Below are 57,671 nucleotides of genomic sequence, written 5' to 3'. Positions count from 1 at the left end.
CGGATGTGCCCCTGATGATTACGTCCACCGAAAGTGATATTCGGAGTGGAGCAACATCGTCACGGATTGCCCAGTTGAACGTGATCGATATATTGTATCTGGCGATTGCCAGCCGCGACTACAACCAGTCGGTGGAGTATTTGGAGAAGAGCCGGCAGGCTATTCTGGAGCATAAGTGAAGTAGAATCATATGAATCCCCTTTCTGTTTATCATACAGGAGGGGATTTTTTGACGCGAATGATATCCGCTTTTTGTATAAAAAAAGCCCAAAAAGAGCCCAGACTGATGTCAGGCTCTTTCAACTTCAAGGACGATGCACCCTGCTTGGTTCAGGAAGGACCGGCAATGGCGCTGCGGACAAATCCGTCAGCTAGATCCAGTCTTCGCTGAGCTTCCACGGCATCCACACCAGCCATCAGCATGACGATTGCCGTTTTTACATGACCGTCTGCACCGGCAAAGGCCTGTTCAATGTCCGCTTCGCTCGCTCCGGTTGCCAGATGGATCATGCGTTTGGCCCGATGGACAAGCTTTTCGTTCGAAGGATTCAGATCGACCATGAAATTACGGTAAACCTTGCCCAGACGAATCATAGCGGTAGTGGTGAGCATGTTCAGAATCATTTTCTGGGCGCTGCCAGCCTTCATACGTGTTGAACCCATGACAACCTCTGGACCGACAACAGCCTCGATGCTCACATCTGCCAAAAGGGTCATCGGCGTACCTGCGTTGTTACTCAGGCTGATCACCGTAGCTCCAATCTCCCTGGCGTGTCTCATCGCACCCAGCACATACGGCGTTCGCCCACTGGCTGCAATGCCAACCACGACATCGTTTTCGTCTAAGCCATATTCAACGAGGTCCGCCGCTCCCAATTCCTCACTATCTTCAGCACCTTCAACGGGGTCCTTCACTGCCCGGAATCCCCCTGCAATAATACCCTGCACCATGGAGGGAGGGGTTCCATAGGTAGGCGGACATTCTGAAGCATCAAGTATCCCCAATCGTCCACTGGTGCCTGCACCTACATAGAATAGTCTGCCGCCAGACTGAAAGGCCTCCAAGATCAGGTCCGCCGCTTGGGCAATGACCGGGATCAGGGGCTGAATAAGCTCTGCAATCCGTTGATCTTCCTTATTGATCAGTTCCATAATTTCTGCCGATGGCAATTCATCTATATGATCCGTTAGTGGATTGGGTTGTTCCGTTACTAATGAGTTCAGCATGTGATTCATCTGTACGGCCTCCTTCTCTCTTTAGAATGATTCATTCAGGGAACGGCGTTTTCTTGCCAGTAGTGCTGCACCTACCGATGGAGCAGGGGCGTCTTCACGATATACAAATTCCAACTCTCCATAATATCCCGATAACTTCTGGATAAATTCATTTCGGAAAAGTGCAGCGTATCGAAACAGTGATCCGGACAGGACAACCGGAGTGGATGCAAATTCGGGATGACGTGCAATCAGCGCTTTGGCGGTATCCGCCAAATGTGTGGCCTCATCGATGATCAGTGCCCGGGCAGCCTCGTCCCCGGATTCAGCTGCGTCTATAGCAAGGCGGGCGATGGATGCTGTCTCGCTTTTGCCCCAATTCGTCTGATAGACCAGCGACTTTAACTCCGATATATCCCGAAGGTTCAGTTTCTTTAGAAGAAGCGGGGTTAAACGGGTCGGAGGAAGAACACCATCATAGCTCTGCATGACCGCTTGGAGTGCACGTTGTCCAATACGATAGCCGCTCCCTTCATCTCCGAGCAGATGACCCCAGCCTCCTGCACGGTATCGTTCTCCTTCCAGCGTAAATCCGTACACGATGGACCCTGTTCCAGAGATGCACAATACACCGTGAGTATGTCCTAGAGATGCCATCAGGGCAATCTCTCCTTCGGATACAACCCAGACAGGACAGCTTTCTGATCCCTGTCGATTACGACTCTTCATATAGTTATTTACTGCGTCGGCTATAAGTTGCCGTTCTTGAATTGTGTCTATACCTGACATTCCGAGACATATACCTTCACAATTTGTCGACAAATCACTTTTTAGATTGAGTAGCTGTTCCAGCACTCGTTGCAGTTCGGAAAGGGCCTGTTCCAGGGGGACGCTGTGAGGATTCGTGGGACCGCCGCTGAGCCGGGCGAGAATTTCGCCAGATTCAGAAATGATTGCTGCATCAGTATTGGTACCGCCTCCATCTACGCCAACATATACTCGCAAAGTGGCTCACCTCGATTGCTTGAGTTTTCTTTTTACATAGTATAGAGGCATGAAATGAAAAAGTAAAATTAAATTTTATAATAAAAAATAATGTTGAATTTTTATTTCATAGCTCATATAATGAACTCAATCTACAATTTTGGAAGGAATTAATACTGTTAATGTCAACTAAGTTGACGTTATATTGCATTTAAGAGATTAATCCTGCGTACGTTCAGGTCTAATCCATAAGGGAGGTGCATTTTCCTTACTGCCACGCTCAATAGTCTGTTAAGCCGTTTAAGGATGGATGATTCCAAAAGGGGTAGCATGGTTAGGCAATGCAATTATCGGGAGACGACACGCGAAGGAGATGAAGGGATGAAAAAGAAGGGTCTAGTGTGGGCAATGTTGTTGATGATGGTCATGGTTACTGCCTGCGGGAATAGCGGGGGCGCTGCTTCAGATGATCCCAATGCAGAAGATACGGTGACTGTATGGACGTATCCAGTACATGGAACATATGAGGATGAACTGAAGGATCTAATCGTTGATTTCAATAAGGAACACCCGAATATTACCGTGAAGACGGAAATGCTCTCCTGGGCGGAAGGGCCCAAAAAATTCGATGTCGCTCTGAACGCGGGCAACCCGCCGGATCTTTACTTTCATAGTGTAGACGGCACGTATGTGAATACAGGATTGGCACTTGAGCTGGACAGCTACCTGACTCCTGAGATCAAGGATGACTATCTGCCTGGTACGCTTGAATTAGGTCAAATCCAAGGGAAACAGTACGGACTGCCATTGTATCAATTCCAATGGGCTTGGGGTGGTAACAAACGGATCCTGGAGGAAGCGGGCATTGACTGGAAATCGATTCAACAAAATGGCTGGACCTGGTCCGAATTCAACGATGCCGCGGCCAAGTTGACCAAAACGCTGGATGGCGGGGCTAAACAATATGCACTGGTTACCGACGGAACCTCGCTTGATTTCATTGAAATGCTGTCCCGGAACAACGGAATGATTGACGTTCTCGATAAAGCTGGCACGTTCCAATGGAATGATGGGCGCATTCTGGACACTCTCTCTTTTATCAAAAACCTGATGGATCAAGGCTATATGCCGAAGGAAACGGCGGCTCTTGCTCCAGCCAAACGGACGGATATGTTCTATGCGGGTGAAACAGCGATCATCTCCAAAGCGATTCCTTATTATGATGTGATGATTCAGAACCGCAACAAGGATATTGATGATGGCAAGGTACAGGGGGAGAAGATTGATTTTGTCCTGCTGCCTGTACCGCATAATGATGATCAACCTGCGGCCACAACGATGGGCGGCGAAGGGTATGTAGCCTTCAAACAGAAGAAGGACAAGGGCGAACAGCATTCCGAAAATACGTTCCTGGTGATGGAAGCGCTCAGTGGTGCCAAAGCAGGGAACTCGGCCAATGAATTGGCTCTCCCATTCGTAAGACAATCCCAAGTGGAACTGTTTAAAGGAAAAGAGCTTGGTCAAGCGGATAATCTGGCCGCTGCGAAAGTCATGGCAGAGAATATCGCTATGCCGGTAGTGCTTGAACTGGATATCGACAAAGCATCTCAGCAAAAACAATTCAAGGAACAGGTTGTGAAGCCTAATATTCAGGCGCTGTTCTCGGGTGAAAAATCACCGGAGCAGATCGCAGAAGACTTCAAGAGCAAGGGCGAGCAGATGTTTGGACAATAACTCGGACAATCAAACATAACGTATAACCACACTGATTAGGAGAGGAGGATTCGCCATGCAGACCGCCCTTGCGCCAAAACCGTCTGCGCCCCGGACTTCCCGGGCTGCCCGGTTTTGGCGAGATTACGGGTGGGCGTATTTGTTCATTTTGGCGCCTGTCCTGCTGTTTCTCATTTTCACACTGTATCCCGTACTAACAGCTCTCGTGATGAGCTTCCAGAAATACAACATTATGAATTCGACGTGGGTTGGATTGGATAACTACGAGCGACTGGTGAAGGATGAAACGTTCTGGAAGTCGATCAAAAATACGGTGATCTTCACTGTAGGCACAGTCCCGGTCAATATTCTCATTACATTTGTACTGTCCTATTTTATCTATCAGATGAAAAGTAAATGGCAGACTTTTTTCAAAGCTACGATGTATCTGCCTGCGGTAGCCTCCGGGGTAACGATCTCCATTGTATGGCTGGCGATCTTTGATCCAACCGACTCGGGACTGCTGAACCGCTTCCTCGGCCTGTTCGGCCTTGACCCGGTGATCTGGCTGGGCCAGTCGGGAACGGCACTCTTTTCCCTCATTCTCATGAACTGGCTCGGATCGCACGGGGCAGGCATTATTCTGTATCTGGCAGCCATGGGCGGTATTCCGAAATCGCTGTACGAAGCGGCGGATATTGATCATGCCAGCGGCTGGACCCAGTTCAGCAAGATTACATGGCCGCTACTCAAACCAACGACGCTGTATCTGCTCGTGACAGGTGTGATCACGTCTTTCCAAGTGTTTATCTCGGTATATCTGATGACACAGGGTGGACCTAACTTTGCGACAACTACAATCGCCTATCTGATCTACGAGACGGCATTTAAGTTCTATGAATTCGGATTGGCTTCGGCACAGTCGTTCGTATTGGCGATTATCATCATTGTCATCTCCGTCATACAGTTCAAATATTTCTCCAGCGATATTGAGTATTAGATGTAGTTCAAAAAGTCCGCTTTTGATTACGAAGGATGCCTAGCGGCATCATCAGCATCGAATATGGAATTTAGCCGAAATGTCCGTTGCTCACGTAGTTTTCCCTACGCTCCGCTACTCCATTTCTAGCTTCATCCCATCTTCTCGGTACTGAAAACCGACCTTTTTGAACACGTACGATTAGAGCATGTTGCATTAAGCATCCGGGGGTGAATCAAATTCATGAAATCAACACAGAAAAGGATCCTGCTCGTTGTTGCAGCCATTCTGCTGGTCGTCTGGGCGCTGGTGACGGTCATTCCGATGTACTGGATGCTCGTCGGTTCGGTGCAGGATAGCGCGATGTCGGCGTCGTTTAAACCACAGATGATTCCGGAGCAGTTGTCGTTATCACCATATGAGCGCTTTTTTGCCAAAACCGATGCCTGGCGCTGGTTATACAATTCGCTGTTCATCTCGATCATTCTGACCGTAACAAATGTATTCTTCGCCTCCCTGGCGGGATATGCGTTCGCCAAACTGAAGTTTCCGGGGAGTCAGGCGGTGTTCTGGACGTTGCTGGGGACCATGATGATTCCGGCACAGGTGACGCTGATTCCTTTGTACATTCTGATGGTCAACGTGTTTAACCTGGGAGATACGTATACGGCCATTATCCTGCCTGCTGCCGTTAGTGTGGGCAACATTTTCTTGATGAAACAGTTCATGTCTACGCTGCCCACATCGCTGATTCATGCGGCACGTATCGATGCATGCAGCGAGTTCGGCATCTTCTGGAAAGTCATTCTGCCGATGGCAAAGCCGGGAATCGCGGTGCTGGCGATATTCACGTTTGTCGCTTCGTGGAACGAATTCTTCTGGCCGTTCCTCATTACCAATTCCAACGAGATGCGTACCCTTCAGGTGGGGCTGGCCTCGTTTGTATTTGCCGAATCAACGGACTTCGGCGCAATGATGGCGGGAGCAACAATCGGTGCGCTGCCCATGATCATTCTATTTTTCTCACTGCAACGTTACTTCTTGCAGGGCATTACGATCGGTGCGGTTAAAGGTTAATTCCTATATATGTTCAACTAGACATTTACACAATAACGGAGAGGACAGAAATAACCTGAAGAAGCGAAGGCGTTCGCCTTTATCACCGGATTTCCCCTTTCTATAAAGGAATTAAAGAAATCTGGGGGTAACAGCGATCGGAAGGTTGTTCTGTCATCGGAGTGCCAGTGTAAATAATCGTTAGTTGAACTTATATAGTTCAGGACAAGCGACAACGTAAAGGGGGATCTACCTATGGCACGCGTGGAGTTTCGCCAAGTGCGCAAAGAATTCAAAGACGATCATAAAGGAACGTTCACGGCTGTGGCCGGCTCGGACTTTGTTATAGAAGATAAGGAATTCGTAGTGTTTGTGGGTCCTTCGGGCTGTGGCAAGACAACGTCACTGCGGATGATTGCCGGACTTGAAAAGCAAACAAGCGGTGATATTGTGATTGGTGACCGGCTTGTTAACGATCTGCATCCGAAGGATCGGGATATCGCGATGGTGTTTCAGGACTATGCACTCTATCCACATATGACCATCCGTGAAAATCTATCCTTTGGCCTGAAAAATCTGAAAAAGCCAAAATCCTATATTGATGAACAGGTGCAGAATGCGGCCTCCATTCTGGGACTGGAAGCGATGCTGGAACGCAAACCACGCGAGCTGTCTGGTGGTCAGCGCCAGCGTGTTGCGGTGGGGCGGGCGATTGTCCGTGATCCACAGGTGTTTTTATTCGACGAACCCCTGTCCAATCTGGATGCCAAGTTGCGGGTGCAGATGCGGGTGGAGTTGGGAGAGCTGCATAAACGTCTTGGTGCCACGATTGTGTACGTGACACATGACCAGGTGGAGGCTATGACACTTGGGGAACGTATCGTGGTCATGAATCATGGAGATATTCAGCAGGTGGCTTCACCGAAAGAGCTGTATGCGAGTCCGCGGAATATGTTCGTTGCCGGATTTATCGGTTCCCCGGCAATGAACTTTATTGATGCACGGATTGACGGTACACAGGTTGTCATCGAGGGGGCCTCATTCACTTTGCCAGCGGATGTACTTGCTCGTCTTGAGAGTTATCAAGGCAAGCCGGTAATTATGGGGCTGCGCCCAGAGCATATTTTTGGTGATGATGTCGCTCCGAATATCCCGACAGACCATATGCTGCAGGCGCGGGTTCAGGTTGTAGAGCATCTGGGCTCCGAGAATTTGGTGTATTTCCATTCCGGTACCCGTACGGTTACGGCCAAGGTACACCCGGAAACACATGCTTATGTAGGAATGGACAAAAATTTTGTGCTGGACTTGCGTAAGGCACACTTTTTCGATCCAGAGACAGAGCTTGCGATTGGACGGGAGTAATAGACCGGGCCGGGTGAAGAGGAACGGTAAGAAAGGGGAGAACAAAGAATGCGTAAGCTGAGTGAAGTGTTGGTCAAGTCGGGCGCAGAAATCTATCGGGACATTATTTCAGTGGCTCTGTACAGTGTCGTTAGCTCCATCGTATTGGTTCCCATTCTGATGTTTGCTCCGCTGCCGATTGCGGTGATGCTTCTGGCCTTGATATATATGCCCCTCCTGTTCGGGGTCTGTTATGCCATGCATCACAGGCTGGAACGCAAGGAACGCCGCAATGGGCTTAAGGATATCTGGCTCGGAACGGTGAAGGGAATAATCCCGGGAGGATCAGTGGGTGTGCTTTTCGCAGTACTTGGTTTCATTCTATGGTCAACCTGGTGGTATTACGGTGGACAGGGTGGGGTTACAGGTACAGCGGTAGGCGTATTCCAGACGTTCTTTGTTCTCATGGCTGTGATGTCACAGTTCTATACTTGGCAGCTTGTTTTACAAAAAAACATGGGCATCCTTCAGGCGATGGGGGAAAGTGTAAAGCTGTTCTTCCGTCACCCGGGGTACACGATGAGTGCCTGTTTTCAGGCCATGTGCCTGACTGCTTTGCTGATGCTGACTGTTGTTGGTTTCGGAGCACTGTTTGGAGGTATGTTTGCTATCTATCAGCATAAGGTGGCTCTCAATGTGCTGGAGCCTGAAGAGGAACCTGTCGTAACAGTTGGTAATGATCACCAGCATACAGGGTGGATCAGCCAGGGGAATGTGTAATGAGCCAGATGAATGGAAGCGAGCAGTTACCGGCTGTGCAAACGGGAGTTGACCTTCTGTCGAGAGGGTTGTCGCATCCATGGTTAACAGGTGCTCGAATCGGTCTAATTACGAATCCGACGGGAATTACAGCGGATTTTGTATCGACCATAGATGTGTGCGCGGGACTGGCTAATGCCGAGCTTACAGTGCTCTATGCCTGTGAGCACGGACTGGAAGGAGAACTTCAGGCGGGCGTCAGATTCGGAGACATGCTTCATCCACGCCTGGACATTCCGGTGTTCAGCCTGTATGGAGATTACAAGAAACCTACAACCGCAATGCTGGCTGGAGTCGATACGGTCCTGTTCGACATTCAGGATGTGGGCATCCGTTATTACACGTATGCTTCAACCTTATTCCATATGATGGAGGCCTGTGCTGGAGCAGGCAAACGCATGCTGATTCTGGACCGTCCCAATCCGCTGGGTGGAAATGTTGTGGAAGGCGGTGTGCTGAACGCGGGATATGAATCACTCGTTGGCGCTTGGCGTGTACCTGTACGTACGGGATTGACGGTAGGTGAACTGGCCCTGATGGTCAACAGCGAGATGGATGTACCTTGCGAATTGGACGTAGTTGCGATGGAAGGTTGGCAGCGTTCCATGGAGTTTGCGGATTGTGGTCTTCCCTGGATGTTACCCTCTCCGAATATGCCCACGCTGGACAGTGTGCGGGTATATGCGGGTACGTGCCTGTTCGAAGGCACGAATGTATCGGAGGGAAGAGGTACGACCCGCCCGTTCGAGTGGATTGGAGCCCCCTGGATTGAGGGTGAGCGATTGGCGGAACGATTTCGGGAATACAAGCTGGAAGGTGTGCATGTGCATCCAGTGTACATGTCCCCAACATTCTCCAAACATGCAGGTGAGCTGTGTGGTGGCGTAAGGATTTTTGTAACGGACACTAGGAAATTCCGGGCGGTAGAGACGGGGCTAGTGCTTTTGCATGAACTGGTTTCACTCTATCCGGAGCAATTCTGCTGGCTGGAGCCACCAGAGCCGGGTTCGAGGTACTTTATAGACCTGTTGGCAGGGGGGAAGGCAGTCAGGGAGACCATTCATGACCGTACGGAATTCGTTTGTTTAATGGAAGCGTGGAATGTACAGGCAGCAGAATGGAAGGAGCGGCGAAAGCCGTTTTTGTTATATCCATAAACGGATGTTGGTTATCGGAGGGAGGCATGAAATGAGTGGGCAAAAAGAGTTATACCAGTCTCGTCTGAAACAGATGACCTTGCGCGAGAAAGTCGGACAAATGCTGCTTTGTGGCTTTCATGGCACCGAAGTTGCTGGCGATGTGGAACCCTTTCTCCGAAAGTATCCAATCGGTGGCGTGATCTATTTTGCACGCAACGTTGAGTCGCCAGAGCAAGTAGAGCGGTTATCGTCAGGGCTACAGCAGATTGCCAAAAGCAGCGGTAATGTGCCGCTCTGGATATCCATTGATCAGGAAGGTGGCATGGTAGCTCGAATTACTGAAGGAATCGCTCTGATGCCTGGACAAATGGCCATCGCCGCTGCTGGTTCCATCGACGATGCGTATCAGGCGGCATATATCAGTGGGTTGGAGCTGAAATCCATGGGCATTAATATGAACTTTGCTCCGGTATTGGATGTGAACAATAACGCGGCGAATCCGGTCATCGGTGTACGATCATTCGGCGAATCCCCACAATCCGTTGCAGAATATGGGGCCAGAACCATTGCGGGGATACAGGACGCCGGGATTGCAGCGACAGCCAAGCACTTCCCGGGGCATGGGGATACGGACACCGATTCTCATCTGGACCTGCCGATCATCACTCATAATCGTGATCGGGTAGAGCGCCTGGAGTTGATTCCCTTCCGCGCCGCTATCGCCGAAGGTATCGATGCCATGATGTCGGCGCATATTTATTTCCCTGCACTGGAGCCAGAAGGTCTGCCCGTAACGCTATCGCATACTGTATTAAGCGGTCTGCTTCGCCAGGAACTGGGTTATGAGGGCATGATCGTGACAGATTGCATGGAGATGGATGCCATTGCGGTGAACTATGGCACGGTCGATGCAGCAGTGATGGCGGTAGAGGCTGGAGCGGATCTGGTGTTAATTAGCCATACGGCCAAACTTCAGGCAGAGGCATTTGAAGCGTTGCTAGCAGCTGTGGCGAGCGGACGAATTAGCGAGAGTCGTATAGATGAATCAGTGACCCGCTTGCTGATGTACAAGGCGAAACATGGGTTGCTGGAGAATGAATTGCACGGTGCAGGCGATGATGAAGTGATTAGTACATTCTCAAATATGTCCTCCCCGGATTCATCAAAGGATCTTTCACATTCCAGCGGGTCTGAGCGCAACAGTTCATTACACCAAGAGGTTGCCCGAAGAATTAGCGAGAACAGTATTACGCTGGTACGCGATCAGCTGAATATGCTGCCTTTAAAGCCGGAACGCACGCTGGTCATAACGGTTGCCACGTCACTGACGACGATTGCAGATGAACAGCTGAGTCAGACGTTCACCTTGGGCTCAGCCTTATCCAATTATGGTCTGGATGTTGTCGATCGGGTGGTTACGCCCGAGGAAGTTGCCATTCGTTCCGCACGTCTGCTTCAAGCTGCGGAAGAGGATGGGGTTCGACAGATTGTGGTAGGCACCTACAATGCGGGAAGTCCTTCCGGTGATCCACAGTGTCGACTGATCGGCTGGTTGCAGCAACTGGGCAAGCCATTGGCAGTTGTGGCATTGCGAAGTCCCTATGATCTGCTCGCGATTCCAGATGCCCAAGTCTATGTAGCGGCTTACGAGAGCCGGCCACTTGCCATGGATAGCGTTGCTCAGGCGCTGATGGGACACATTCCTTTTGCGGGGAAGCTTCCTGTGACGATAAAGTAGACGGATGTTGAACGAACGGATGGCTGGTTGCCAGGCAATGATGAGAATACGAGTTGCCCTGCCTTTTGCAGGATGGAGAAGAGATGTATGTTGGTTGAGTGAAATGGAAGTATAAGCCGTTGAAATGAAAATATTATACAGAGCAAAGAGACGATCCTTTATAGGACCGTCTCTTTGTTATGTGTATACGAATAATCATAAATTATTGCATTTTCAATGCTTTGGCTGTCTTGGCTTCAACTTCATCCAAAAGTGAAGTCATGTCCATACCTGCGTGGTTGCCAAGCAGGATAATGGTGATATCATCGGACAGATTACGTGAAAAGGCTGTAGCGAACCCGCCGCCACTACCGTTGTGGAAGACGGTACGGTGGGTGCCATTCTCTTTGAGAATCCACGCGTAGCCATAGTTTTTATCGGAGTAAGGCTCATACATCTGTTCAATCGTATCCTGGCTTAGAATCTTGTCCGTATACAGTGCACGATCCCATTTCAGCATATCGTCTACTGTGGAATAGATGGTGCCCGATCCGGATTGAGACACATAATAAGGTGCAGTTACCCAAGCGTCATCTTGTTGAACAAAACCACTAATCGTATGCACTTTACGGGAAGCCTCTCCCGAATTTTTCATACCAAGTGGCTTCAGTATCGTCTGCTGTACGTAATCGGCATAACTCATGCCGGATACCTGTTCAACGACGTATGCAAGCAAAACATACCCGCTGTTGCTGTATAGATATGCACTCCCTGGTTCAAACTTCAGCGTTTTGTGGCGAATCTCTTCTACAGTCTCTTCCATGGAAGTTCCTTCACCCCGACCAAATGCGGAAGGCAGACCTGAAGTCTGGGATAACAGCATATGCAGTGTGATCTGATCTCCCTTCGGAATGCCGGAGATATACTTGGAGATTGGATCTTGCACATTAATCTTACCTTCCTCCATGAGACTCAGAATGGACGCGGCCGTGAAGGATTTGCTCAGCGATGCGATTCGGGTCTTCTGATCCGGACGATTCAGCGTCTGTTCATCGGCAAGTCCGTAGCCTTGTCTCAGCAGAACTCCACCATCGCGGGCAATCAGCGCCATACCTGGATAGTTGATCTCGCGCAGATACGTATCTACGCTGGCAACTTCACTGTTCAGCAGGCTGATTTGATCCGTGACCATATTCACACTCATCTGACCTGTAGCTGTACGTTGGACCTTGATATCTGCCTTAATTGCATTGGCCATGGCCCGGACAGGCACCATCAACGTACCGTTAACAGTACGTGAATTCACACCTGTAGCCAGATCGACCTTGTTTACCTTAATGGAATTGCTACCAGCCTGATGGACCAGCGTGTCTCTGCCCACGGTAATGGTAGCTATCTTGGTGTGATTGTCCCATTTCAACGTGCCTTTAACGGATGTGACGACATCCCGCAGTGGAACAAACGTTGAGCCTTTAATTATAAGTGGTGTGTTCTTCCAGGATTGCTGCTCACCATTCACTTCAATGTGAACTGCTTGCGTTGTCTGGGCTGCGGATGCCGTGATACCGGCTTGTCCCAGAATCGGGCCTGCGCACAGGATGAACGCTAACAGGATACGGAACATGGATGAATATACCGTGGAAACAGGTTGTTGCATGTGTGACTTACGTAAGATTTGAATCCTCCCCTTCCAATCGTTTCATGAATAGCCAGCTTATGAGCATTGTAAACGATCTCGCGTAGAGGGTCAAAACGATTAAGCGGATATAATCCATATCATCTGATCAAATCATTTAAATTAAATTTGTACCAATTTAGTATCTATACATAATATTTTTACAGCGATTGTCCGATAAAAGGATGGGTGAAGATTATGATGGGGGATATTTATATGAAGAAAAGGATTCGAAATTGGTTTACTTTAACCGTAAAAAAACGCCTGATCGCTGCATTGCTCTTGTTCTTGATTGTTCCGAGCATTACCGTTGGTTGGTTGTCTTATCAAAAAGCTGCTGACCAAGTTAAGCAGGAAATTATTCGTTCCGCACAGGCCAAAACGGAAATGCTTAGTCTGCAGATAAATCAAATGCTGGATATGGAGAAGGATAACGCAGCGCAGATGGCTGCGGGTATGACTTCAAACGATATTATTAATAAATCCCCTGCGCTGCAAAGGCAGATGGATCGGATGTCTCAGAATCATAAGGAACTGGGTGTACTCACCGCAGGTGCGGAAGATGGCAGCTGGATGAAATCCCCACAATCCGAAGAACAGAATTATGATCCTCGTGAACGTTCATGGTATAAGATGGGCATGTCTCAGAATGAACCTGTAATCTCGGATACGTTCCAGTCGGCTTCGACGGGTGAATGGGTTGTGACCGCAGCGGTCAAGCTGGCTGACGGCAAAGGGGTATTCGGGGCCAATGTCAGTCTCAATCATCTGAAAGAATCCGTAGATCAGATTCGCATCGGTAAAGAGGGAAAGCTGTATATGTTGGATAACGGGGGTAAATTCCTGTTCCATTACAATATTGAATCCGGTACACAGTCGGATGAACCTTACATCAATGAGATGTATACGAAAGAAAGCGGAACCGTGAAGTATACATATGATGGTCACGAAGTGGAAGCTGTCTATTTCACCAATCCGGTGACAGGCTGGAAAATTGTTGGCGAGATGGTTCCTTCCGAAGCAACGGAAGCCGTAATGCCTATTTTGATTCGTTCCATTACAATTGTGGCATCTGCAATGGTTATCGGGTTGATACTGCTTGTTTTCATTATCCGCAGCATTCATCGACCATTACTGCAATTAACACAGGCAGCATCGAAAGTAAGTGCCGGTGATCTAACCGTTCGGGTAGGTCTGCAGCGCAAGGATGAGTTCGGACTACTTGGAGAAAGCTTCGACAAGATGACAACTTCACTACGTAATGTGCTTGGAGAAGTACATGATACTTCCAGCCAGCTGGCAGCATCTTCGGAAGAGCTGATGGCAAGTTCCGAGCAGACATCCAAAGCTACAGAACAGGTGGCTGAACTGATGCAGGATGCAGCTGCAGGAACGACTTTACAAAACAACAGTCTTGCTGCTACAGGCCAACTCGTAGGCGAAATGTCTATTGGAGTCAAAGAAATCTCATCAAGTGCTGAAGACACCGCTCGTATCGCTCTCGATGCTTCCACCAAGTCGGAAGCGGGCATGGTGACAGTGGAACAAGCGGTTACTCATATTCAGCAGGTGAATGACGAGAGCAAGACCATGTCTGTGGTCATTGAGGATTTGCGTGCGAAAAATGAAGAGATTCTGGTGATTGTGGCCGAGATTACGGCCATCGCCAAACAGACAAACATCCTCGCATTGAATGCGTCCATTGAAGCTTCAAGAGCTGGCGAACAAGGGCGAGGATTCGCTGTTGTAGCCAACGAAGTGAAAACACTGGCTCACAGTTCAGGCGCTTCAGCCGAGCGGATTAATGAACTTATGCACGAGATGCAGGAGAAAACCAATGCGGTGCAATCCACTTTTGCCCGTACAGGAGAAGGTATGGTGAAGAGTTCGCAGATGGTTACCGAAGCGGGCGAAGCATTCCATAACATTCGTACTGCGGTACAGTTGGTGGCTGCGCAAGCTGGAGAAGTGTCCGCAGCTTCCCGTCAGATTGATGGCGGCATGAGTCATATCAACAAGGCAGTAAGTGATACAATGGTTCTGTCGGACAGAATTGCCTCTGGAACGGAAGATGGATCGGCGGCGGCTCAAGAACAATTGGCCACAATGGAAGAGGTCGCAGCGTCTTCGGCAGCATTGTCACGTATGGCTGAAGATCTGCAAAGCATGATTGAACGGTTTAAGTTGTAACCGTGATTGTATTGGGACAATGAGTGAAGATAACTGTTTATGGGAGGAGCTGAAATGCTCTTTCTGCGATGAGACTGCAGGGTTGCGACCCTGCGGTCTTTTTTCTGTTGAATATGGGACAACTATATGTCCTCAGCACTCAGGATTCTCTCCAGTCACGTTGACATATTTCAAACATAATTATATTATGTCTATAAATAAACAAACATATATTTATAAACGATAATAGGTTGTCAGTTGAAATGACCAAAACAATAAAAGGAGCTTTACCATGAAATCATCGGAAACCTGGTTGCAAACCGCTTCATTGGAAGAGATCAAGCGTGGTTATCTGGAGGAAGGTCCCACGTATGTATGCGTCTGCTGTGGATACAGGACGGAAGCGGGGATTATCTACCCTGAAGAAGGGGTGCTCTATGAGGCAGCCCGTTATATGCGTGTGCATATTGAAAAGGTACATGGGTCGGTGTTTGAGTATTTGCTGGAGCTGGATAAAAGCGTAACCGGATTGTCTGATGTCCAGCGTGGCTTGCTGGCTCAGTTTCATGAAGGGAAGAAGGATGCTGAAGTACAGAAAGCCCTTGGTATCGGGAGTGCCTCCACAATCCGGAATCATCGGTTTGTATTGAAAGAGAAGGAACGGCAGGCCAAGATATTCCTGGCATTAATGGAACTTCTCAAAAGCAAGGATACCCAGGCTCCAGCCGAATGGGTGTCGCCGGTGACAAGACATGGACATACGATCCATCCTGGCTCATTTGATATTACAGAACAGGACCGGGAGAAGGTACTGAATAAATATTTTTCTGAGGGTACTGGCGGGCCACTGACGACGTTTCATATGCAGCAAAAGCATAAATATATCGTGCTCACTGAGATAGCCAAACGATTCGATCCAGAGCGCCAATATTCCGAAAAACAGGTCAATGAGCTGCTGAAGGAGGTTCATGACGATTACGTAGAAATACGGAGATATCTGGTCGATTATGGTTTGCTCGAACGTGAGCCAGACGGTAGTCGGTATTGGCTGGGAAGCCACACAGATGAACAGAGTGCCGGAGATGGAAAACAGGAACGCAAAGAAAAGGGGGAGCAGGAGAAGATGAATCGTCGCAAAGAATTGCAGGAACAGGCGAAGGAAGTCAAGACGGAAGCGGGTGTCTACCAAATTCGGAATGAACGTAATAACAAAGTCTATATAGACAGCACGCTTAACTTGAAAACCATTAACGGACAACGGTTTATGTTACAGATGGGTAGCCATCTGAATCGAAGGTTACAGGCTGAGTGGAATGAATATGGGGAGAATGCCTTCGTGATTGAAGTGTTGGAGACATTGAAGCCTGATGATAACCCGTATTACGATCCCAAAGATGCACTCGCCAAATGTCTGAACCGCTGGTTTGAACAGTTAGAGCCCTATGGAGATCAGGGGTACCACGGAGATAAAAAGGCATCTGCTGAATAAGCGGGACAGGTTTCTCTCTAAAATGCCTGACCTTATATAACCCAAGAGCCCCTTTGCCAATAGGATAATGGCAAAGGGGCTCTGGTTATTACAGACTACTTGTTATATAAGTTGAACTAATCTTTTACACGATAACAGCGATTGGAAGGTTATTCTGTCATCGTAGTGTTAGTGTAAACAATCTTTAGTTCAACGATTACAGCTTGAATTGTTCCACAAGCTTCTGCAGCTTATGAGCCAGGTGGGCAAGGGAATCGGCAGAGGAAGATATCTCTTGCATGGAAGCCACCTGCTCCTCCGTAGCAGCGGAGATGTTCTCTGTACCATCGGCATTGGTTTCCGATATCGCGTGAATCTGATCAATGGATTGCACCACTTCTGCTGTACTTGCAGACATCTGCTGTGAGGCAGCTGCGATGTTCTCTAGCTGATGATTGACGACCCCGACAGCTTGACTAATCTGAGCAAAAGCTTCATCTGCAAACTGAACGGCACGAATACCGTTGCTTACATCCTGTTGCCCGATCTGTACATTGTGATTGGCCAATGAAATCTCCTGTTGAATCGCTCCGACCATCTCTACAATCTTCTGGCCTGAAAGGCTGGATTGTTCCGCCAGCTTGCGGACTTCGCTGGCAACAACGGAGAAGCCACGTCCATGCTCACCTGCACGTGCTGCTTCAATAGAAGCATTGAGAGCAAGCAAATTGGTTTGTGCAGCGATATCTGTAATGACAGATACCATCTCACCAATGGATGTGGAATGCTGTCCAAGTCGTCCAGCAGTATCTGCCATACCTTGCACAAAGCGACTCACGGAACTCATCTCGGATACGGCCGTCTGCATGGTTGCATTCCCTTTATCCGCGAGCTCACTTGCTTGCATGGCAGCTTCGGATACTTGCTGTGTGCTGTTCGTTACCTGTCCCACACCTCCAGCAAGCTCATTCATCTGTAGTGCCGTATGTTTCAGGCTGCTGGTTTGTTTCTCAAGTCCAGCTGCGGATTCTTCCGTGATCAGGGCGACTTGCTCTGTTGCTTTGGTTGTCTCCGATGAGTTGACTGCCAATTGTGTGGATGAGGCGGTTAACTCGTCAGCCGTGTGTCGCACGTCCTGAATAACGGTTCGCAGGGATTCGCTCATCTTATTGAAGCTGGTGCTCAGCTTGCCGAATTCATCCTGTCCTAATACAGCAACCTCGATGGTCAGATTACCATTACTAATTTCGTCAGATGCCTTCACCAAGCGGCTCAGTGGTTTGGTGATGGATTGCACAATCCAGAAAATAATGACGGAACTTACCGCAATTGCAATTGCTACAACAATAAGTGTGGTGTATAGAATCGGACGGACAGAAGCCGTCACTTCCCCACTGTCGATGACACCAACCACGGTCCAGCCCGTCGTTTCATTGGTGGAGAAAAAGGCATGTTCCTGATTTCCATTTAGTGTATAGGTCAGACTTCCGTTTTTCTGTGCAAAAATGTCTTTATAGGGTGCCATGGTTCCTTCGGTCCCCGGTGTTTCGGTAGGATGTACAATGATTTTATTGGCATTATCAATGATATAGATATAACCCTTCTCGCCAATCTTCGTGGAGTTAACCGTCTTCGAGAGGGCTTCAAGCGATAGGCTGACAGAGACGACACCATGGCCATCCGCTGAGGTCTGAGCTACCGAAGCAACAACATTGCCGGTATTGCTTGATATGTAGGGGGTGATTACGGTAGGAACATCTTTGTTCTGTGTAGCAGCCTGATACCACGGGCGTTCACGCGGGTCATATCCTTCTTTGTTCACCGCAGTTACAGGGGAGTTGATATACACACCCTGATCGGTGCCGATGGAGGCAAGTTCCACGTCATCATGGGTTTCCTTATACGCGTCGAGCAAGGTACGGATGGTCTCTGTTTCGTCACCCTGATTGGGTCCGACATTACCTGCATCCATCTGACTAGCCAGGAAATCCACATTTTTGCGTGTTGCACCAATAATCTGGTCAATGGTCTGGTTGAGCACAGTAACACTGCTGATCGCGTTCTCATACATTTTCTCTTCAACCTTGGCCTCGGCTGTTTGGAACGAGATAATGCCCAGACTGATTGTGGGAATGAGTAGAACAATGGCAAATGATAAAATCAGTTTCTCTCTCATTTGCAGCGTTCTCTTGGCCCTTTGTTTACTAATCTTCTTCTTCATACACATTCCCCCTCTGTGTAACCCATCCCTGTGTCTGGTGGACAAGTCAATCTGGTAAAAGATAGTTCATTCCATCATTTCCAGATGTTTCTGGTGATATCGTATGACAAAATTCGAGTTTATTCAACATTATTTATGAGTTTTACGAAAATATTTTTCGATTTTGTAGGTATTTAGAATTATATCTGTTCTATAAAAACCAATCTGTCTCTCTCTTAGTGCACATCTTGTGGTATATTTCTGAATTAATGTGAAATGAATGTTGCAAATTGCGAAATCCACAGGGCATGTACCTGATTATGTTGAATACACAAAGAAGTTGTTTTCATGAAGATTGGACCTGGATGGATCTACATCCATATATATCGGTTGATGGAGACAGAAATTGGAGAGGGGTTGTACCGCAGTTGGACCAAAGTACACTACAGATATCTGGACAGGAGAACATGGAAGAGGTCCAGGATCAGGCTACATTCATGCAGGGGGTCAAAGATTGTATCCCAACCTTGCTTGGTTATTTAAGTATTGGCTTTGCAGCGGGTGTCATTGAAATGACCGCAGGTTTGAGTCTGGCAGAAACGGCTCTGCTCAGCCTGATTTTATATGCAGGATCAGCTCAGTTCATTGCAGCAGGCATGCTCGCATCGAATGGATCAGCACTAGCCATCATGTTCACCATATTTTTTGTGAATCTTCGTCATTTGCTGCTCAGTGCAGCTGTATCACCGTATTTTCGGCATCTGACCCCGCTTAAAAATATGTGGATTGGTTCATTGCTTACGGACGAGTCTTTCGGCGTGGCGATGACACGTGCGATTGGCAGGGAAAGGCTCAGTGAACGGTGGATGCACGGTCTTAATATTACCGCATATCTGAACTGGTTCGTGGCTAATATGGCGGGAGCGTACTTTGGACGCTGGATCACCAATCCGGAACGATTGGGTCTGGATTATGCCCTGCCAGCGATGTTTATTGGACTGGTCGTACTCCAGTTGGTGCATCGTAAAAATAAAAAAATACACATTAATGTGGCGATCATCGCTGTGGTCTGTGTAATCTTCGCCAGCATGGCTTCACTGGGCAGCATGAGTGTCATTGTGGCTGCGGTCATTGCGGCAACGATGGGAGTGTTCATGGAACGATGGAAGTAAGATGGGATGTATTCTGGATTATTATGGGGTCGGCGCTGTTAACATTTATCCCGCGTGTACTGCCACTGATGCTGTTCAGCAAGATACAGATTCCAATGTGGTTGTTACGCTGGCTGGAGTATGTACCCGTTGCAGTCATGGCAGCATTGATTGGTCAGGAACTGTTTATGTCGGACAACCAGTTGGTGCCGATTACGCACAATGCAGCTCTGTGGGCATCCCTGCCTACGATTGCAGTGGCCATCTGGACACGCAGTCTGCTTGGAACCGTATTGGTCGGTATTGTGGCTATGATGATCTTGCGATACTGGATCGGATAATAGCTTGGTTGTATTATAACATCCGGTAATTCCTTCGCCTGATCGGTTAATACTATTCTATAAAGGACAGATAGCCTATCTGAGCGAAGGGAGCTGGATTCATGAGTGAACTGAAGCGCAAGCTGTTAATTACGGGAGCTGCCGGAGTCATCGGTCGCAGCCTGCTGGAAGGGCTGAGAGCCAAGGGTTCTTATGACATCGTTGCAGCTGATCTGCTTGAGGACAAGGAAGCTGGCATTGTAGCCATGGATGTGACAGATGGGGAACGTCTGAAAGAACTGATGAAAGGGGTTCACACCGTTCTGCATATTGCATGGGCTAAGGATGAGGAAGATTTTCTGGGCAAAGTTCTGCCGATCAACGTAACCGGGGCCTACCATGTGTATGAAGCAGCACGGTTGAACGGTGTTCAGCGAGTGATCTTTGCAAGTTCCAACCATGCGACAGGATTCTATCCTACAGGTGAGGATATTGAAGTGGACGATCCATACCGACCAGACAGCTTCTACGGACTTAGCAAATGTTATATTGAACTGCTGGGACGTTATTATGTCGACAAATATAATCTCTCCTCCTTCAATATCCGGATTGGAAACTTCTCCGGTGATACATACCCGCACTCGGAGCGCTCGGCTCATATCTGGATCTCACCAAGAGAGATGGTCCAGCTCGCCGTGTGCTGTATTGAGGCGGATTCGGATATGAAGTACTTGAATCTGTATGGGACCTCGGCGAATACGGATAATTACTATGACATTGGCTACCTGGCGGAGAAGATTGGATACATTCCACAGGATAATGCAGCGGAGTTGTGGGAAGAGGCAAAACTTAGAGGCGTACCCGATAAACAGGATGAGACAGCCTTTCAGGGCGGAGGCCATGTGGAGAAAGAACCGAAGGATTCATAAAAAGGCGACACTTTGTGATGAAAACGCTATTTTCTATTGTAACCGAAAGGGATAAAATGGAGACTGAGGTGTTCAGTGTTTCCATTTTGCACAAGAGGAAGGAACGATTTCAATCATGAGTACAAGTCCATCCGTTATATTGTTTCAGGGAGACTCGATTACAGATGGGGGAAGATCACGCAATGATGATCCGAATCATTTTCTCGGACACGGATATGCGTATCTGATCTCCAGCAAATTGGGTATGGAACTGGCGGGCAAGCATAAGACGTTCTATAACAGAGGCATCAGTGGGGATCGGGCATCCGATCTGTACGCACGCTGGAATGAGGATACAATTAGTCTGAAACCCGATCTGATCAGCATTCTAATCGGAGTTAATGATGCCTGGCGCACAATGAATGGTGAACCTAGTGGGGTAACGGATCGTTTTGGACGAGCGTATCGCCATTTGCTTGAAGAAACACGGGAAGTGATGCCAGATACGGGGCTGATTTTGATGGAGCCGTTTATCCTGAATACCGGGGCGACTGCTGAGAAATGGGAAGCCTGGGAAGCGTATATCGGTCAATATCAGAAACTGGCTCAAGGTCTTGCTGAAGAATTCGGAGCGGTGTGGGTGCCATTGCAGCAGACGTTTAATGACGCTCTGGAGCAGGCGGATGCAGCGTACTGGTTATGGGATGGTGTGCATCCAACCGCGGCAGGTCATGAGCTGATTGCACGTCAATGGTTGTCTGTTGTACAGAATTCTCCGCTTGCGATTGTGTAACAACAACGGACAGTTGCGATATGGGGCAACATTAAAGGTATTCAGGATTAGTTAAAGATATAAGATAGTCAAAAATATGAGATAGTTATCAAAAGCCTGTGTTGACAGGCAGAATGCAACGGAGGACCTGACGAAGGTTCTTCGTTTTTTTTCGTTGGGGAGGAGAAGCACGTAACGTGGTGGAAAGGGTTCTAATGGATAATTCTTCAAAAGTGCTACCATATCCGGTAAAATGAAATCGATTACATTATAATATAGGTATGACAATCCATTAACGAAGAGTGGTGAATCCAGTGGAAGATTCCATTCACGAAGTCGGACATGAAAATATAAACCAACGTGGAAATGAGAGCAAAGCAGAAAGCTCCATGAGTGCTGACAGACTTTTAGAGCAGTTAATCCGGCCTGAATTGGCTACGTTATACGCGGACTTGAAGGCTTATGGTGAACGCGCCTTGAAGGAACCCTTGCCCTCCTTATCATTCCGTCTATATCGCCAGTTCAGTGATACAGGTGAGCGGAAAGCCTATGAGCAGGCTTATTTCGATCGAAGGGGCAGGCTGGCTGCTGTGGCGATGCTCGCATTGGACAGTGCTAGGCCGGATGCACTTCAAGCGCTGGAAGAAATGTTGTGGGACGTGTGTGGTGAGTATACGTGGTGTTTGCCCGCACATCTGGGTACAGGCGGTGTCTACCAGGTGAATGGAAACATTGATCTGTTCGCCGCAGAGACAGTACATATGCTGGCAGAGATGGTGAACATTCACGCCGATCGGCTGGATCGTCTTGTCATAGAACGGATCAGGTATGAAGCAGAGCGGCGAATCTTCGGCCCGCTTTACCGAGATCAGCAGAAGTTCCACTGGCAGACAGCGGATCACAATTGGTCGGCGGTCTGTGGTGGCTGTTGCGGCATGGCCGCATTGTTGCTGCTCGAGGATGAGTCCGCAATACGGGAATCAATCTCCCATACGGTCAGCTGTATGAACGCATTTCTAAGCGGATATGGTGAGGATGGCGGCTGTGCTGAAGGCATCGGATATTGGGTATATGGATTCGGTTATTTCACCTATTATGCCGAGATGCTTCGTGAGCACAGTGAGGGCGAACTGGATCTGCTGACAGGTTTCAAAATAGCAGCCATCGCAGCCTTCCCGCTGCGAGTTCATCTGTCGGGCGGCATATTCGTGAATTATTCGGACAGTGCCGAGCAGGAAAAGATTCCTTCCGGATTACTCTCTCTGCTCGCGTCCCGGGTGGGATTGCAGGTAGATCTGCCGCTTCATATTCCACTGCTTACCGATGATCCCTGTCATCGCTGGGCACATCTAGTGCGGAACGTGATGTGGAGCGATCCGGCAGTATATGGGGATGACGGTGCCTTTGCACAGGCTGAACGAGGATTTATTTTTCAAAATCTGGGCTGGATGGTTGCAAAGGGAGCGCTCGATTCTCCCAATTCAAAACGTACGAACAACGCACCCCTTCATGTGGCGGTTTCTGTTAAAGGCGGACATAACGATGAACCTCACAATCATAATGATCTGGGACAGTTCATTATCCATTGCGGTGGTGAGAATATCCTGTGTGATCCAGGAGCAGGGTTGTATACCCAAGCATACTTTGCGCCAGGCAGAGAGCAGTTGTTCCACATCTCGTCATCCGGGCATAACGTTCCGCTCATTGAAGGCCAGGAGCAAAGCTCGGGCCGGCAAGCGCAAGCCCATGTCTTAGAGGCAAAACTGGCAGCGGATGGCGGTGAACTGGATACAACATTGGATCTGACATCCGCATATCCTGGTGCAGCTTCACTGACTCGTTATACACGTCAATTCCATTGGGCAATGGCCGCTGACGGTAGTAGAGATAGAGCAGAATTACGACTGATTGACCGTTTTCAATGGAAGAGCAGGCGGGTGTCTTCGGCAGAACCATTCTCATCGGCGGATGAATCAGATGCAGGATATTCAAGCATTGTGGAGCGATGGATGAGCAGAGTACAGCCTGAGGTGGTGAAGAGCGGTAATCTTCGCTGGCAAGGCGTACATGGAACGGTCCATATGACGTATGATGCGAACCACTGGCAAGTCTCTACGGAGGCAATGGTCACAGTTGATCATGACAATGTTCCAGTCACATTCTATCGGACGTCACTATCATGGACAGGTGTGATCAATGAGATGGATGTTCGGATAGAAGGCCCTGAACCACTTGAAACGGTATGTGAGGTAAGCTTTATCATTGAACCAAAATTGGGAGAAATCGAGGTGAGCCAGTGTGAGTAAATATACATCTGCGTCCATGTATCCATGGAAAGATGAACTCGAACGTTACCGTACGTCGGCAGAACAAGCGGGCCCCGCTCCGGCAGACGGTTGGAATAAGGATCGCAAACTGGCACTTGTTGAGAGTATTGTGCGCGCTTACACACCATATCAGGACAGCGATGGTGCAATTATCGATCCATTCTCGGGTGTGGAGAGGTATTATTCTACACCAGCCTATGCAATGGCTGCGGCGGTTCTGGTTGACGCGGGGCGTACGGATCTGCTGGATTCTGCCGCAGCGGCCCTATCACAGAGCATTGATGCCGTGGTCAAACGTAGCACGCCTGACAATCACCCTGATTTTTTCCCGGTACTCATGATGAGAGCTTACATGTTGTTGAAGTCACATCTGCCTGAACAAGCACAGATCTGGGCTGAAGCACTCAAAACGATCGATCCTGAACAAGATTATGTATTTACGATGAGCAACATGAACAATCCCAATCGCATGATTAACTGGAACGCCATTATGATCTCTGGCGAATATGTACGGTGGCGTGAACAGCTGGCGAGTGAGGATACAACGTGGATGGATCGTTATCTGGAGGCCTATCATCTGCCCCGATTTACGGCACTCGGATTGTATCAGGATGGACCGCTGGACCGTCCCAATTGTCCATTTTCCTATGATATTGCCACCCGTTATCACCTTGGTGTGATGCTTGAAGCTGGTTACGAGGGAGCCACTGCCGACAGGTTGCGTGAGCAGCTGCGCCATGGTGCCTACAGCTCGCTACTGACGCTATCACCGCTAGGTGAGATTCCACCGCGGGGTCGCAGCTCCCAGCACCAGTGGAATGAAGCGGCCGCCGCTTATGTATGTTCTACACATGCAACGCAGGCTCTGGGGGCGGGAAATCCGGTGATGGCGGGTGCTTTTGCACGTGCGGCTAATCAATGTTTTGCTGCTGTAGAGCGCTGGAAAATGGATGATGGGCGCCTGAAAATCGTGCGTAACGAATACGCGCCAGAAGATCGGCACGGGTACGAGATCTATACCAACCATACCTGCTACAACCTGTGGACGGCGGCAGCCCTGGCCCACGCCTGTCTCAGTGATCCGGGAGACGATGTGAGTCAAGTGTACCTTCCTTCCGAGGTGGGTAGTCGAGTTTTACAGACCGATGGCTGGTTCGAAACGGTGGTTGCTTCCGTACCAGGTCAACAAATGGTATTGCACACGGCGATGAATGATCCATATACGATCCCTGGTTTGGTGCGGATTCAGCAGACAGGGTTACCTGGTCTGATTGGCCCTTCCGCTGCCAGCCATGTGCAGGCCGGATTCACGGAATTTGCTGAAGGGGTGGTCGGCCCGCTCAGCTATTGCCCTGCCTGGAAGACACCAGATGGGGTGTGGCATAGCCTTGCAGAGGGTATTCCATCGGGTGGTGCGTATGATCGGGATGTTGGATTAGACCCTGCTCACGGAGGAGGGTCCATAGTGTATGAGAAAGTGGGCAAGGATACGCCGAATCAAGTAGAGAGACATTTGGCGGAAAGAGCGAGAGAAGAGGCAGTAAATGCCTCGGAGAATTCTTTTACTGTGACGTGGGTTGGTCCCTTGCCTGGTGTTGAAACATTGCGCACTCATTATGTGCAGCAGGCAGACTTGCTGACCATAACGTATGAATTCCAAGGTGAGATTGTGGCGGCAGGTGCACTCATACCATTGATGTTCCATGATGGTCGTGAACAGGCGGTGATTACCCTCACGGATCAAAGTGTGCGCACTACGTATCGGGGGGCATATGTCGAATCTACAGCGCTGGATCAGGAAGCCATTATTCATCTGGAGGATCAGGCCGTGGCTTCCCGTAATGGATTGCTGAAAGAAGCGCGGATTGAAGTGAACGGAGCACGTAGTCTGACCTTTACGGTCCGATTGGGTGAGGTTAGTGATATTTAACAGATAGATATTGCAGTTACGGCATACGACGCTATAGATAAGTTGAGGTTGAGCTGGAGCATCAGGAAAGATGTCCGGCATTGAATCGAGGAGGGATATGTTCATGAACACATCAACGTCGGTAAAATGGCTCGAGGAAGCGTGGCAACAGGGAGCTACCAAAACGATTCGGAATGCGAAGCGGATCAAGGATACATTTCCGCACATTGCCCCGCAAGGGACGTATGACCGGAATGATCCGGAATGGTGGACAGCAGGTTTCTGGCCTGGTCTGTTATGGTTGGTCTATGGGGATGCACCGGAAAGTGAAGCGGTCGCTCCGCTACATCGCATTGCCGAAAGCTGTGAGCGGCAACTGGAGGGTTGCCTGCGTGATCCCGAATCAGTGGATCACGATCTGGGGTTCATCTGGCTGCTTAGTGGCGTAGCCAACTACCGCCAGACGGGCAGCACGGATGGACGGCGGCGCGGCATGCTCGCCGCCAACCTGCTCGCTGCCCGGTTCCATGTGCGCGGTGAGTTCATCCGCGCCTGGAACTTCAGCTCGTCAGCAATGGATACGCGCGGCGTAGCCATCATTGACAGCATGATGAACTTGCCGCTGCTCTACTGGGCATCCGAGCAGAGCGGCGATCCTCGCTTCCGCTGGCTGGCGGAAGCACATGCGGACACCGTGGCGCGCGAATTCATCCGCGCTGACGGGTCCATCTGCCACGTGGTGGAGTTCGATCCACACACGGGGCAGAAGTTGCGAGAGCATGGCGGACAGGGCCATGCTCCAGGTTCTGCCTGGGCGCGGGGCACCGCCTGGGCGTTGCACGGGTTTGCGCTGTCTTTCCGGTATACGGGCGAAGCCCGATATCTGGAGACAGCGGAGCGTGCGGCCGATTTTTTCCTCGCCATGCTTGGCGAAGAGATCGTGCCGGTGTGGGATTTCCGCGCACCTGCGGAGCATCAGGTGGCGTGGGACTCGTCCGCTGCGGCGATTGCCGCGAGCGGGTTGTTAGAGCTGGCGAAGCTGTCGCCACGCGGGGAAACCTATGCCGCCGCGGGAGAGCGAATCGTCCGCGGCTTGCATGAGCACTATAGCTCCGGTGACTCGGCAGCGGAAGAAGGTCTGATCATGCAGGGAACGGTGCATTACCCGGAAGGGCGAGGGCTGAATGTGCCGATTATATACGGCGATTATTTCTATATGGAAGCACTGGCGAAGCTGCATGGGCGTGAGGGGTTATTTTAAAAAGAGGAATGGAGAACTGAGAATGTTGTAATACATCATCACCTGTCCGCATAAGGCTGTCTCCGGTACCAGAAACGATATCCCTTCTATTGGAGACGGAGTATACCCAAGCTTGAGCTTTGAATAGACAATCGAGGTGAGCGGACAGGCGGATGGTGTACATAATCGAAGGAAGACAAATGAATATCTGGCGTATGAATATCTCATTCATACGGGTCCGGTTGGGGTGCAGAATTAGCTATGCTCTACTGAAAGAATCACTTTTCACTTCGAAGGCGTGCGTCTCAGGATAACAAAGTCGGCAGAAGACTGATCCGGGTATCGCTGCGGAATAATCTCATGCACTTTGAAATCAGGGTAGTCGAAAAGATATTCGAACAGATTTCGGTCCTGAATTGTATCGATCCCCGTATTTCCGTTTTCTTTCAAACGCGTGTAAAGCACCACCCATGCTGTTGAAGAGTGCAGAACATCATAGAGGGTATTGCGAAAATCGGTTTCATCCGTGATGTGATATAACACATCCAGACAGACCGTCAGATCGGCTTGCAGGAAACCTCGGTTAATCCATAGGCCTGGTGTATACAGCATGAAGCTCTTGGACGAATCTTTGGCAAACTGGGAAGCACAACGTTTTATCGAAGAAGCGGCGACGTCAACACCCAGGTAGTCCTCATAATTCATGTATTGCAACTGGTTGCCATCCCCACATCCAAACTCAATGACTCGATGGATACCTTCACGTTGAATCAGTCCATTCACGACTTCGGCCTTGAATTCAGCCAATACCCCGTATGAACCTCTCCCGGAAGTTTCACCTGAACGATATGTTTTCTCCCAATACCCGATGTAATCAAAAGGCTGACGCATATGTTTCCTCCAATTCTGTTAAAAGAAGTTCGAGACAGTCCATATACATAGGTTATGCGCGTTAATTGCAGGTATGAACGGTTGAAACGGGAATAGAAGATAAATTAATTTCCATAGAATCCCTGAAAGTTTCCTGAAAGTCTAAACATCTGGAAAGGACTTGCCGACATTAAACATAGGGAAAAAAATGATGATAATCGGGGGGAAATGATGTTAAAGCCAAGATTGACCAAGTACATGGTGATGATGCTGGTGTTGATACTGAGTATATCCAACGTAGGCTTGGCCGCTGCGGCAGACAAAGAACTGTCCAAAATTGTGGTTTCCAAGAATGAAATGTCGCTCGAAGTTGGTGATTCCAGTTCTGTTACGGTAACTGGGGTATACTCTGATAATACGTCAACAAACGTAACGATCAGCTCATCCTGGAGTACCAGTGATACTTCGATAGCAACTGTATATAATGGTGCAATTACAGCCAAAAAAGAAGGTACAGCTACGATTACCGCAGCGTACCAGGGACAGAGCCAGACGGTTCAAGTGAAAGTAACGAAGAAGGTCAAAGCCCTCTCTAAGAACGTACAGAGTCTGGACTTGCGTACGGGAGACACGAAAGAAATTATTTTGACAGCAACGTATAGTGATAATGAAACAAATAGCGCGGCAGCAAGTACCGCAGAATGGTCTACCAGTGATGAGAAGGTTGCTACCGTTGTGAATGGTAAAGTAACTGGACAAAGCGCGGGTACAGCTGTGATCACAGCCAAAGTCGGTAGCCAAAGCGTGACAGTGGATGTTAACGTTGAAGTGGTTAAGCGTGTAGATGTAGATAAACAGCAAGTTAACTTGTTGTTGAACAAAAGTGAAAATGTAAAAGTAACAGCTACGTATCCAGATGGTACAACCAAAGACGTAACTGATCTGGCGGAGTGGACATCCAGCAATGAGAAAGTTGCAGATGTTCTCAAAGGCGAAATTACAGGATACTCGGCAGGTTCTGCCAAGATCACAGCCAAATATGGTACGAAATCCGTATCCGTTGACGTGGATGTCGATCTGACTAGCAAACTGAGTGTGGTAAATCAAAGCATTTTCTTCCGTTTGAGCGAGACAACCAAAACGGCTAATATCGTTCTTACGGCTTCGTATCCAAATAGCAGCGACGTGAATGTAACGGATCAAGCGACTTGGACATCGAGCAACGAAAAGGTTGCTACGGTATTCAAGGGACAAGTTACAGCCATTAGCGCAGGTTCAACAACGATTAAGGCAACCTATAGTGGTAAAACTGTAGAAGTTGCTGTAGATGTAGATACGGCAAGATATCTGGATATCAAAGATGTGAATGACAAGCTCGCCATGAGTGTTACGGGTGATAACAAGTCTAAAACATTGGTAGCCAATGCAGAATACATTGATGGAAGCACAGAAGTGGTAACTTCCAAAGCAACGTGGACTTCAAGCAATGCAGATGTTGTCTATGTATCAAACGGCGATCTCATCGCATACAAATCCGGTACAGCTACGATCACTGTAGCTTATGGCGGTAAAACGGTTAAATTTACAGTCAATGTAGACGTTGCGGACAAGTATGAGATGGACAAGAAAAAAGCATCTGTAGCCGTTGGAGGAACGACCAATGCCAAAGTACTGGCGTTGTATGGTGAAACATCCAAAGATGTATCCGAAGATGCAACCTGGAGCAGCAGCAGCGACAAAATCGCTGAGGTAGATAGCAAAGGGGTCATCACAGGTGTTGCGACAGGTAAAGTAACGATTACTGCGAAAATTGAGGGCAAAACGCTGACTCTGCCTGTTGAAGTAGGTATGGCTAGTGGTCTGGAAGCCGATGTGAACTTCGTCGTATTGTCTGCCAAAGAAACACAGACCATCCTTCTAACAGGTACGGATGAGGACGGCAACACACTGGATGTTACATCCGAAGCAACCTGGAAATCCAGCAATGCTCGTGTAGCAGATGTGAAAAAAGGCGTGATCACAGGTAACAGCAGTGGTAAAGCCAACATCACAGCAGAATACGGCTCCAAAAAAGTGACGATCCAGGTTGAAGTGGATGTCATCTCACGTATTGAAGCATCAGAGCCAGTTCTTTCCCTGAAATCAGGCGATACAGCTGATCTGACAGTAACTGCTTTCTTAAGTGACGGTAGCGAGCGCGATGTTACCGATAAAGCAGAATGGAAAACGAATAAGTACACTGTTGCTCAGGTGACTAAAGGTAAAGTGAAGGCAGCAGGTAGCGGAAAAGCCAAAATCACAGCAAAATATGGCAGCAAGTCTGTCACAATTGCGGTCGATGTGGATACACTGAAGTATTTGCAGACGGATAAAGTAACATTAACCATGAAACCTGGTGAAAAGGTAACCGTGGCGGCAACTGCAACGTATGCTGATGGCAGTGAAGCCAATGTATCCAAACCGGCTCTCTGGAAATCTTCCCGTATTGCAACAGCATCGGTGAAAGATGGCGTTATCCAGGCGAATGGTAAAGGTAAAGCAACGATTACGGTGACATTTGCAGGTGTGAAAACCAAAGTAACCGTAGTGGTTGAAGCGAAGTAATTGGTTTTTCCTAATGGGAGTATGAAACGCACAATATAAAAAAACGGTGACCCCGGCTTGATCGCTGAGGTTACCGTTTTTTTTGTTCTATAAACTAGAGCATGCCTTATCGATTTCAGCATGATCCAGTATGTCGTCATATCGCGTACGCTTGAAACAGAGCATGGAGCGTTATTTTAAGAGAAAATAGGACGTTCTCAGTTCTTTGGAAAATGAAAATGAAAATCCATCCTAGTATAGCTTGTCTTCGTTCGTTGGAAGACAGATCCTAATATAAAAAAAGAAACGTCCAGAACCCCTGTATACACCCACTGCAGATGTATAACCAAGAGATTCTATGACGTTCCCTATATGTTCCTATAACTACATCGTATGAGACAGTACCAGTGCACCATAGGCAAAAGCGATCACGATTAGAATGGCTGGATGCAGCTTGGTCTTGGTCATGACCCAGAGCGAGATGCCTGCAATGATCAAAGTCTGCCAGATGCCGATGGAATCGGTGGATAGCTGACCGAATTCCCATGTGAGCAGAATCATGAGTACAGCGATAACAGGCTGCACGAGTAAAGTCATGCCTTTGACTTTCGGTGAAGTGCGGTGTTTGTTCAAGAGACGAAGTAATAAAATTAATGCAGTTGCGGAAGGCACGATTGTAGCAAAACTTGCGATAAATGCCCCAAACCAGCCTGCCACATGATACCCGACGAATGCAGCAATTTTGGTTGCAATCGGGCCGGGAAGGGCGTTACCGATCGCCAGGACATCCCCGAATTGCTCTGTGGTCATCCATTGGTAATGGTTCACAATCTCTTCCTGCATTAACGGAATGGATGCGGGGCCGCCCCCATATCCCAAGATGTTAGCTACGAAAAATCCCCAAAATAATTCCCACCAGGTCTGGAACATCCTTAGGACACCCCCTTATCGGAATTGCCTTTGGACTTGAAGCGCTGAACCAGTTCCAGATGGAAGACACCATATCCCAGGAAAACCGCAATCACAATCCCTGGATGAATATTGAGCAGCTGTAACGATACAAAGGCAATGACGCCGAATAGTGCGGCAAAGCCTTTACCGAGTCCCTTCCAGGCCTTCATGGCAAATTCATAAGCCATCATGCCCAGCATGACAAAAATGACCGGTCGCACTGCGGCTACCATGCCTGCCACTACCTTCGACTCACGCAGGGCGTACATGGAACCGAGCAGCGCAATGATGGCAATGCTTGTCGGCAAAATGTGAGCGAGTACGGACACAATCGCGCCCAGTACACCTTTGGTTTTGTAACCGAGATATGCGGCCATCTTGGTCGCGATGGGACCAGGCAAGGCATTGGCGATAGCCAAAATCTCGCCGAACTCCTCATCACTGACCCATTTGTAACGCGTAACGGCTTCGTAACGGATCAGCGGGATCACTGAAGGTCCACCGCCATATCCGAGAATTCCGGTTCGTACCATTCCAATGACGAGACCGCTGTAATCTTTCCAACCCATGCTGATTTCCTCCTAGAGTCTCATGCCCATCCGGCTTTTATAGCGTTTCAACAATAGCTGTGATTCCACTTTGACGATGCCTGGCATCTTGTAAAGCTTCTCAAGCAAGAATTGCTCCATCTCTTCCATATCTGCAAAAATACCATGCATGTGCAGGGTACTCGGGCCTGTCATATGATAGAGACTCGTAACTGCAGGTTCTTCGTCCAGTTTCTCCGCAACTTCATCCAGGAAGGGCGGTTCGACATCGACATTGAAAAAGGCAGAGACCTGAAGCCCAACCTTGCCAGGGTTGATCACCACGGTGAAGCGTTCGATGATGCCTTTTTCGGATAACGCATTAATGCGCGCCTGAACTGCTACGCGGGACAATCCGATCTGTGTACCCAGATCTGTATACGATATCCGGCTGTTCTTGTGAAGCGCGGCGATGATCTTGCGATCCATCTCGTCGAGATTGTACATTTGTGGAATTTCTCCTCCCTTGGAGGAGCGTTTCTCTGACATGTTGACCATCCTTTTCTCTCGCTATATGAAATGAACAATGAAATTTTACTAAACATACAATGTGTATGTGGCATTCATAGTTTAATGACGAATCGTAACTGGAGTCAATCTATTTATCGTATTTATTGAATTTGACCGATTTTTATCCTTCATTTTGTCATTTCGACCAATCGGAAAGAAAAAGGCCACTCGCATAGTCCAATAGCGAGCAGCCGGTTAATACATAGAGCTGGAGTAGTGCGCAAAATCACGATATGAAGAGATTCGGTTATGCTTGAACTGTCTTGGGCAGTAAAAGGGTAACAGTCGTCCCTTCGCCAGGCTCGGAAGATACTCTTAACATTCCTCCTGCACCACGGGCACGCTCTTCCATGCTGAACAATCCAACACCATTGCCAGCGGTTGCTTCGCTGAACCCGGCACCATGGTCTTCAATGATAACCATCGTCATGTCCTCAGCATCTTCTACAGTAACACGTGCCTCGGCGACATCGGCATACTTCGCGACATTGGTTAAGGCTTCCTGAATAATCCGGTAGATGGCGATCTCCCGGTTCATCTCCAGTCGTTTGCGCAAATTACATTCCAGATCAACTTCAATTCCGTAGTGACGGGTGTAATTCTCGATATACGTACGAATCGCCGGAACAACACCCAGGTCATCCAGAACGGATGGTCTCAGTTCCCATGCCATACCGCGTACATCTTCCATAATACCCGTGACCTGCTTACGTAGTGCTTCAACTCCGGCGTGAGGCTGGTCTGCCAGCAGTCGGTCCATCTGAATCACCAGAGAGAAGAGACTCTGTCCAATCCCGTCATGCAGTTCACGCGAGATCCGGCGTCTTTCCTCTTCCTGAATGTTCATGACCTGGGACATCATCTTCTGCAATTCACCTTCGACGGATTTCAACTTGGTGACCTCACTGCGTACAGCCAGATATTGATATGGCTCGCCGTCATTATCGAGGAAAGGCACGATGGTGGTGTTGACCCAATAATAACTGCCATCTCTGGCGCGGTTGCGAATCTCCCCGTTCCATACCTTGCCTGAGGATATCGTGTCCCACAGGTTTTTCATAAAGGCTTTGCCATGGTATCCGGAATTAATAATTCGATGATCCTTACCAATCAGTTCCTCGCGCTCATACTGCGAGATTTCACAGAATTTATCATTCACATACTGGATTTTACCCTTGCGGTCTGTCAGGGCTACAATGGAGGATTCATCCAAGGCAAATTTCAGGTCACTCAGTTGATGCAGGGAGCCCTTCAACCTGCTGCGAAATTCATTATCCGTAATGTGATTATCGATTTCGTTCAGCAGAAGGCGTACGGGCTGGTCTGCGAGTCCACTTAATCTGTTCTTGCGGGCACTACTCAAAGTTCAGCAACCCCTTTTTCATGGCGAATTTCACCAGTTCCGGTCGTGTACGCAGGCCAAGCTTCTCCATCAGATTACTTTTGTGGGATTCGACCGTTTTGACACTGATAATCAGATGTTCGGCAATTTCCTTGTTGGCGTAGCCTTTGGCAATCCAGGACAAAATCTCTTTCTCTCGCTCGGATAACGTGTCATAGGGTCCGGCGTTTTCCTGTTTGGCTTTGTCGAGGTACTCGCTCATCAGCCGCTTGGTTGCACTGGGGTACAGATAGGCGCTACCCTCTGCTACGGAACGGATTGCGGCAAGCAATTCTTCATGCGGTGCACTTTTGAGAATATACCCGGATGCTCCCGCGTGAATGGCGCGGAACAGATATTCTTCATCATCATGCATGGTCAGTATCAAAATGGAGACATCTGGCATCAATTTCTTCAATTCAGCGGTAGCGGTCAAACCGTCTTTGCCTGGTGGCATGCTGAAATCCATCAAGACCACATCCGGTTTTAACTCTTGAGCTTTGGCAATGGCTTCATCGCCATCTGCGGCATCTCCAACGATATGTATATCATTCTTTCCTTCAAGTAAGGCGATCAGCCCGGACCGCACGACAACATGGTCGTCTACAACTAATAGTTGAATCACATGATTTCCCCCTGTCCGCTTCCTCTGTTCTATCTATATCATAACAAAAAAAGAAGCGGTCAGAGGTGAATTCTCTGAATCGCTTCTCTCATTCTTGCGTTCAAACCTTGGTTCCAAACACCTTCGGTTGAAGATGTAGAGCAACTTGCTCCGTCTGTAGGACCATGTTCGGTGAAAAGGTGCAGGGCAGTCTGCTGCCCACGAGCAGCACGGCACCAGGCACGCTTCCTTCCTGGAACACAGGTACCGCTATGGCACTTACCAGCCGCTCAGCAAGCATTAACGGGCAACGACCGGGTGTATGATCTCCGGTGGATTGTGCATCAGATCGGGCTGTGCGTCCAGTCCGAAGGGCTGTGCCTACCAGATCTTGTCCGGGGCGCATTTCCATACGCTTCACCCGTTCATTACTGGCCCCAGAGGTATACTTCCAGCGCAGCATTGTCCCGTTCAGACAGGCAACTCCACAGAAATCACTGGATGTGTTCAGGCGCAGGCCGTCGATCATCTCCTGAATGCCAGATGGCAGTTCATCATGCATGAGAGGACACTTCCTTTTTTTCGGAATATAACGTACATAACGTTGTAATTATTATCATTAACCTTTGGACAGGATCATCTTAAAGTAAGGGTATTACGATGGTAGTTCTATTGTAGACCCTTTCTCGTACATTGTAATTCAGGGAAAACCCCTATTTCCGTTCTATAATTTACTGAACCTGGGCATTGAAGGTTTTCTGAATCAGGTACATCAAGGGATTGAAATAATGCGATGGATAAGGCATATCGGTGAAATGTGACTTTTCTCACAGCAAATTCAGGGAGTTTCTCGTCAAGGATCAGGTAATCCCCCGATAACCCTGAAGCCACTTTCGCGATATGATGGATACATAAGGAATCACCGAGGGGGACGAAGGTTATGGGTACAGTATTTGTAGAAAGAACAACCCAGAGAACAGAGCAGAAACAAACGGAGGCGGGCAAAATGACACGAGAAACAGGCGGAATCCTTTCGTTCGTTACACCTGAGCAATGGGACCTGATTGAAGCAAGAATGCAACCCAAACGGGTGAAGTCGGGGTATGGTCTCTTTCTCGAAGGCGATGAAGCCGGATATCTGTACTACATTCGTTCGGGACGAGTGAAAATGACCAAGTCGACGGAGGATGGTAAGGAAATTATTTTATCCATTCAACAAAGCGGCGATCTCATCGGTGAATTCGGCGGCATTGGTGGATTGAATCATAGCTACAGTGCAGAGATGGCGGAAAAAGGGGAACTGGCCATTATCTCGCTTGGCGATCTGGAAAGTATACTCAGCAAACATGGCGATCTGGCCTTGAAATTCTTGCAATGGATGGCATTATCGCAACGGATTACCCAGTCGAGATTCCGTGATTTGCTGCTTTATGGCAAGGCGGGTGCGCTCGCTTCGACACTGATCCGTGCCAGTAACTCGTATGGCAAGGTTACACCGGATGGCATCGTGCTGGATATGAAGCTGAACCATACTGAACTTGCCGAGATGATCGGAGCAACACGGGAGAGTGTAACGCGGATGCTGGGGGCATGGAAGGAACAAGGTACACTGGATATGATGGACGGCAAATTGATGATTCGGGATCTGGCAGCCTTGCGCTACATGTGTGGATGTCCGACATTCCCAAGCTGTCCCGTAGAGCTATGCCGATTGTAACTGAGATTGATTCGAGGTTTTACCTCCATTGGCGATTGGGGTCGTTACGGAGAATAATAAAAAGAGCTGACATCCGTATCAATGGTGTCAGCCTTTTTGGTGTAAACGGATATGGTGTAAACGGAAAAAATATATGTATCATTTGCTCTCCCTGGGCCGCGGCACATATTCACTGGCGAGAACCGAATAGAGCAACGAGTCATGAAAGCATCCTTTGTAAAACCAGTGCTCTCGCAACAGCCCCTCACGTTGCATACCAATTTTCTTCATAACATTCTCCGAAGCCGTGTTGTGCGGGCGACACTTGGCGAAAATCCGGTGAATGCCGAGTTCGTTGAAACCGAAGCCTAACAGAGCACTGGCTGCCTCGGCGGCATAACCTTTTCCTTGGTGGGCTGGATTAAGGACGTAACCAATCTCTGCATTGGTTTTCTCCATCACGTGAATACCCACGCCGCCAAGAAGAGTCCCGTCACTTTTCAAACATATCGCCAATTCATAGCCTTCTCGTGGTTGTGTCTGCTGCATGTCCAACACAAACTGCACGTACTCTCGCGTATCTTCTTCCGTATTCGGTCCCCATGCCGTATGCTGAGTAACTTCTGTCATGGATGTGTAGCTATGTATACTTTCCCAGTCTGTCTCCAGAATATCCCTGATGGTGAGTCGTTCGGTCTCCAATTGCATAGCTATCCCTCCTAGTAAAATAAAAATAGCCCAATAACCGATTCATGTAAAGAATGGGTTATTGAGCTATGTAAGTATAAGGAATGCTATTGTGGTTGTTTACATTGAACTGCGGGATAAGTATAAGCCAGCTTACGGATAATTTCCTTTTGCCATCTCGTATCACCCAGATTGGTTGCCAGGTTCAGAAGATCCAAATAATCGTCAAGCTGCAGATCAGCCTTTTGCAGAGTTGTATTCATTCGATGTTCGTTCCCCTTTATCTATAAAATCGTAAAATCATATGCAGTAGAAAGTTACATGGAGACAAGTTCAAGAATGATAATCATTATCACATCTATATATTCATTATGCAATGAACGCTGGCAAAATGCAATCCCAAGACCGTAATGAATTCAACTTTTTTCTAAAAATAGGCTCCTCCACATCACATAGGGTATGTATACACCGAGATATGCAGACGGATACAGGAACCAGCCATTCATCAGGAATTGATGAATTTCGGTGGTGAACGTGGTCATATGAGCATTCGTCGCATACACATCACCAGCGATGACGGTTGCCGCACTATAGAAGCAGAGCAGCGCAAGAATATGGAATAGTCGCGTAACCATTCGGGAACGAAGGGCAACATAAGCCATAATTAGCGGAACAATCAACAAGAGTATCAAAAATATCAACTTCATCATTGTTTTACTCCTTCGGAAAGTGGAATTCTAATGCTAATCAGTATGGGCAAATAGACTCAACTTCTAAACTTTTTCAATAATTTTACAAAAAGATAGAGGAATTCAGCATATGAACAATTAAATTAAAGGAGGATAACCCATTATCAGGTAATTTGGAGGAGGAGAAAGGGAATATGAAGAAGGCGTTATGGCAGCACTGGATCGGGGCATTCCTGGTCTTTATCATGATGGCAACCGCACTGCTGGGGCCGGGTTCGCAAAGTCCGGTACAAGCTGCAGCACCCCTTACGGTATCTCAGGCCATCGCTGCCCAGAGCGGTGGAGGAACAGCGACGGTTGAAGGAATCATTGTTGGACATGCTACCGGGTCACTTACCGCGAAGTTTACATCTCCGTATGCCAATGATTTTAATGTTCTGATTGCCGATTCAGCGTCAGAGCGAACCAACGCCAGATTATTGGATGTGCAGATTCCCGCTTCTTTCCGTTCGCAATATGGACTGGCTTCCAATCCCAATCTTGTAGGCCAAAAGATCATCGTAACCGGAACACTCGGTGCCTACAACAGCTATGCAGGAGTCAAAAACCCAACGTCCATTGCATTTTCCTCCGGAACAACGAACCCTGATCCAGAACCGAACCCAGGTACAACATTACCGGATGGTACCGGCAAAAAAGTATTGTTTGATAATACCCACGCCCAGACAGCAGGTGCTGCCGACTGGATTATTGACGGAGCATTTTCGGATTTTGCCAATGGTTTGCGAAACGCAGGCTTTGTCGTGAATCAGCTGGAACGCAGCATCCCGTATACATTCGGTGAGCAAGCCATCACCTATAATATATTGAAAGATTACGACGTCTTTGTCATTGGCGAAGCCAACGTGCCGTTCAAAGCGACAGAGCAGGCTGCGCTGGTGCAGTATGTGCAGAACGGAGGAAGTGTTTTCTTCATCTCCGACCACTATAATGCAGACCGCAACAAAAACCGCTGGGATTCTTCCGAAGTATTCAACGGCTATCGCCGCGGTGCCTTCCTGAATCCGGCCAAAGGCATGTCTTCGGCTGAAGCCGAATCACCAGCTATGCAGAGTGTGACGAGTTCAGACTGGCTGGCGACGAACTTTGGTGTTCGTTTCCGCTACAATGCCCTTGGAGATGTCAATGCATCGGATATCGTTGCACCTGCACAATCCTTCGGCATTACGTCTGGTGTTAATGCTGTAGCCATGCATGCAGGATCGACCGTTGCGATTATAGACCCTAACAAGGCCAAAGGCTTGGTATATGTACCAAGTGGTGTGTCCAAGTGGGGCAATGCTGTCGATCAGGGCGTATATAACGGTGGTGGACGAGCTGAAGGGGCATATGCCGCCATTGCCAAGGTTGGCGCGGGCAAAGCTGCATTTATCGGGGACTCTTCACCTGTAGAAGACGCTACTCCGAAATATTTGCGCGAAGAGACCGGTGCGACCAAGAAGACCTATGATGGATTCAAGGAAGTGGATGATGCAACGTTCCTTGTGAATACTGTGAAATGGCTCGCGGTCAAAGAGAGTTACACCAGTCTGGCGCAAGTGCCAGGACTGACATTGGATACAGCCACAAGCCTGCTTCCTATCGAAGCTCCGGCTGCATCAACCGAGCCGCAACTTGAGCCATGGGCTGCACCTGCGGCAGGGTACAAATGGTATGATCCGACTACATTTAAGGCAGGTTCATACGGAAAAGCACAATAAATGAAATAGATATCAAATCATCATGCCGAATAGGGCCTGACCCGTGGGAAGTTCGTTCGCGGACAGGCCCTTTTTCGGTTGTTATGCCAGATGCATTCACGACCATGATCAGTTCATACCGCCCTGTCATTGTATATATACATGCTCCTGAGGGGAAGGTATGGGTATTCAGGATGTGTGCGAGGCATTAAACGAATTAAAGGAGGAGGCGACGTATGTTGAAACGGCAAGCAGACTGTGACAGTTCCTCGATGAGACAGAAGCTCAAAGCGGATCTCCATCGTGTAGCGGAACGGATGAATCTGACGTTATCCCGGTTTGACAATGACAGTGCCTGTCTACTGGGGCAATTTGCAGAGATTCGAGCCGAGATCAAGCAGATTGAGGTGCTCGCCTCGTCGTTTTATCTGGATTGTTATCTGTCACCCTTTACCGAGAAGTTTGCCGAATTAACATCGAGCGTACAGCATCTGTCTGACCGGAGATATGGTGCATTGATTGTGATTGAACGGGAGATTCCGTTGGAGTCGATCATTCATTCAGGAGTGGCGGTAGATGCCAGAGTGACACATGCGCTGCTGGAATCCCTGTTCATTCCCGGTGCACCATTGCATGACGGGGCCGTGTTGATTCGTGGCAATCAGATTGTATCTGCTGGTAATGTGCTGCCGTTGTCGCAAGCGGAAGTGCATGAACGAAAAATAGGCACTCGTCATCGGGCTGCGCTGGGACTCAGTGAATTGACGGATGCGGTTGTACTTGTTGTCTCTGAGGAGACGGGACAGGCTTCATTCGCGGTGGATGGAGATCTGCATCCGATAAATGTGGTTGAGACGTTATCTTAGATGTGAGTGATGCTTATGGGTTTTCTCGTGACGATGATGTTATTGCGGCTAAGGGCAGTGAAACTTTCTTCAGTTATGGAAGAGAGGTTTTTGTATTACCAGACCCTGCCATACCAGAAGTATCATTAGTGGCTTCTCTAACATTGCGATGTGATTTTGCACAAACTGGGTATTCATGGGTACAATAGAGGATGGCAGTGAATAGAGAACAATGCGATTGAATCGCAAAAATGGTTGGAGGAGACGGTTAGCACATGAGTTGGTTTGAAGCAATGGAGCATCACGATTATGAGGAACTGGTTCTGTGCCAGGATCGAAATTCAGGGTTAAAAGCAATTATTGCCATACATGACACAACACTCGGCCCTGCGTTAGGAGGCACACGGATGTGGACTTACGCTTCGGAAGAAGCAGCCATTGAAGATGCCCTACGTCTAGCCCGGGGTATGACATATAAGAATGCGGTATCGGGCCTGAATCTGGGCGGCGGCAAAACCGTAATTATCGGAGATCCGCGGCGCGACAAAAACGAAGCGATGTTCCGTGCGTTTGGACGATATATTCAAGGGTTGAACGGACGTTATATCACGGCCGAAGATGTGGGAACAACGGAAGAGGACATGAACCTGATCTATCAGGAAACCGATTATGTGACAGGCATCTCGGCAAGCTATGGTTCATCCGGTAACCCATCACCTGCAACGGCTTGGGGTGTATATCGGGGGATCAAGGCAGCAGCCAAAGAAGCATTCGGTACCGATCTGCTGGAGGGCAAAACGATAGCGGTCCAAGGTGTCGGCAATGTGGCGATGCATCTGTGCAAATATCTGTATGAAGAAGGCGCACATCTGATCGTTACGGATATCCATAAGGACGCGGTGAAACAGGCTGTGGATCGCTTCGGCGCAACAGCTGTTGATCCCGCAGATATCACAAGTGTGGATTGCGATATCTATGCACCATGTGCACTGGGCGGCACGATTAATGACGATACGCTCAAGACGCTCAAGGCAAAAGTTGTAGCGGGATGCGCCAATAATCAGCTGCTGGAGACCCGTCATGGGGATCAGCTGTATGATATGGGCATCGTATATGCGCCTGACTATGTTATCAATGCAGGTGGCGTAATTAACATTGCGGATGAGCTGAATGGTTATAATGCGGATCGGGCGTGGAGCAAGATCGGAGAGATCTATTCCAATCTGGAGAAAATATTCGAAAGCTCACGTACCGAGGGTATCGCTACCTATGTTGCCGCAGATCGTATGGCTGAGCGACGTATTGAACAGATGAAGAATACGCGTAGTACATTCTTACAGAATGGCCATCACGCGTTAAGTTCCCGGAGATTACGCAAGTAAACATCACTGAATCATTTCATATTATCAAATCAATAAACGGTCTGTTAGGTAACGTCAACATCCATTTCAAAGATGGATCGTGTCGATCTAACAGGCCATTTTTTGATGTTGTGATAGCTTAAAAAGAAAAACAGTGGCAATATCTCCCTAATAGATCAATTACACTACGCATTTTTCCGATAATGAATATACATCGTACAGATGGAGATGGTCCAGGAAGTGGGGAGAATTGAAAATGGGGAAAAGACAAGGGGTAGGGCATAGGATCAAAAATATGTCCCTTAAAATCAAGCTGCCGATCATGATCAGTGTATTGGTTGTTCTGGTTCTGCTTGGTGCAACGACCACAAGTTATATGATTTCATCTGACGTTGTGGTCAGGAAAAGCAAGGATGAAATAAATGTAATGGCTGACCGCCTTGGGGAAGGGCTTTGGACAGCGATGCAGCTTCAACAACAATTAAGTCATGCGATGTCTGTACATAGTACGTTTAAAGAACTCTTGAAGTTGCGTGATACAAATGAAATGACAGATGAGACCTTTTTCACAGATGAGAATCCATATTTCAACAGAGCAAATACCGTTCTCGCCGATAGTATATCCGATACGGAAGGCTCCAAGCCGGACCTGTTCGTGTTTGATAAGGAAGGGAACATTGTGGCGGGAACCATGCCGGATGTTATTGGACAGCCACGGGGAGACCGTGAATATTTCAAGGAGTCCATACAGGGGAAATCCTTCATCAGTGATGCCGTTGTCTCTAAGACTAGCAAGAAGCTCATTATTGTATTCTCGGAGCCCATTTTGGATGAAGAGGGCAATATTTTGGGTGTGTTCGCCATGTCGGTGGACAGCAGCTTTTTCCTGGGCCAACTCGGGGGCATCCAGATTAATGGTCAAGGCAGAGTTGAAGTGTTGAGCCGGAGCGGCATTATTATGTATGATTCATTGGACCCTTCCATTGTGGGACAAACACTGGAAGACGACAAGGAAGCCATGGAACTTTTGGAGGCCAGAGCCACCGACAAAGTGAAAATCGCTTCGATGGATCGAGATGATACCTACTATCGGATCAATCAAATTCCAGGTGCAGATCTCTCCGTGGTCATTATTGATGATTATGATGATATCAAACGTCCATTAGAGGATATGCAGCGCCAGATGATTATCGTGACCTTGATCGGAGTTGCTCTGGCGATTGGCGTGGGATTGTTGATTTCTCGTAGTATTACGAGACCTATCATTCGTCTGATAGGACTGTTCAAACAGCTTGCTCAAGGGAATCTCACCGTTAAGGCTAATGGCAGATATCACAGTGAATTCAAGGATCTGGCAGAGAGCTTCAATGGCATGGTGGAGCAGAACAGGAACCTGATTACTGATATGAATAATTCGATTCATGTCCTCCAGGCCAGTACCCAGGAATTGGAGGAGACTTCCAAACAGACGGCCAGATCCATTGATGAGACATCAGCGACGTCCATGGGGATTGCGAAGGCGATGGAGGCTCAATCGGAAGATACCGAGCAGATTGTAGGCAAATTCAACAGCTTTGGTGATAAAGTGGCTGCCATGAACAGTAGTGCACAGGATGTGAAGGCAAAAGCGGATGAGATCGAATCTGTATTTCACAATGGGAGTGAAGTTGTTAATGAACTGATGCGTATCAATGAGGTGAACGAACGGGAAGTGGAAAAAATCTCGGAGATTACCGTCAAACTTCACACAAGTTCGGGCAGTATTAGTCAGATCACGGAAGCCATCAGCCAGATCGCCAAGCAGACGAACCTGCTGGCATTGAATGCTTCAATCGAAGCATCACGGGCTGGAGAGCATGGTAGAGGATTTGCGGTTGTGGCCGAAGAGATTCGCAATCTGGCAGAACAGAGTTCCCGCCAGTCCAAGGAAATCTCCAGCATTATCGAGCAGAATCTGGCCGATGTCGCCGAGAACAACCAAAGTGTTGCCGAAATTCATACCATCTCGTCCAGGCAGGATGAGCTTGTCATTCAGACTCGTCAGGCATTTGATATGATATTGGAGAAAGTAAGGGTCATTAATCAACAGATCGCCACGATGGCAGGACAGATGCAAGAGATGTTGCAGAACAAGGATGACGTACTGGAGTCAGCCCATAGCTTGTCTGCTTCAGGGGAGCAGGTATCTGCTTCGGTTGAGGAAGTAACAGCAACTATGATGGAGCAGTCTTCCACGGTGCAGCAGTTGGCGAACATGGTCGATACAATCGATCAATTGACGCAAAAGTTGGCCGAATCGGCTGCAAGATTCAAGGTGGAGTAAGCGTAGCGTAAGGTGGAATTGATACAACAGCAGGAGAAAGACGATAAAAGAGCACTCCGAAGGAGTGCTCTTTTATTTTGGATCAAAAAAAAAAGAACACTACTGACATACTGTTGGCAAGAGCGGTCTTGTATGATCCAGATATAAACAATCCCATATATAAAGGAGAACAACATTATGTCAGTAATCGGACCCGATTTCATTTCACTTCAAGTGAGCAATCTTGAGAGCTCTGCCGAATTCTATCAAAACTATCTCGGACTGGTACGTTCACAGGCGGGACCACCTCATGCGGTGGTCTTTAATACCAAGCCTATTACATTTGCTCTTCGTGACCTATTGCCAGGAACCGAACTCGGTTCAGGTACTCAGCCAGGACTTGGTATCGCCCTGTGGCTTCATGCCCCGGATACACAAGACATTCACGACAAGCTTGCTGCGGCAGGCGTTAAGATTACATCTGTACCCATAGATGGACCATTCGGGCGAACTTTTACATTTGCCGACCCAGACGGGTACCAAGTTACCCTTCACAGTAAAGCCTAATACGCAGATGTATCCATCTTAATCATAGTGATATCTTGCTCTGTCATAGGGAGCCAAGTGATGATTACAACATGAAGGGCAGAACTGATCCTGAAGATCAGTCTGCCCTTTTTTCGTCGTGCGGATTGAACGATCTATTCATTCTATTTATTGCTGACGACTAGCGCTTTCTTTTCCGTAAAGTAATACAACAAAGCAAGCAGCGGCATGATCAGGCCAATCAGCGTTGTGAGACTCCAGCCTCCGTTAGCATACGACCAGCCTCCAAGAGATGAACCCATCGCACCGCCAACAAAAAAGATCGACATGAATATGCCATTCACACGCCCTCTCGCTTCACTTCCTAAGGAGTAGATAATGCGTTGACCCAATACCAGATTACCCGAGACAGCCATATCCAGTGTGATCGCCACGATCACAAGCAGGATCAATGCAAACGTGGAGTGGCTCTGGAACACATAAGCCAAACCGAATGAAGCCGCAGCGATGATCATGGCAGCACCCGTGAGAATACGCGTTAGTCCGCGATCTGCCAATCTCCCGGCGATGGGAGCGGCAATGGCACCTCCAACACCAGCCAGTGCGAACCAGGCAATGCCTTGCTGTGACATGCCAAAATCGTTAGCCAGCCTGAGCGGAACCGTAGTCCAGAACAAGCTGAATGTACCAAACAGACTGGCCTGATAGATCGCCCGACGGCGTAGCAGCGGCATCGTTCTGAACAGTGTGCCCAAGGATATGATTAATTGTCCGTACTTCAAGGTGGGTTCAGGTTGGCGAGCAGGCAGAGCACGCGATAGAAGCAGCATTAGAAGTGTTATGACAATGGCGGAGAATACAAAGACCGTCTGCCATCCGAAGAAGCTGGTGATAAAGCTTGCGACAGGACGAGCCAGCATGATGCCCAGTAGCAGACCACTCATTACATTGCCGACAACCCGTCCGCGTTGTTCCTCGGAAGTAAGATATGTCGCATAGGGCACCAGAATCTGAGCGACAACAGAACCTATACCTATGAATAGAGAGGCAGTCAAAAATACAACAGCAGTGTGCGAGAAAGCCGCAGCAATCAGGGCAACAACCAGTACGATGAGGAAAAGAACGACCAGGCGTCGATTCTCGATAATGTCACTGAGCGGCACGATGAATAACAAACCAATAACATAACCAATCTGAGTCAATGTTACAATCAATCCGGCAGCAGCAGAAGAAAGGCCCGTGGTCATGCTAATCGGTCCGATAACGGTCTGAGCATAATACAGGTTTGCCACGATCAATCCACAAGCGGATGCCAGCAAAAAAATAATCCAGGCAGGTATAGGTGCCTTCTTCACTTGTTGTCTCATATCCATCTTAATCATCCTCCACAGATTTCATATTCGTATTAAAAATTCGATATTCCAGATAAACGGGTGCTGTTTAAAAAGTTAATTACTAAACGTTGTGTTCACTAATTAAAACATATAATAAACTAAACGTTTAGTATTGTAAATAGGCTCTATATATTTTAATGAGACTTTAATGAGGATGAAAAGGTGAACGGAGAGTGAATTGTGTGTACGCAATGCATTTTAGTATAATGAACGTATCGTTTTTATGAATATTACTGATGATAAAATATATTTTTTACATCCAGGAGGGCTCAAGATGACTGCCAAAAGAGGACGTCCGCGTAACATGGAAACCCAGAATGCCATTCTTAACGCATCCTATGAGTTGTTGTTGGAACACGGATTCGGGGCTGTTACGATCGAGAAGATTGCTGAGCGCGCACAGGTGAGCAAAGCCACGATCTACAAATGGTGGCCCAACAAAGGCGCTGTCATCATGGACGGATATATGTCTGCCGCAACGGCAAGATTACCCGTACCGGATACAGGCTCGGTATTGGAAGATATACGCATACATGCGAGTAATCTGGTTCGTTTTTTGACCAGTCGGGAAGGAAAAGTGATTACGCAGATTATCGGAGAAGGGCAATCGGATGAAGGGCTTGCCGAAGAATACCGCACAAGATACATCCAGCCACGTCGGCGTGAAGCATGGGGAATTCTGGAGAAGGGCGTGGAGCGTGGTGAATTGAAGAGTGGGATGGATATTGGACTATACATTGATCTGATCTATGGACCGGTGTTCTATCGCATGTTAGTGACCGGTGAAGCGATGGATGATGCATTTGTAGATGTGTTGCTCCGTTCACTGTTTGAAGGCATTCAGTTCAACCAGGTATAGGGAGAGCGGCGATATAGCAGGGAGGAAGAGGAGGGAAGAGGGCGATTCATAGGAATCACCCTGGAAGGGAACGCGTGTGGCATATGGTACGTGGAAGAAACTTTAAACCTGGAATATAGGTGAGATGGCTGTGGGCCGTGAGTCTGTAACATTAGAGGACAGGAAGGATGAGTGCTGGGTTAACACCGGGGGTTCATTCCATACTGAACTTGGCAGTTCACGGCGTAATACAGGGGCCACTTCCTTGGCAAAACGCTCCACTTGCTCCAACTGCTCGCTATGCGTCAATCCATCTACGCTGATACTCAGCACCTGATGTCCGTATGCGGCATGATAGTCCAGAATTTTCTCAATAACCTGTTCCGGACTGCCGATTAACGCAGGACCACGTGCAATGTTATCCTCCAGATCGGTGAAGGGCGACTGGTTATGCTGTGCGGCGGCGGTGGCATGGAACGCTTCATAGTATGGCTTATAGCGGCGGATGGCTTCTTCACCCGTATTGGCAAGATACAGACTGCCGGCACCAGAGCCAATCACTGCCTGCTGCGGATCATGACCATAATAATCAAGGCGCTCCCGATAATGATCAATTAACGCTTTGTATTTGGCCTGAGGGTGAAAAGAATTCGACGTGAAGAGCGGTTCGCCATATTTGGCAGCGAGTTCGGTTGAGACCGTGCTGGACGCGCTACCATGCCAGATTGGGATGGACTGCTGAAGCGGCCTGGGCCACGTGGTCACGCCCTCAAGCGGAGGGCGATACGTTCCCTGCCAGGTGACATTCTCTTCAGACCATAGCCGTCTTAGCAAATGATACCGTTCATCGAGTGAGTCCCATTGTTCCTCTTCGCTTATGCCAAACAGCGGATAGTGTCGAGGGTCATTGCCTTTCCCGATGATCATCTCCAGCCGTCCGCCTGATAATTGATCGAGCGTGGCATAATCCTCGGCAACCCGGACTGGATCAAGTATACTAAGAACAGTGACGGTGGTTAGTAACCGAATGCGTGTGGTTGCTGCGGCTATTGCGGTTAATACGACAGGTGGCGAGGAAGATAGAAAAGGCGCACCATGTCGTTCACCGATCCCATAGGCATCAAATCCCAGTCGTTCAGCCAGCTTCGCCTGCTCCAATATATTGTGGAATTTCTGCTGAGTCGTCAGAGCTTCCCCGGTTACGGCATTAGGCAGATTCATCATGAGACTAAATAAGGCAAATTTCATCTGACCTTCTCCTTGAACTGAATTGATCGCATCTGTGTTGTATAATCCTATTGAAATAGTAGGATATGTAAGTTGCATTAAATGTATCACGTTCTCACGGATTCTTCTAATGGATTTTTTCTATAAGGAAAAATTCAGTTCAGGCTTCCTTGCACACATGCGAAGGAAATTGCCACGATTTTTATTGACCGCTGTAAAATTTAGGATTAAAATTGTGCTTATCATATAAATTCAAAATTATGGATTTTAATTGTGGAGGTGGGATACATGGAACCTACAACTACGATACGCTCATATATTGAGGACTACATCAGGAAACAAGGGTACACCCTTCAGTATTTTGCCGATATATCGGGAGTTAACGCCGGAACGCTTAGTGCAATTATTAAGGGGACTCGGCCCATCGCTATGGCGCAACTGGATCTGATTACCCAAGGCATGAAGCTGGAAGAAGGGTATTTCTACGAGATCTATGGAGCTGAATGTTTCGTGGAATCGGCACCCCATTGGAGAAGGCTGGAGCCATTCCTGCAGCGCTGTGCCGAATTGGACAAGCTGGAATGTATTCAGAAGGTTATTCAGGAAGTGACCGATGATCGCTCGTATATCTCGGAGTTGTTCGAGATGGCGGAAGGCATGCTTGAGCGTGGACAGACGAAGGCCGCACGGATGTTGTACGAATGTGTGGCGGAGTGTGAGAAATATCAGCACTCGGAACGTCTCGCTCTGTGTCAGTATCGCATCTTCACGTTATCTCTCGGTCAGGACCAACATGAGAATCTGCGTGCAGCCGTACATTTTGAACCGTATATTAATCGGCTGGATGAGGAACGGCAGCTGGATGCGATTAGGGAGCTGGCTAATACATACAATGGGTTATGTCATTGGGATAAAGTATTTCAGTTAGCCGATGAACTGTTGCAACGAGTCAAATTTTTGGAACAATATAAAAATAAAAAAAAGGGATTGGAGTTTATTCGAGCCTCCAAACACCCGTTATTTACTTATAAATTTTATGCTTACTTATTAATAGCAACTGTATGGGGAGAGCGTAAAGAGTATGAAAAGGCGCTAGAGTATACTTCTTTCTATTCAGATATTGTTATTGAAGAATCTACTACAGAAGATCAACTCTTTATAAAGCGATTTAAAGATTGGGCTGAAGTTAATACCTATTTATATAAGTTGATGACGGGCGACTATAATGCGCTTAACTCTTATCTCGACTTTATAGAAGCAAATGAAAATGAAACTCTTCTTGGACTTGTCAAAGTTATGGAAGCGGCTAATCAATACCAACTGAATGTTGACCATGTTCTCAAAAGATTTGATTCGTTTATCCGTATGTTAGTTAATGATTCTAACTATGAGAGTAGTTATACTACACAGATAAAAGATGATCGTTATACTAAATTTTGGGCTGAATTAGCGTTCTACCAGTTGTCTAAAGCCAGGCATAATGAAGGATTCAGGGACCTGCTTACTTGTCTGAGTTCTGCCCACAAGATCAAGGATGACTCCACCATAATTTATTGTGTGAGTTTATTTGAGGAATACAGAACACAGGCTTCTGATTCAATAGAGTCCCAATATAAAAGTATTATCAAGGAGGTTTATGGTCGATATGAGAAAAAAAGCAATGTTGGTATTAACGCTGTTTAGTTCTTTCATTATGTTTTCTAGTATTACTGGTGGTATAAATAATATTATAAATCTGATTTTTAATCATGGTGCAGGTGGATATTAGGAATATTTGGTATTAAAGTCTTCAATAACATGCGTCTTATTTCCGGGATATGGAGATGGGGCGCTTATTTGTACTGTCCATTAGTTTATTTATAACGAAAAGAGGATTTATCATTGCAAATTGATATTCAGAAGCTTTACGACAAATATATAACATTGAACATTCCTAATCCATTCACTTTAGAGCAGATCGATGAACGGCTAACAGAGAAGTTTTACGCTGAGAAGGTAGATTTAGAGGAGTTTTCCGACTTACGCAATGATCCTCATGCGGAATTTGATCAGGCGATTGCAGCTTATGTATTTAAGGATGAGAGGGGAACCAAGCAATTAATTAGCTTGAACAAGGATGAGGATATCCATGAGCCATTGGAGTTTGCATGGATCATCAATTCCACTGTGCGAGGATTTTCGCTTCTATTAATTCTTGAAATTGAAGTATTTTATGGAATGGCAGAGAGTGAGATGACTCTTGGCAATCCACGTTTTGAGGAATATCTGATCCTACTCTATTTAACAGGCTACATTGAGTTTGAGAATGACTCCTTCATTGGTCCATTATGTGCTCGTTATCGAGAGGGTTACAGACTTCGTTATTTTGGCATGCAGAATGGTGATGACAATTATCTATACGAATAAATTTGCTGTCGGATGTGGTTATTAACTTCGTGCGGGAGAAAGGTGCAAATAATACTTAGGGTAAAATGGATAATATGTCCATAAATCACTTTAACGTTAAGGATTCGAGGATTTTCGAATACGATATGTAGACATGTTACAAAAATCTTTGCCCACATCTTGTAGAAAAGGACAGACGTCATATCTCTATGCAAAATGCTTGATGTTGAAAGTATCTCGATGTAAATAAATATTTTGTTCTGCAAAGGAATAAAATATGAATTTTTTGGCAATGTATCCTAAAATGTTATACAAAGAGGGGGTGCATGCTATGAGTGAACCGAAGCAGATCAAAGATAAAATCGAACGGAATAGGCATGAGTTAAGTCGTTTGGCGGAGAATCATGGCATGCAAGACAACAAAGTCCTTCAACAATCGATGCTCCTGGATGAACTGATTAATGAGTATAATCGTTTTAAATATAAGAACGGATTCATGAACAGACAACCGATTGCATAATGCAGTCGGTTGTTTTTAGTTATGGCGTGGTGCGAAGTTGGAATGGGAGAGGGGCTCTGTTCCGAGCCTATAGCCTATAAAGACAAACAAGACTCCAAAACCACGTTGAAGTGGGGTTGGAGTCTTTGGACTGTCTCAATTCATGCGTGCCTCAAGTCGCCTTGCGACAATGGACAGCGTGTAGTTGATGACAAAATACAATACGGCTGCGAGCAGCAAAGCCGGAATGATGTAATCGAAACTTTGGCCGCCGAGGATCTGCACGTTGTGCATCAGCTCCGGCAGGGAGATGATGATCGCCAGTGAGGTATCCTTCAGGAGTGAGATGAACTGGCTGACCATTGGCGGGGACATGCGGCGTAGCGCCTGTGGCATGATAATGCCACCAAGGGTCTGCATGTAGCTCAAGCCCGAGGAGCGGGCGGCTTCTACTTGACCGCGTTCAACTGACTTTAGACCGCTACGGACGATCTCCGCGATCATCGCGCCTTCGAACAGGCTCAGTCCAACGACGGTGGACCAGAAGACGGACATTTTAATCCCGAGCTGCGGAAGTACGATGTGGATGAAGAAAATGATAAGCAGCAGCGGCAGATTGCGAATCGTATCCACGATCACCGCGACGATCTGCGACAGAACAGGGATACGGGTAAACCGTAACGTACCCAGCACGGTGCCGAGTATGAAGCTGAATACAATGGATAGCCCCGCTACCTGCAGGGTGATCAGGAATCCGTGAAGCAGGAAACGAAGGTTGGGCCAGGCATAGGCCCCGCTAAAGTCCATATTTTATTAGCCTCCTTCTGTATGCAGGAATGGAATATCGAAGATCAATAGATGGGGCATGGACTGTGTAAAAGCAACTCAAGCACCGTAGCAGTGAATTACAATATGCACTGTGACGTGATCACCAATGCCAGTAAAACACAGACGATCCAGTACTCATTTAAACCACCTGGACAAGCCAATATATCTCCCTAAAAATCTGCGCAGGTATAAGTCAATCTGTTACATGGTGACTTGACCTGCCGGTTTGTTCTTCTTCGGTTTGCCCTTGGTGCTGCGCGCCTCTGCATCGCTCTGTCCAAACCTGCGCTCCATATAATGCACCAGAAAGCTGAGTGGTAGAGTCAGCACCAGATAGAACAGGGCAACAATGGTGTACACACTTAGCGGCTGGAACGTATCCGAGTTAACCAAGTCGGCAAAATACATAAGATCCATTCCGGCAACAACGGCAAGAATAGATGAGTTTTTGACCAAATTGATGAACTGGTTGCCGATGGACGGCAGTACAATCTTGATGGCCTGGGGCAGAATGATCAGATTCATGGCCTGTACATAGGACAAGCCGGAGGATCTTGCCGCTTCCAATTGTCCCCGCGGCACCGTCTGAATGCCCGCTCGGATCGCTTCGGCAATGAAAGTAGCGGTGTAGATGGTCAGACCCAGCGTACCGGAGACAAATCCGTCCAGCGAAATGCCGAGTGCAGGCAGTCCAAGATAGAAGAAAAACACAACCAGTAACAGTGGAATGTTTCGGATAAATTCCACAAAAGCTGTGCCGATCCAGTTCAGCGGTTTCACAGGGGATATCCGAAAGATAGCCAGGATTGCACCAAGGATAAAGCTGCCGATCAGAGCCATAATGCTCACTTGAATGGTGTTCAGGAATCCTTCCAGAAAACGATCCGAGTGTCGCATCAGTACGTTGAAATCCAATGTGCCCATATAGGCGAAGCCTCCGTTCTCCAGGATGGTAAAACGGCGATTACGCCTGCTCATGCATCGCATCCAGCAGACGAAAACACCGCTACTCATCATTAATCGGAATTACTCGGGCTTGGAGCCCAGCCATTTCTCATGTAATGTGTCATATTCCCCGCTGTCTTTCATGTTTTTGAGCAGCTTGTTGACTTCTTCCACGAAGGCAGTGTCGCCTTTGCGAATGGCCATACCATAAGGTTCACTTGTGAAATTGCCACCAACCAATTGGAAGCTGTTATCTGTCTGTTGCATGCCGATAAGGATGATATTATCTGTGGTCAGCGCTTCGCCTTTACCTGCTTTGAGAGCAGTGAATGCATCCTGATAGTTATCGAATTCAAGTACCTCAGCGTCCGGGGCTTTCTCGCGAATGTTCTGAGCGGACGTGGAGCCTTTCACCGCGAGCACTTTCACCCCGCTGAGGCTTTCCAAGCCGGTAATCGCACTATCATTTTTTACCAGCAGGGATTGGCCTGCCTCGAAGTAAACATCACTGAAATCCACCTGTTCCTTACGCTCATCCGTGATCGTCATCGTAGCAATGATGATGTCGATGTCTCCATTTTGCAGCATGGGAATACGTGTCTTGGAAGTGACCTCTTTCAGTTCGACCTTGGTCTCATCTCCAAGGATCTGTTTGGCGAGTGCCTTGGCGATATCAATATCGAATCCTTCAACGTTGCCACTTGCGGGATCTTTCAATCCGAATAGCTTCGTATCATATTTCACACCGGCAATGAGTTTGCCGCGCTCTTTAATCTGTTCGATTGTTCCTTTGGCTTCAGCATCCCCGCCAGAACCGCCACTACTGCTCTCCTCGCCTGTGCTACAACCTGACAATACCAGCGAGAGAATGAGGACGAGTATAAATGATGGCCATACCAATAATTTTTTCATGAAAAAAGACCCCTTTCAAAATGGAATAGTGGATTATTCTCAATGATGAATCAGACGGCTCAGGAATTGCTGTGCTCGTTCTTCTCTGGGGTTGTCAAAAAATTCGGCAGCGGTAGCCTCTTCTACAATTCGGCCTTCGTCCATGAAGATGACCCGGTCCGCAACTTCGCGGGCGAATCCCATCTCATGAGTAACGACGACCATGGTCATGCCATTATGGGCAAGGGAGCGCATCACATCGAGGACTTCCCCGATCATCTCGGGATCGAGTGCAGAGGTAGGTTCATCAAACAGCATAATTTTGGGCTCCATGGCGAGCCCCCTGGCGATGGCTACCCGTTGTTGCTGCCCACCGGACAACTGGGAGGGATAACTGTCTGCTTTGTCGGCAATGCCGACCCGGGTTAGATACTTCATTGCGGTTGCGGCTGCCTGTTCTTTGGGTTGTTTACGCACCTTCATAGGTGCAAGGGTAATGTTATCGATGACTTTTTTGTGAGGATAGAGATTGAAGTGTTGAAATACCATGCCGATGTCACGGCGGAAGAGGTTAATGTCCACCTTTTTCTGATGCAGAGGGATCCCACTGACGACAAGTTCACCTTCGGTAATGGTCTCCAGGCGATTAATACAACGGAGTAACGTGCTTTTCCCGGAGCCGGAAGGCCCGATAATGACGACGACCTCTCCTTCTTCGATGTGAAGATGGATATCCTTGAGGACATGAAAATGACCAAAATGCTTTTGGACACCCCTAAATTCAATCAAGAGTAAACCCCATCCTTTCTGCAACGTTTGTTTGGAAAAGGAATATTAAGGAATATATTGAAACTAGTTATTTAATCATACATAGTCATCCTGCTTGTGGCAATTGGTTTGTGATAAAACATGACATAAGTAATGGGTTTCCTAGGGCTATAGCCAGTAAATGTGTTATATATCTGTCATGTTATTAAATGCCTTGTGACGAATCCTGACAGAAAAATGAATCTATTCTCCTAGTTGTTTTCCAACCTTTGGAATAGTTGTATAGAGTATACTGAGAGTGGTGTTTGATTTATGACTTTGAATTATAAAAACAAATAGCATCAAGTTCCACGTGTACATGGCAAAAAAGCTTAACCTTGCACTTCTTGCCATTGATATGATTGATCCCATAACAATTCCATTACAGGTAGAGAGGATGATTATGCACAATGAATACATATCACTCCTCATTATCGACAGGAGCAAGTGCCCAGTCCGATATTCGAGCTTATGAAGCCGATTTGCCTGTCATTCCGGCTCAGGATTTTCAGCTTACAGACTATGGAGCTGTTGGAGACGGCGTAACGGATAATACAGAAATGTTTCGGCTTGCCATCGCGGCATGTGCCGAAGCAGGAGGTGGCAGAATTGTGATCCCTGCCGGGGTATGGCTCACAGGTCCGATTGTAATGCGCAACCGGATCGAGCTGCATGCGGAAGCAGGGGCGCTAGTTACGTTTAGCCGAGATTTTGATCAATATCCATTGATTGCATCGAGCTTCGAAGGCTGGCAGGTTGTCCGTTGCCAATCCCCGATTGATGGTGATCAACTGGAGGATATTGCGATTACCGGTGAAGGGATATGGGACGGTGGCGGTGAAGCCTGGCGTCCGGTGAAACGCTCCAAAATGACCACTTCACAATGGAGCCGATTGATCGCTTCAGGGGGTGTTGTAGAGCAAGCTGGTGGGGGTGAAGAAATCTGGTGGCCATCCACAGCTGCACTTGAAGGCGGTATCATTGCAAATCGTTTGCATCAAGAGCAAGTGCGTGATGTCGCTGCATATGAAGAAGTTAGAGACTTTTTACGTCCCAACATGGTCAGCTTGCGCAGATGCAAACGGGTACTGCTGGATGGTCCAACGTTCCAGAACTCACCTGCATGGAATCTACATCCATGGGCATCCGAGCATATCACTATTCGTAACGTGAGTGTACGGAATCCGTGGTTCTCACAGAACGGAGATGGATTGGACATTGAATCCTGCCGTCATGTGGTGGTGGAGAAGAGTGTATTCGATGTCGGTGATGATGCGATCTGTCTGAAATCAGGCAAAGATGCCGAAGGCCGTGAACTGGGTCTTCCATCGGAGTACATCACCATTCGGGATTGCACGGTGTATCACGGTCATGGTGGTTTTGTCATTGGCAGTGAAATGTCAGGTGGTGTGCGGCATGTGCGAGTATCGGATTGTACGTTTATTGGCACGGACATTGGACTTCGCTTCAAAAGCGCCCGTGGACGTGGTGGAGTAGTTGAAGATATTCAGATCGAGCGCATCTATATGAAAGATATCATTATGGAAGCCATATCGTTTTCCTTTTTCTATGCCAATCAGGAAGGGTCTGCCCGGGGCAGTGACTTGTCTCAGGAGATTAGCGAAGAGACCCCGGTGTTTCGGGATATTCGAATCTCGGATGTGGTCTGTGCCGGTGCGGACACTGCGCTGCTCGTGAGTGGGTTGCCAGAGCGGCCTTTAGATGGCGTGAGCATTGAGCGTTACAACGTGCAAGCCCGCAGTGGAATCCAATGTGCTCATGCGAAGCATCTGCATATCGCTGAATTGCAGGCGCAGATTACTGAAGGTCCCTTGGTTCATTTGCACCAGTGCAAAGGGGCGGAGTTAGAGAGCATTCAGGGCAAAGGTGCAGATGGCCGACTTCTGATGGTGACTGGACACGAGTCCGCAGGCATTGTATGTCGTGAAGGCGATGCCGATACAGACGGGCGCCAGATCTCAGTTGGTCCTGAAGTACGAAGTGGCGTAATTATTCGCAGGTAAAGGTATGTAGTAGGCTTATATACACAGGTCTGTTCAGCCGGAGTGGCGTAGCCATTGATCCAGTAATTGTGATGCTTTCCGATATAAGAATACGCAATCTCTGGAGTAGGGCTACCCACTTGGTCTTTATATGATGTGTCTCAGGATCTACCGGTGTTCCTTGCGATAGCGCAGCGGTGTTGTACCGGTGACCTGTTTGAATGTTTTGTTAAAATGAGCCGTATGCTCAAATCCTACTTTCTCTGCGATCATTTGTACACGCTCTTGTGTGGACAGCAGTCTCCGCTGTGCCTCACGGACTCGGACAACACGCAGATATTCGCTGAACCGAAATCCGGTAAATCGGCTGAACATTCGGCTCAGATAGGAAGGGCTGATATAGAAGCGATTAGCTGCTCCTTCCAGCGTAAGTGGTTCGGTATAGTTGTTATTTACATACGTGACAATTTCACTGATTTTATCCTGCATCGGATGCAGGGGACCTGGGCATGACTGCCGAATGATCTCCTCTACCCGATGAATACGGATCAACAGTTGGGCGAGCAGACTTCTTACGGCGATCTCATAGTGAGGGCGGCGTTCTTTGCACTCTTGCAGCATTTGCCACAATATACGCTCCATCTCGGGCTGTTCTGCCTCAGGCAGACGAAGGAGTCTGGAACAATTAAATGGCAGCAGACCACATATGCCGAGCTCCATCCCCGTTGCAAAAGCAGGTGAAAAACCGATTAAGATTCGTTCGAAGCCGGGAATGCTTCCTTTGGAGGTGGTATGTACATCATGTGGATTGATCAGAATGAAATCACCCTTGCGAGCAGACAGAATCTGACCATTCATGGAATAGACGCGTTCTCCTTCGAGCAGATAATACAATTCGTAGAATGGATGAGCGTGAGGCTGAGGCATACCATTCCCGTCATGTCTGCGCATATGTTCAATGGTGAATGCATGTTCACCGATTCGATATTTGGGTCCAATCCGATCCTCTATGAGACTCATGGTACAGCTCCTCTCTGCTTCACGGATTAACAGTGATATCCATATCATAACGGAAAATCCATCTTTTTGTAAACGCTATCATTGAGGAGATGAGTGTTTCTTTATTCTTTTGGATGAATACCGGGAGAAGGGATCTGGCATGGGCCAAGTGTGCTGTCAAGGTGACAAAACTTGCATGATGTTTTAGAGTAAGGGGAGAGAGGCGAAACTCTGGTTAAGGAGTGTCTCCAATATGATGTAGAAGGAAGGAATCAGGTTATGACGACACATGAATTATCGCCATTGGTTGCTGCGCTCAATATGCAGCCTCACGTTGAAGGCGGTTGGTATAAAGAAGAATGGAAGGCATCTTATCAGATTCCACAGTCCGTGCTGCCG

Annotated in this window: 51 protein-coding genes (2 of these 51 running past the window's edge); 30 read left to right on the top strand and 21 right to left on the bottom strand. The window is 47.9% G+C overall.

Going from position 1 to position 57,671, the window contains the following annotated elements:
* Positions 1–179: the 3' end of a MurR/RpiR family transcriptional regulator gene (locus tag MHH93_RS21140; RefSeq protein ID WP_500055648.1), read on the top strand. It extends 661 nt beyond the left edge of the window; 179 of the gene's 840 nt are visible here — the last part of the coding sequence; its start codon lies beyond the left edge, outside the window; the stop codon is at positions 177–179.
* A 151-nt stretch (positions 180–330) separates the two neighbouring features.
* On the opposite strand, the gene murQ is transcribed toward MHH93_RS21140, so the two are convergent.
* On the bottom strand, positions 331–1,236 hold the full coding sequence (murQ, locus tag MHH93_RS21135; RefSeq protein WP_500055628.1) for an N-acetylmuramic acid 6-phosphate etherase: 906 nt from the start codon (positions 1,234–1,236) through the stop codon (positions 331–333).
* Positions 1,237–1,257: 21 nt separating this feature from the next.
* The gene (locus MHH93_RS21130; protein ID WP_500055627.1) at positions 1,258–2,220 is read right to left on the bottom strand and encodes an N-acetylglucosamine kinase; all 963 of its coding nucleotides are present in this window, start codon (positions 2,218–2,220) and stop codon (positions 1,258–1,260) included.
* A 360-nt stretch (positions 2,221–2,580) separates the two neighbouring features.
* On the opposite strand from MHH93_RS21130, the gene MHH93_RS21125 reads away from it, so the two are divergent.
* The 7 genes from MHH93_RS21125 to nagZ all read left to right on the top strand — a co-directional run bounded on the left by MHH93_RS21125 (position 2,581) and on the right by nagZ (position 10,987).
* Complete coding sequence (locus MHH93_RS21125; RefSeq protein ID WP_500055626.1) at positions 2,581–3,933, top strand: ABC transporter substrate-binding protein; 1,353 nt, start codon at positions 2,581–2,583, stop codon at positions 3,931–3,933.
* A 55-nt stretch (positions 3,934–3,988) separates the two neighbouring features.
* The gene (locus MHH93_RS21120) at positions 3,989–4,912 is read left to right on the top strand and encodes a carbohydrate ABC transporter permease (protein WP_500055625.1); all 924 of its coding nucleotides are present in this window, start codon (positions 3,989–3,991) and stop codon (positions 4,910–4,912) included.
* A 222-nt stretch (positions 4,913–5,134) separates the two neighbouring features.
* The gene (locus MHH93_RS21115) at positions 5,135–5,968 is read left to right on the top strand and encodes a carbohydrate ABC transporter permease (RefSeq protein ID WP_500055624.1); all 834 of its coding nucleotides are present in this window, start codon (positions 5,135–5,137) and stop codon (positions 5,966–5,968) included.
* 234 nt (positions 5,969–6,202) lie between these two features.
* Positions 6,203–7,312, top strand: a complete 1,110-nt coding sequence (locus MHH93_RS21110) for an ABC transporter ATP-binding protein (RefSeq protein WP_339239168.1) — start codon at positions 6,203–6,205, stop codon at positions 7,310–7,312.
* A gap of 48 nt (positions 7,313–7,360) precedes the next feature.
* Entirely contained in the window at positions 7,361–8,071 is a 711-nt protein-coding gene (locus tag MHH93_RS21105; RefSeq protein WP_500055623.1) for a hypothetical protein, read from the top strand.
* A complete protein-coding gene (locus tag MHH93_RS21100) occupies positions 8,071–9,267 on the top strand; it encodes an exo-beta-N-acetylmuramidase NamZ family protein (RefSeq protein ID WP_500055622.1) in 1,197 nt (398 codons plus the stop codon). Before MHH93_RS21105 ends, MHH93_RS21100 begins: the two co-directional genes overlap by 1 nt.
* Positions 9,268–9,298: 31 nt before the next feature.
* Complete coding sequence (nagZ, locus tag MHH93_RS21095) at positions 9,299–10,987, top strand: beta-N-acetylhexosaminidase (RefSeq protein WP_500055621.1); 1,689 nt, start codon at positions 9,299–9,301, stop codon at positions 10,985–10,987.
* Between the two features lie 202 nt (positions 10,988–11,189).
* On the opposite strand, the gene MHH93_RS21090 is transcribed toward nagZ, so the two are convergent.
* Positions 11,190–12,623: a serine hydrolase domain-containing protein gene (locus MHH93_RS21090; protein WP_500055620.1), complete on the bottom strand. Its 1,434-nt coding sequence runs from the start codon at positions 12,621–12,623 to the stop codon at positions 11,190–11,192.
* Positions 12,624–12,857: 234 nt separating this feature from the next.
* Here MHH93_RS21090 and MHH93_RS21085 point away from each other — a divergent pair, with 234 nt between their 5' ends.
* Entirely contained in the window at positions 12,858–14,831 is a 1,974-nt protein-coding gene (locus MHH93_RS21085; protein ID WP_500055619.1) for a methyl-accepting chemotaxis protein, read from the top strand.
* A gap of 271 nt (positions 14,832–15,102) precedes the next feature.
* A complete protein-coding gene (locus tag MHH93_RS21080; RefSeq protein WP_500055618.1) occupies positions 15,103–16,299 on the top strand; it encodes a DUF2087 domain-containing protein in 1,197 nt (398 codons plus the stop codon).
* A gap of 196 nt (positions 16,300–16,495) precedes the next feature.
* Here MHH93_RS21080 and MHH93_RS21075 read toward each other — a convergent pair whose 3' ends face one another.
* The gene (locus MHH93_RS21075) at positions 16,496–18,499 is read right to left on the bottom strand and encodes a methyl-accepting chemotaxis protein (RefSeq protein ID WP_500055617.1); all 2,004 of its coding nucleotides are present in this window, start codon (positions 18,497–18,499) and stop codon (positions 16,496–16,498) included.
* A 446-nt stretch (positions 18,500–18,945) separates the two neighbouring features.
* Between MHH93_RS21075 and MHH93_RS21070 the strand changes: the two genes are divergently transcribed.
* From MHH93_RS21070 to MHH93_RS21040, 7 genes are all read left to right on the top strand, one after another.
* Positions 18,946–19,650: an AzlC family ABC transporter permease gene (locus tag MHH93_RS21070; protein WP_341132036.1), complete on the top strand. Its 705-nt coding sequence runs from the start codon at positions 18,946–18,948 to the stop codon at positions 19,648–19,650.
* On the top strand, positions 19,641–19,970 hold the full coding sequence (locus MHH93_RS21065; protein ID WP_062837141.1) for an AzlD domain-containing protein: 330 nt from the start codon (positions 19,641–19,643) through the stop codon (positions 19,968–19,970). Before MHH93_RS21070 ends, MHH93_RS21065 begins: the two co-directional genes overlap by 10 nt.
* A 110-nt stretch (positions 19,971–20,080) precedes the next feature.
* Complete coding sequence (locus MHH93_RS21060) at positions 20,081–20,878, top strand: NAD-dependent epimerase/dehydratase family protein (RefSeq protein WP_500055647.1); 798 nt, start codon at positions 20,081–20,083, stop codon at positions 20,876–20,878.
* A 115-nt stretch (positions 20,879–20,993) separates the two neighbouring features.
* Positions 20,994–21,650, top strand: a complete 657-nt coding sequence (locus MHH93_RS21055; RefSeq protein WP_500055616.1) for an SGNH/GDSL hydrolase family protein — start codon at positions 20,994–20,996, stop codon at positions 21,648–21,650.
* Positions 21,651–21,943: 293 nt separating this feature from the next.
* Entirely contained in the window at positions 21,944–23,935 is a 1,992-nt protein-coding gene (locus MHH93_RS21050; protein WP_500055615.1) for a heparinase II/III domain-containing protein, read from the top strand.
* Positions 23,928–25,886, top strand: coding sequence for a glycosyl hydrolase (locus MHH93_RS21045; protein ID WP_500055614.1), 1,959 nt, complete (start codon positions 23,928–23,930; stop codon positions 25,884–25,886). The genes MHH93_RS21050 and MHH93_RS21045 overlap by 8 nt, the downstream gene beginning before the upstream one ends.
* Positions 25,887–25,989: 103 nt before the next feature.
* On the top strand, positions 25,990–27,126 hold the full coding sequence (locus tag MHH93_RS21040) for a glycoside hydrolase family 88 protein (RefSeq protein WP_500055613.1): 1,137 nt from the start codon (positions 25,990–25,992) through the stop codon (positions 27,124–27,126).
* Positions 27,127–27,390: 264 nt separating this feature from the next.
* Here the strand turns inward: MHH93_RS21040 and MHH93_RS21035 are convergent, their stop codons facing one another.
* Complete coding sequence (locus MHH93_RS21035; protein ID WP_500055612.1) at positions 27,391–27,996, bottom strand: methyltransferase; 606 nt, start codon at positions 27,994–27,996, stop codon at positions 27,391–27,393.
* A 207-nt stretch (positions 27,997–28,203) separates the two neighbouring features.
* On the opposite strand from MHH93_RS21035, the gene MHH93_RS21030 reads away from it, so the two are divergent.
* On the top strand, positions 28,204–30,579 hold the full coding sequence (locus MHH93_RS21030; protein WP_500055611.1) for an Ig-like domain-containing protein: 2,376 nt from the start codon (positions 28,204–28,206) through the stop codon (positions 30,577–30,579).
* A gap of 363 nt (positions 30,580–30,942) precedes the next feature.
* Here MHH93_RS21030 and chrA read toward each other — a convergent pair whose 3' ends face one another.
* The 6 genes from chrA to MHH93_RS21000 all read right to left on the bottom strand — a co-directional run bounded on the left by chrA (position 30,943) and on the right by MHH93_RS21000 (position 35,153).
* Positions 30,943–31,488: a chromate efflux transporter ChrA gene (gene chrA / locus MHH93_RS21025; protein ID WP_500055610.1), complete on the bottom strand. Its 546-nt coding sequence runs from the start codon at positions 31,486–31,488 to the stop codon at positions 30,943–30,945.
* A gap of 2 nt (positions 31,489–31,490) precedes the next feature.
* Entirely contained in the window at positions 31,491–32,078 is a 588-nt protein-coding gene (chrB, locus tag MHH93_RS21020; RefSeq protein WP_500055609.1) for a chromate efflux transporter ChrB, read from the bottom strand.
* A gap of 12 nt (positions 32,079–32,090) precedes the next feature.
* The gene (chrS, locus tag MHH93_RS21015; protein ID WP_062837151.1) at positions 32,091–32,585 is read right to left on the bottom strand and encodes a chromate efflux transcriptional regulator ChrS; all 495 of its coding nucleotides are present in this window, start codon (positions 32,583–32,585) and stop codon (positions 32,091–32,093) included.
* 268 nt (positions 32,586–32,853) lie between these two features.
* Positions 32,854–33,969 (bottom strand): PAS domain-containing sensor histidine kinase, encoded by a 1,116-nt coding sequence (locus tag MHH93_RS21010; RefSeq protein ID WP_500055608.1) that lies wholly within the window; start codon positions 33,967–33,969, stop codon positions 32,854–32,856.
* Entirely contained in the window at positions 33,962–34,612 is a 651-nt protein-coding gene (locus MHH93_RS21005) for a response regulator (protein WP_017691068.1), read from the bottom strand. The genes MHH93_RS21010 and MHH93_RS21005 overlap by 8 nt, the downstream gene beginning before the upstream one ends.
* A 100-nt stretch (positions 34,613–34,712) precedes the next feature.
* Positions 34,713–35,153, bottom strand: coding sequence for a GAF domain-containing protein (locus tag MHH93_RS21000; RefSeq protein WP_500055607.1), 441 nt, complete (start codon positions 35,151–35,153; stop codon positions 34,713–34,715).
* Positions 35,154–35,531: 378 nt separating this feature from the next.
* Between MHH93_RS21000 and MHH93_RS20995 the strand changes: the two genes are divergently transcribed.
* Positions 35,532–36,308, top strand: a complete 777-nt coding sequence (locus MHH93_RS20995; RefSeq protein ID WP_500055606.1) for a Crp/Fnr family transcriptional regulator — start codon at positions 35,532–35,534, stop codon at positions 36,306–36,308.
* A gap of 138 nt (positions 36,309–36,446) precedes the next feature.
* On the opposite strand, the gene MHH93_RS20990 is transcribed toward MHH93_RS20995, so the two are convergent.
* From MHH93_RS20990 to MHH93_RS20980, 3 genes are all read right to left on the bottom strand, one after another.
* Positions 36,447–36,995 carry a GNAT family N-acetyltransferase gene (locus MHH93_RS20990; protein ID WP_500055605.1) on the bottom strand — a complete coding sequence of 183 codons (549 nt, stop codon included), beginning with the start codon at positions 36,993–36,995 and terminating at the stop codon, positions 36,447–36,449.
* A gap of 86 nt (positions 36,996–37,081) precedes the next feature.
* Positions 37,082–37,237: a hypothetical protein gene (locus tag MHH93_RS20985; protein ID WP_017691064.1), complete on the bottom strand. Its 156-nt coding sequence runs from the start codon at positions 37,235–37,237 to the stop codon at positions 37,082–37,084.
* Positions 37,238–37,390: 153 nt separating this feature from the next.
* Positions 37,391–37,684: a hypothetical protein gene (locus MHH93_RS20980; protein WP_500055604.1), complete on the bottom strand. Its 294-nt coding sequence runs from the start codon at positions 37,682–37,684 to the stop codon at positions 37,391–37,393.
* Positions 37,685–37,908: 224 nt separating this feature from the next.
* Between MHH93_RS20980 and MHH93_RS20975 the strand changes: the two genes are divergently transcribed.
* The 5 genes from MHH93_RS20975 (at position 37,909) to MHH93_RS20955 (ending at position 44,477) form a co-directional block, all read left to right on the top strand.
* Complete coding sequence (locus MHH93_RS20975; RefSeq protein ID WP_500055646.1) at positions 37,909–39,423, top strand: DUF6359 domain-containing protein; 1,515 nt, start codon at positions 37,909–37,911, stop codon at positions 39,421–39,423.
* Positions 39,424–39,638: 215 nt separating this feature from the next.
* A complete protein-coding gene (gene cdaS, locus MHH93_RS20970) occupies positions 39,639–40,268 on the top strand; it encodes a sporulation-specific diadenylate cyclase CdaS (RefSeq protein ID WP_500055603.1) in 630 nt (209 codons plus the stop codon).
* Between the two features lie 254 nt (positions 40,269–40,522).
* Positions 40,523–41,629 (top strand): Leu/Phe/Val dehydrogenase, encoded by a 1,107-nt coding sequence (locus tag MHH93_RS20965; RefSeq protein WP_500055602.1) that lies wholly within the window; start codon positions 40,523–40,525, stop codon positions 41,627–41,629.
* Positions 41,630–41,864: 235 nt separating this feature from the next.
* A complete protein-coding gene (locus MHH93_RS20960) occupies positions 41,865–43,931 on the top strand; it encodes a methyl-accepting chemotaxis protein (protein ID WP_500055601.1) in 2,067 nt (688 codons plus the stop codon).
* A 177-nt stretch (positions 43,932–44,108) separates the two neighbouring features.
* On the top strand, positions 44,109–44,477 hold the full coding sequence (locus tag MHH93_RS20955) for a VOC family protein (RefSeq protein WP_500055600.1): 369 nt from the start codon (positions 44,109–44,111) through the stop codon (positions 44,475–44,477).
* A 143-nt stretch (positions 44,478–44,620) separates the two neighbouring features.
* On the opposite strand, the gene MHH93_RS20950 is transcribed toward MHH93_RS20955, so the two are convergent.
* Positions 44,621–45,829 (bottom strand): MFS transporter, encoded by a 1,209-nt coding sequence (locus tag MHH93_RS20950; RefSeq protein WP_500055599.1) that lies wholly within the window; start codon positions 45,827–45,829, stop codon positions 44,621–44,623.
* A gap of 295 nt (positions 45,830–46,124) precedes the next feature.
* Between MHH93_RS20950 and MHH93_RS20945 the strand changes: the two genes are divergently transcribed.
* Positions 46,125–46,709 (top strand): TetR/AcrR family transcriptional regulator, encoded by a 585-nt coding sequence (locus MHH93_RS20945; protein ID WP_500055598.1) that lies wholly within the window; start codon positions 46,125–46,127, stop codon positions 46,707–46,709.
* A gap of 102 nt (positions 46,710–46,811) precedes the next feature.
* Here MHH93_RS20945 and MHH93_RS20940 read toward each other — a convergent pair whose 3' ends face one another.
* Positions 46,812–47,936: an LLM class flavin-dependent oxidoreductase gene (locus MHH93_RS20940; protein WP_500055597.1), complete on the bottom strand. Its 1,125-nt coding sequence runs from the start codon at positions 47,934–47,936 to the stop codon at positions 46,812–46,814.
* Between the two features lie 267 nt (positions 47,937–48,203).
* On the opposite strand from MHH93_RS20940, the gene MHH93_RS20935 reads away from it, so the two are divergent.
* The 3 genes from MHH93_RS20935 (at position 48,204) to MHH93_RS20925 (ending at position 50,820) form a co-directional block, all read left to right on the top strand.
* Positions 48,204–49,598, top strand: a complete 1,395-nt coding sequence (locus tag MHH93_RS20935) for a helix-turn-helix domain-containing protein (RefSeq protein ID WP_500055596.1) — start codon at positions 48,204–48,206, stop codon at positions 49,596–49,598.
* A 198-nt stretch (positions 49,599–49,796) separates the two neighbouring features.
* Complete coding sequence (locus tag MHH93_RS20930; protein WP_500055595.1) at positions 49,797–50,321, top strand: pyruvate kinase; 525 nt, start codon at positions 49,797–49,799, stop codon at positions 50,319–50,321.
* Between the two features lie 310 nt (positions 50,322–50,631).
* Positions 50,632–50,820 carry a Spo0E family sporulation regulatory protein-aspartic acid phosphatase gene (locus MHH93_RS20925; protein WP_440391828.1) on the top strand — a complete coding sequence of 63 codons (189 nt, stop codon included), beginning with the start codon at positions 50,632–50,634 and terminating at the stop codon, positions 50,818–50,820.
* A 135-nt stretch (positions 50,821–50,955) separates the two neighbouring features.
* On the opposite strand, the gene MHH93_RS20920 is transcribed toward MHH93_RS20925, so the two are convergent.
* The 4 genes from MHH93_RS20920 to MHH93_RS20905 form a co-directional block, all read right to left on the bottom strand.
* The gene (locus MHH93_RS20920) at positions 50,956–51,606 is read right to left on the bottom strand and encodes an amino acid ABC transporter permease (RefSeq protein ID WP_500055594.1); all 651 of its coding nucleotides are present in this window, start codon (positions 51,604–51,606) and stop codon (positions 50,956–50,958) included.
* Positions 51,607–51,828: 222 nt separating this feature from the next.
* Positions 51,829–52,551 (bottom strand): amino acid ABC transporter permease, encoded by a 723-nt coding sequence (locus tag MHH93_RS20915; protein ID WP_500055645.1) that lies wholly within the window; start codon positions 52,549–52,551, stop codon positions 51,829–51,831.
* Positions 52,552–52,653: 102 nt separating this feature from the next.
* Positions 52,654–53,484 carry a transporter substrate-binding domain-containing protein gene (locus tag MHH93_RS20910; protein WP_500055593.1) on the bottom strand — a complete coding sequence of 277 codons (831 nt, stop codon included), beginning with the start codon at positions 53,482–53,484 and terminating at the stop codon, positions 52,654–52,656.
* A 39-nt stretch (positions 53,485–53,523) separates the two neighbouring features.
* Entirely contained in the window at positions 53,524–54,252 is a 729-nt protein-coding gene (locus MHH93_RS20905) for an amino acid ABC transporter ATP-binding protein (RefSeq protein ID WP_421893485.1), read from the bottom strand.
* 428 nt (positions 54,253–54,680) lie between these two features.
* Between MHH93_RS20905 and MHH93_RS20900 the strand changes: the two genes are divergently transcribed.
* The gene (locus MHH93_RS20900) at positions 54,681–56,294 is read left to right on the top strand and encodes a glycoside hydrolase family 28 protein (RefSeq protein ID WP_500055592.1); all 1,614 of its coding nucleotides are present in this window, start codon (positions 54,681–54,683) and stop codon (positions 56,292–56,294) included.
* A gap of 147 nt (positions 56,295–56,441) precedes the next feature.
* On the opposite strand, the gene MHH93_RS20895 is transcribed toward MHH93_RS20900, so the two are convergent.
* Positions 56,442–57,293, bottom strand: a complete 852-nt coding sequence (locus MHH93_RS20895; RefSeq protein WP_500055591.1) for a helix-turn-helix transcriptional regulator — start codon at positions 57,291–57,293, stop codon at positions 56,442–56,444.
* A gap of 258 nt (positions 57,294–57,551) precedes the next feature.
* On the opposite strand from MHH93_RS20895, the gene MHH93_RS20890 reads away from it, so the two are divergent.
* Positions 57,552–57,671, top strand: partial view of a cupin domain-containing protein gene (locus MHH93_RS20890; RefSeq protein ID WP_017691032.1) — the start only. It continues 342 nt past the right edge of the window; the window shows 120 of its 462 coding nt (coding positions 1–120); its start codon is at positions 57,552–57,554; the stop codon falls past the right edge of the window.

The sequence above is a fragment of the Priestia sp. FSL H7-0729 genome, from assembly GCF_038005685.1.
In the GTDB taxonomy this organism is placed as follows: domain Bacteria; phylum Bacillota; class Bacilli; order Paenibacillales; family Paenibacillaceae; genus Paenibacillus.
Note: the sequence above shows the minus strand (reverse complement) of the source record. Positions and strands in the feature narration are given on the sequence as shown.

Bases quoted from the DNA above. Each gene is read 5' to 3' on its own strand.
- MHH93_RS21115 (WP_500055624.1), top strand. From the start codon at position 5,135: ATGAAATCAACACAGAAAAGGATCCTGCTCGTTGTTGCAGCCATTCTG.
- MHH93_RS21040 (WP_500055613.1), top strand. From the start codon at position 25,990: ATGAACACATCAACGTCGGTAAAATGGCTCGAGGAAGCGTGGCAACAG.
- MHH93_RS21120 (WP_500055625.1), top strand. From the start codon at position 3,989: ATGCAGACCGCCCTTGCGCCAAAACCGTCTGCGCCCCGGACTTCCCGG.
- MHH93_RS20895 (WP_500055591.1), bottom strand. From the start codon at position 57,293: ATGAGTCTCATAGAGGATCGGATTGGACCCAAATATCGAATCGGTGAA.
- MHH93_RS21080 (WP_500055618.1), top strand. From the start codon at position 15,103: ATGAAATCATCGGAAACCTGGTTGCAAACCGCTTCATTGGAAGAGATC.
- MHH93_RS20975 (WP_500055646.1), top strand. From the start codon at position 37,909: ATGATGGCAACCGCACTGCTGGGGCCGGGTTCGCAAAGTCCGGTACAA.
- chrB (WP_500055609.1), bottom strand. From the start codon at position 32,078: ATGGGTTGGAAAGATTACAGCGGTCTCGTCATTGGAATGGTACGAACC.
- chrA (WP_500055610.1), bottom strand. From the start codon at position 31,488: ATGTTCCAGACCTGGTGGGAATTATTTTGGGGATTTTTCGTAGCTAAC.
- MHH93_RS20925 (WP_440391828.1), top strand. From the start codon at position 50,632: ATGAGTGAACCGAAGCAGATCAAAGATAAAATCGAACGGAATAGGCAT.
- MHH93_RS20955 (WP_500055600.1), top strand. From the start codon at position 44,109: ATGTCAGTAATCGGACCCGATTTCATTTCACTTCAAGTGAGCAATCTT.
- MHH93_RS20965 (WP_500055602.1), top strand. From the start codon at position 40,523: ATGAGTTGGTTTGAAGCAATGGAGCATCACGATTATGAGGAACTGGTT.
- MHH93_RS21110 (WP_339239168.1), top strand. From the start codon at position 6,203: ATGGCACGCGTGGAGTTTCGCCAAGTGCGCAAAGAATTCAAAGACGAT.
- MHH93_RS21055 (WP_500055616.1), top strand. From the start codon at position 20,994: ATGAGTACAAGTCCATCCGTTATATTGTTTCAGGGAGACTCGATTACA.
- MHH93_RS20945 (WP_500055598.1), top strand. From the start codon at position 46,125: ATGACTGCCAAAAGAGGACGTCCGCGTAACATGGAAACCCAGAATGCC.
- MHH93_RS21070 (WP_341132036.1), top strand. From the start codon at position 18,946: ATGGAAGAGGTCCAGGATCAGGCTACATTCATGCAGGGGGTCAAAGAT.
- MHH93_RS21075 (WP_500055617.1), bottom strand. From the start codon at position 18,499: ATGAAGAAGAAGATTAGTAAACAAAGGGCCAAGAGAACGCTGCAAATG.
- murQ (WP_500055628.1), bottom strand. From the start codon at position 1,236: ATGAATCACATGCTGAACTCATTAGTAACGGAACAACCCAATCCACTA.
- MHH93_RS20910 (WP_500055593.1), bottom strand. From the start codon at position 53,484: ATGAAAAAATTATTGGTATGGCCATCATTTATACTCGTCCTCATTCTC.
- MHH93_RS20990 (WP_500055605.1), bottom strand. From the start codon at position 36,995: ATGCAATTGGAGACCGAACGACTCACCATCAGGGATATTCTGGAGACA.
- MHH93_RS21105 (WP_500055623.1), top strand. From the start codon at position 7,361: ATGCGTAAGCTGAGTGAAGTGTTGGTCAAGTCGGGCGCAGAAATCTAT.
- MHH93_RS20950 (WP_500055599.1), bottom strand. From the start codon at position 45,829: ATGGATATGAGACAACAAGTGAAGAAGGCACCTATACCTGCCTGGATT.
- nagZ (WP_500055621.1), top strand. From the start codon at position 9,299: ATGAGTGGGCAAAAAGAGTTATACCAGTCTCGTCTGAAACAGATGACC.
- MHH93_RS20900 (WP_500055592.1), top strand. From the start codon at position 54,681: ATGAATACATATCACTCCTCATTATCGACAGGAGCAAGTGCCCAGTCC.
- MHH93_RS20935 (WP_500055596.1), top strand. From the start codon at position 48,204: ATGGAACCTACAACTACGATACGCTCATATATTGAGGACTACATCAGG.
- cdaS (WP_500055603.1), top strand. From the start codon at position 39,639: ATGTTGAAACGGCAAGCAGACTGTGACAGTTCCTCGATGAGACAGAAG.
- MHH93_RS20995 (WP_500055606.1), top strand. From the start codon at position 35,532: ATGGGTACAGTATTTGTAGAAAGAACAACCCAGAGAACAGAGCAGAAA.
- MHH93_RS21100 (WP_500055622.1), top strand. From the start codon at position 8,071: ATGAGCCAGATGAATGGAAGCGAGCAGTTACCGGCTGTGCAAACGGGA.
- chrS (WP_062837151.1), bottom strand. From the start codon at position 32,585: ATGTCAGAGAAACGCTCCTCCAAGGGAGGAGAAATTCCACAAATGTAC.
- MHH93_RS21065 (WP_062837141.1), top strand. From the start codon at position 19,641: ATGGAAGTAAGATGGGATGTATTCTGGATTATTATGGGGTCGGCGCTG.
- MHH93_RS21125 (WP_500055626.1), top strand. From the start codon at position 2,581: ATGAAAAAGAAGGGTCTAGTGTGGGCAATGTTGTTGATGATGGTCATG.
- MHH93_RS20985 (WP_017691064.1), bottom strand. From the start codon at position 37,237: ATGAATACAACTCTGCAAAAGGCTGATCTGCAGCTTGACGATTATTTG.
- MHH93_RS20940 (WP_500055597.1), bottom strand. From the start codon at position 47,936: ATGAAATTTGCCTTATTTAGTCTCATGATGAATCTGCCTAATGCCGTA.
- MHH93_RS20980 (WP_500055604.1), bottom strand. From the start codon at position 37,684: ATGATGAAGTTGATATTTTTGATACTCTTGTTGATTGTTCCGCTAATT.
- MHH93_RS21035 (WP_500055612.1), bottom strand. From the start codon at position 27,996: ATGCGTCAGCCTTTTGATTACATCGGGTATTGGGAGAAAACATATCGT.
- MHH93_RS20960 (WP_500055601.1), top strand. From the start codon at position 41,865: ATGGGGAAAAGACAAGGGGTAGGGCATAGGATCAAAAATATGTCCCTT.
- MHH93_RS20920 (WP_500055594.1), bottom strand. From the start codon at position 51,606: ATGGACTTTAGCGGGGCCTATGCCTGGCCCAACCTTCGTTTCCTGCTT.
- MHH93_RS21090 (WP_500055620.1), bottom strand. From the start codon at position 12,623: ATGCAACAACCTGTTTCCACGGTATATTCATCCATGTTCCGTATCCTG.
- MHH93_RS21000 (WP_500055607.1), bottom strand. From the start codon at position 35,153: ATGCATGATGAACTGCCATCTGGCATTCAGGAGATGATCGACGGCCTG.
- MHH93_RS21085 (WP_500055619.1), top strand. From the start codon at position 12,858: ATGAAGAAAAGGATTCGAAATTGGTTTACTTTAACCGTAAAAAAACGC.
- MHH93_RS20915 (WP_500055645.1), bottom strand. From the start codon at position 52,551: ATGGGCACATTGGATTTCAACGTACTGATGCGACACTCGGATCGTTTT.
- MHH93_RS21030 (WP_500055611.1), top strand. From the start codon at position 28,204: ATGATGTTAAAGCCAAGATTGACCAAGTACATGGTGATGATGCTGGTG.